The organism is Spirochaeta thermophila DSM 6578 (assembly GCF_000184345.1).
GTDB lineage: Bacteria > Spirochaetota > Spirochaetia > Winmispirales > Winmispiraceae > Winmispira > Winmispira thermophila.
The window spans coordinates 2,118,218-2,175,034 of sequence record NC_017583.1 but is presented as its reverse complement, the minus strand read 5'-3'; the positions used below and the strand labels follow the sequence as shown (position 1 = coordinate 2,175,034).

The window sequence follows — 56,817 nt, the reverse complement described above, 5'->3', positions numbered from 1 at the left end:
TGGTCCAGGTGGCGGCGGGGTTCCTTTTCGGGAAGTGGGAGGGCTTCCTCCTGAGCGTGGTGGGGATCGGCCTGGGCTCGTGTTTCAACTTCTTTCTCGCCCGCCTCTCGGGGAGGGGCTTCGTCTCTTCCCTCGTCGGTGAGGGGGAGCTGGGACGGTTCGACCGGTTCCTCTCTTCCTCCCGGGGAGAGGGCGCGCTCTTCCTCCTCTTCCTGATCCCCGGCATCCCCAAGGACGTCCTCTGCTATGTGGCGGGTGTGGGGAACATCCCGTTCTCCCTCTTCTTCCTCCTCTCCATGACGGCCCGTCTCCCCGGCATCGTCGGGAGCGTATGGCTCGGACATGCCCTCTTCGAGCAGGAGTGGCTGGTGGCGGGGATCATCGGGGCGGCTGCCTTCGTGTTATTCCTGTTGGGAGTTCTCTTCAGGGATCGGCTTCACTCCTTCCTCGATCGTGTGAGGAAGAGGAGACGCTGAGGGATCCCTCCCCTCTCTTCCGATCGGACCACTCCCGGGCCGAGCTCGGTGGGGAGGAACTCGAGGGTGTGGAAGGGGTGGATGTCGAGGGGGTTCGGGTACCATCCGCCTATCCAGTCGAGGTCCACGAGGTTGAGGGCGGGGCTGTGGGCTATGGGAAGGATCACCGCGCTCTCCGAGATGAGGAATTCCTCGGCCCGCGCGAGGAGGGAGTAGCGCTCTTTCCCCTGTGTGGTGTTGGCCTCCCGCAGGAGTTCATCGTATTCGGGGGAGGAGAAGCGGGCGTAGTTGAGAGAGCCGCCCGATTCCCAGAGAGACAGGAAGGTGAGCGGATCCGGGAAATCACCCACCCAGGTGATGGATGCGAGGTGGAACGAGGGGGCCTTCTCCATGGCGTTGAAGTAGGCCTGCATGGAGGTGAAGGCCTTCACCTGCACCTGGAGGCCGAGCCTCTCCCTCCAGAGCCGCGTCAGTATGTCGATCTCCTCCTGCCCGCCCTCCACGGCATAGCACGTGATGACCGGGAGGCCTTTGCCTTCGGGGAATCCCGCCTCCTGGAGGAGTGAGAGGGCGGTCTCCTCGTCGGGTTCGGTGATGCCCGCGACCTCGGGGTATCCCGGGATCTGGGGGACGAGGTGTGAGGTGGGGAAGAAGTAGCGATCGGAAGAGCGGAGTTCGTCCCAGGGTACGAGGAGGGCCAGGGCCCTGCGCACGCGGGGATCGTCGAAGGGGGGGGTGGATGCGTTGAAGAAGTAGAAGGTGGTGGCAAAGAGCGGGTTGAGGACGAGTGCCTTCCTGTTGTTGAGGAGTGACAGGTCGTATCCATCGGCCACCCAGTGGATGGCGTCTCCGTTGAAGAGGCGCATCACACGCTCCGGATCGTCGTACGAGGTGATCACGAGGCGAGGGATCTTCACCGACTCCTGGTCCCAATACTGGGGGTTCTTTTCCAGTACCAGACGGTCTTTTTCCACCTTCAGAATGCGATATGGACCGTTCCCGACGAGGTCTCGTGAGGGTGCCCAGGTCCGTGAGAGATCCATGCCCGAGGCGACGGGTGCAAAGGCGGTGTGGGGGAGGAACTTGAGGATGTAGGGGGCGGGGTTGGTGAGGGTAAGGACGAGCGTGTGGGGGTCTTTTGCCACAATGCCCACCTCTTCAGGTGATCCCTTCCCCTCTCGGAGCGCGCGGGCGCCGGTGATCACGTCGAGGAGCGAGGCGTACGGCAGGTTGTGGGCGATGAGGTAGAGCCAGCTTTCCCTGAAGTGGGCTGCGGTGATGGGGGTGCCGTCCGAGAAGCGTGCGTTCTCTCTCAGGTAGAAGGTGATGCGGGTGTAGTCTTTGTTCCACTCCCATTTCCGGGCCACCCCCGGCATGGGGCCGAGGGTGGACGGGTGGTAGGTGAGGAGCCCTTCGAAGAGGGCGAGTGCGATCTGGGCCTCGTTGGTGGTGCTGATGCGTTGGGGGTTGAGGTTGGAGGGAGAGGGGAGGATGTTCACGACGAACTCCTGGCCGCGAGCCTCTTCCCCCGCCGTGGCGAGAGGAGCGAAAAGGGAGAAGATGAGCAGTATGACAGGTACTCGTTTCATATTCCTTCCTTAATAGTCATCTTCGTGGGAGGGGCCGCAGTATCGTCTCAGGATCCTCTGGTAGTCTTCCCTGTGGAGCGGCTTGATGAAGACCTCGGTGACGCCCGCTTCCCTGAGCCTCGGGATCTCCGCCTCGTCGCTCGTGATCACGACGATGGGTACCTCTCTGTTCTTCTCTCGTATCTTACGGGCCACCACGTCTCCACGGTGACCCGGCATGTACTGATCGAGGATGATGAGATCATACTCCTCGGTGAGGGCTTTTTCCAGGGCCCTGATTCCGTCCGCCACGAGGTCGCAGTGTACTCCTGCGGAGGTGAAGAGGACCTCCACGATCCTTCGGTTGGTGAACTCATCCTCTGCGTAGAGTATGCGTCTCATCGCCCCTACTGTTATATCCCTTTTCCCGAGGCTTTGCAATTTAGTCCGGCTGTGTGCAAGCGATGGATGGGGATCCAGGGGAGGGGACGTGGATCCCACGCCCCCTCTCGATGGTCTAATTCCTGTCGGGGTGGTACGATTTCAGGATCTCCTGCATGGCGAAGTACACCGGTTTGGGAGTGAGCTTTTCGTCGAAGATGTGGGCGCTGCCGTAGCCGGGGAAACTCCCGGGGATCCAGCTGTTGGCGTCGGTGTATCCCCACATGACGAAGCAGGACACGTCCTCCTCAAGGGCGATCCTGAGGAGGCTCTCGTAGGTCGCCTTCTGGGCGGCTTCTTTCTCGGGGGTGACGGGGAGCTTGATGCGGACGTCCACCTCGGTGAAGGAGACGGAGAGGCCGAGTTCCCTGAACCTCTGGATGTTCGCCCGGAGGGCCTCCTCGTTCAGCGGGTGTTCGGCCATGAGGTGGAGCTGGAAACCCACGCCGTCGATCGGCACCCCTCGTTCCACCATGCTCTTCACCAATTCGTAGAAGGCGTCCCCCTTGATCGTTCCCTTGTACTCATTGTTGTAGTCGTTGAGGATGAGCTTCACGTTCGGATCCGCCTTGCGGGCCGTGTGGAAGGCCATGTCTATGTATTCTGGGCCAATGGCCCGGTACCACGGGGAGTTCTCCCGGAATCTTCCCTCATCGTCTATCACTTCGTTGCACACATCGTACTCGTAGAAGACTCCTTTGTAGCGGGTGAGGACGCCGGTGATGGTCTCCTCGAGGATGGTGATGGCCTGATCTCTGTCGTTCCTGCCCAGTCTGTTGATGAAGGGCGGGTTCTGGTTGTGCCAGAGAAAGGTGTGGCCCCTGAGCTTCATCCTCTGCTCTTTCGCGAAGTTCACGAGGTCGTCGACAGGGCGCCAGTTCCAGAGCGTGGGGCTCGGGCGGAGATACTGGAGCTTCATGATGTTCTCCGCCACCAGGAGGTTGAAGTTCTCTTGCAGGATCTTCGATGCCGTGGGGTCGAGAAGATCGGTGGAGGCGACGGCCACTCCGAAGAGGAAGTCCCGTCTGTCGGCCAGTCCGCGCATGGTCCCCGGCTGACAGGAGGCGAAGAGAACCAGGGCAGCCAGCCCCAGGAGGAAGATGGATCGTGACGTTTTCATCGATGCTCTCCTGATTTAAGTTTAATACCTTTATAAAGGCATTATACCATGTCCCTCGTGATACCGCCAGTGTAAATTCGCCGGCCCGGGAGGTGGGCCCGTCGGGATGTCCGACAGGTGGAGAGGGGCGTCCGGGATGATTTTTCATCAAGTTTTCTTCAGGGCGGCCGTTAATAGGAAAGACCTTCCTCCATGAATGGTGTGTAAACCGGATGTGAGCCCGCGGGATGCGGGCTCCTTCTCTCCCTCAGGCCGAAACGTCCTCTGCAAAAATCTTTAAAATCTCTCATATCTCCAGAATCTCCATGCTTGATCTTTTCGGGGAATAGGGGCATACTCACTTTACCTCACGGCCGCTTTTAGTATCTTTAATAGGGCAAAACGTTCGATTGCAGTGTGTGCTGTGTCACACGATCACCCCGGATGACACGCAGGGAGAGGATGCAGAACAATGAGACAGATACTCTTGCGTTGGATGGTGCTTGGGGGAGGGATTCTGCTCTTGAGTTGTACCGAGGTTCCCTATGTCCAGTCTCCAGGGGAATGGATGCCGCTCCCCCAGAGGGATGCGGTTTCCCCGGAGGACAGGCCGGTGATCCTCTCGCTCCTGGAGGAGGCCCATGAGGAGAGAGCGCCGGCGCTCTTCCTCTACCGGGAGGAGCTCACCCGGCCTCTGGTGGAAGACTTCTTCATCAACCTGACCGGCGACCCGGAGGTGGCGCTCCCGATCCTCCGGTACGCCGACAAGTTCGACGTCCCCCTTTTCCTTGCGTTCTCCCTCGCCTATGTGGAGAGCGAGTTCTATCCCTTCGCCGTGAACGAGAATCCCTCGTCGGTGGACAGGGGGCTCTTCCAACTCAATTCCCGCACCTTCCCCTTCCTCACCGAGGAGGAGTTCTTCGATCCCGAGATCAATGCCCGCTATGGGATCTCCTACCTCAAGTACTGTCTGGAAGAGGGGGGGAGCGAGGTCCTGGCCCTGGCGATGTACAATGCGGGGAAACATCGGGTCTTCACCAGAGGGGCCCCGGCCATGACGTTGCGGTACATCGACAAGTTCTTCGCCTATAGAACGCGCCTCGAAAAGGAGTTCTTCTCCTATCTCTCCTCTGTGATTCGTCCCACCGATCTCGAGCGTTTCTTCAAGACCGAGCTGGGGAGACTCCAGCCGGTTGACATGAGGAAACCTTCGCACTAACCTCTGGTGCATGGTCATCGTGCTGGAACGGGGGGTCTCCCCGGAGAAGAAGGCCCGCATAAGGGCGTTCCTGGAGAGCAGGAACCTGAAGGTCCGTGAGATCGTGGGTGAGGAGGAGACCATCCTCGGAGCGGTGGGACAGGTGACGGTGGACCTCAGGGAGGTGGAACTCCTTCCGGGTGTGGCCCGCGTGATCCCCATCACCAAGCCTTACAAACTCGCCTCGAGAGAGTTCAAGAAAACGGATACCGTGGTGACCCTGCGAGATGGGGTGCGGCTAGGGGGCAATCGGATCACGGTGATCGCGGGCCCGTGCGCTGTCGAGGGCAGGAACCAGATCCTGGAGGTGGCCCACCGGGTGAAGGAGTCGGGGGCCGTGATCCTCCGCGGCGGTGCCTTCAAACCGAGGACCTCGCCGTACTCGTTCCAGGGGCTGGGAGAGAAGGGGCTCGAGTACCTCAAGGAGGCGTCCGAGGAGACGGGGCTCCCCGTGGTCTCGGAGGTGGTGGCCACCGAACATGTGGACCTCCTGTGCCGGTATGTGGACGTGCTCCAGATAGGGGCGCGTAACATGCAGAACTTCGAACTCCTCAAACGTGTGGGCGCCACGGGGAAGCCCGTGCTCTTGAAGCGCGGTCTTGCCGCCACCATAGAAGAGTGGCTCATGGCCGCGGAGTACCTCCTCGCCCACGGTGCCGAGGACGTGATCCTCTGCGAGCGGGGGATCCGGACGTTCGAGACGTACACTCGGAACACCCTCGATCTCTCGGCCATCCCCGTGGTGAAGAAGCTGAGCCACCTCCCGGTGATCGTGGACCCGAGCCATGCCACCGGGATCCGCACCAAAGTCCCTCCCATGGCCCTTGCCGCAGTGGCGGCCGGCGCGGACGGGATCATGGTGGAGGTGCACGTGGATCCCGACCGGGCGCTCTCGGACGGCGCCCAGTCGCTCTATCCCGAGCAGTTCGAGAAGCTCATGAGGGATCTCGAGGCCCTCGCCCCGGTCCTCGGCAAGGAGGTGGAGCGCGTGCCCGAACGTCGGCCCATCCCCGTGGCGGCGGCTCCACATCCGGACCGTGAGGCGGGATCACTCCTGGTGGCCTTCCAGGGGGAGCATGGGGCCTTTTCGGAGAAGGCGCTCGCCCTCTATTTCGCGGATCGGAAGGTCTCGGGAGTACCGACTCCTTCCTTTTCCGCGGTGTTCGATGCAGTGCTCGAGGGAAAGGTGGACTATGGGATCATCCCCATCGAGAACTCGCTCTCCGGGTCCATCCTGGAGAACTACGACCTCCTCCTGCAGTATCCCGACGTGAAGATCGTGGGTGAGACCCAGATACGGGTGGAGCACAGTCTCATAGGGCTGCCTTCGGCGAGACTCGAGGACATAAAAAAGGTGTATTCGCACCCCCAGGGGTTCGCCCAGTGCGCCCGGTTCCTCGATCGGTTCCCCTCCTGGGAGCGGGTACCCTTCTATGATACCGCGGGTGCCGTGGCCTTCATCGCCCGGGAGGGCGACCCTTCTCTGGCCGCGATCGCCAACGAGGTGGCGGCCGGCTACTACGGGATGAAGGTGCTCAAACAGGGTATCGAGACGAATCCGAGGAACTATACACGCTTCTTCATCATCGCCCGGCTCGAGCACCCGGAGGTGCCCCGGCCGACCAAGGCTTCGATCAGTTTCCAGACGCCCGACCAGCCGGGTGCCCTCTTCAGGTGTCTCGGGGTGATCGCCGAGGCACAGCTCAACCTCAAGAAGCTCGAGTCGCGTCCCATACTGGGTAAGCCCTGGAACTACATGTTCTTCCTCGACATGGAGTTGCCAGAGGATCTCTCGGTCTTCCACCGGACCATGGAAGTGCTGGACGGGGTCGCGGAGAACCTGAAGGTGTTGGGGCTCTATCGGAGCAGGATCTAGACCTCACTCCTCTTCTATGCCGAGTCGTCTGAGCTGTTCCTCTTCCTCTTTCCGGGCGATGTACTCGTGGCGTTTCTGATTCGAGCGCTGCATGAGGGTCTGGATCTGTGAGACTTCGTTCTTGAACGGGAGGATCTTCTCCCGTTCGGTCCGCTGGAGCTCGGTCTTGAGATAGGTCTCGGTGGCCTTCAGCCTTCGAATGGTACGGGTCAGGTGCTCGAGGGTGCGGGCGAGGTACTCGAGGGCTTCGTCCTCCTGCCCCCTCAGGAGTTCGAGTCCCCTCTGCTGGAGTTTCCTCCGGTAGGTGTCCATGGAAGTGGCGAGGCGTGAGAGGAAGGCGCCGAATTCCCCCATGTCGAGGGATTCGGTGGTCTGTCTGCCCGTGGTGATGTCCACGTAGTCCAGCTCGAACACAGGGCCCTTTCTGTCGGAGTGGGTAAGGGAGATGATCCAGTCCTTGAACTTCTCCCAGAGGGTCCGCTTCCTGCCTGTATAGAGGGCGAGGTTCGCGTTGAGGATGCGTAAGGCTTCCCTGAGGGGTGTGGAGGTGGAGAGGAGGGTGGTGAGGGACTCGAGGAGGAGCAGGAGGAGCGCGTCTTCCTTCCGCCGCCTCTCCCGGTCTCTGTCTTCCCTGGGGCTTGCGAGGCGGGCGAGGACCTCGGCCCGCTTCTGTTCCGAGTGGGGTCCGAGGTCCTCTTCATAGATCTCCTGGACGAGGTCGCGGTAATAGGGCTGATCACCCATGGTCGCCCGGAAGTGGCGTTTTACGTGGGAGGCGAACTCCTGGGGCCCTGCGCCCGCAGGGGCGGGGTGCTGCAGGAGGAGGAGCTGACGGACGCGGAACTTGTAGGCCTCCCGATGGAAGAGGGAGAGCTCCCTGAGGAGGGAGAGGATGCGTTGTTTCGTCTGGGTGAGGGCGTCGAGGGAGGAGCCTGCGATCTTGCCTGAGAGGGTGTCGTTCCCTTGGCGCAGTTTCTGGACGAGGACGGCGGCATGACGTGTGGTGATGTCGGTCGAAGTTGCGGTGAAGGCCTCCCACTGGATGTAGTTCACGAGTTGGAGGATCCTCCTGATCCGTTCCAGGGAGAGGAACTCGATGGTGAACTGGTAGTAGGTGAGGAGGAAGTTGAGCTGTGTGTCGAAGGCGGCGAGCCTGATGCTCATCTGGTCTGCCGCTTCGTGTTCGGGGAAGGGGTCTCTCGGGGGGATCTCGATTTCCGCGGATCGCTGCTCGTACTGGTAAGGGTCCTCGTGCACCAGGCCCTTCTTGAGGAGCAGCTCGTAGACGGTCTTGTAGGCGGTGTGGAAGCTTCGCAGCTCGTCCTTCAGCCTGGGGAGGGTGGTGGTGTTGAGGTAGTGGGTGCGTTCGGTGAGGAGGTGTTCGAGCTGCTCGGTGAATTCCTGGAAGGAGACCTGATAGTCGGACATAGTGTATAGTATGTAAGAAAAGCGCGCAGGATGCAACGGAGGCAATGGTCCGGGCGGGCGTGTGGCGTGTGTGGCGATGATCTCCTTAGCGCGATCCCCACGCCCCTTCAGGGACCGGGGTCTCTTCCGAACCTGAACCAACCGAGGTCGAACGAGGAGCCGGGGAGGAAGACGAACGAGACATCCATGCGGCCTGCAGGGAGGGGCGGAAGGGGGTAGGTGCGTTCCACGGAGTCCACGGAGTAGGGGAACTCTATGAGGTGGACGATCCGTCGGTCTTCTTGCTCGAAACGGATCTGGATGCTGTTGTTGTCGGTGCGTGAACGGCCGTAGATGGTGAGGTTCTTCGGTGGTTCGTCGCCGAAATCGAGGTTTTCGAACGTGAGGGTGACGTTGTTTCCTATGCGTTCCACACCCTGCGAGGTGATCTCGCAGTCGTCTCCGTAGATCACGTCGTACTCGTGGGCATGGATGGTGGAGTAGGCCCGCACTTGGCGTTCGAAGACGAAACCCTTCATGTGCATCTTGGCTTCGGTGAGGAAGTAGAGCGACTGCACGCCTCGGAGCCTTCGTCTGAGGCGATAGCGGGCCTCCTGATACACATTCCAGACGGGGTCTTTCCGATAGATCACATCTGCGAGGAGCTCGCTCTCCGGGGCTTCGGGATGGCCTCGCCAGATCTGGAGCCGGTAGGGGTCGGCACTCAGGGCGAAGATGGGGATGGTGATGGTGTCCGACCCGTCGGGTCCGAAGTCGAGGTCGGTGAATCCCACTATGGTGATCCCATCCCGGGCGGTGGCGATGCCTTTCTCGTTCCCCGGCGTGACCTTCCCGTTGCTGTCGTCGTAGAGCCCTGCGGAGATGAAGGAGTACGGATCCTTGTGGAGTCGGCCGAAGCCCTCGGCCGTGCACTCGAGCTGGGAGATGAGGCGTACCGTGTCAGTGCCGTTTCTGCTGGTACACCGTACGAAGAAACTCCCGTCGCCGCGGGCGGTGACCACGGCCTCGAGACCTTCCGGCCGGACGAGGGCGAGGGGGGTCTCGATGCCGTTGGGGGTGACCGCCTTCCATTCCACCTCGCGGTACGAGGTGTTCTCCGGAAGGAGTCGCGCCTCGATGCGTACTGAGGGGGAGTCGGGGGTGAGCATCCGCGTCCCCTCGATCACCGTGAGTTCGATCTTCCTCACCGGGATCTCGTCTTCCCGGCCGGTGCGGCAGGGTTTCTCCTCCGCCCGGTGGATCACCGAGATGCAGTCGAGGTCGGTCCTCTCCGAGGGGACGGCGGTGAGGATGAGACGCGCGGGGGGGAGGTCCTTGGAGTGGACGACCATCTCGACGGGGCCCGTCTCCCTGGTGGCGCCGATGAGGGCCATGAGTTTCCCGTTGAAGAGACGCCTGCTCGTGGCATGGTACGAATCGTAGTCGGTGCTGTCGCCGTTGTCGAGCCCGAGAAGGCGTCCCGCCCCCCGAACCTCCACCCGCACCCGGTTGGAGGCATTCTCCACGGGGTTCCCCTCCGCATCGAGGATCTCTATGGTCACGAAGACGACGTCCCGGCCGTCGGCTTCGATAAACTCCCGTGAGGGGGTGAGCCTGAGTCGGGCGGGATCCCCGAAGGACCTGCGGACCGCTCGTGCCACGCACCTGCCCTCGTCGTCGTAGGCGAGGGCCACGAGCTCCCCGGGTTCGTAGGGGATCTTCCACCACCCTGTCTGCTCGGTGCCGTGCTGATGGTCTATGTCTTTGATCCCGATGAGGCGGCCGTTGAGGTAGAGGGCGATCCGGGGGGCGTTGGAGCACACTCTCACGTCGATGAGTTGTCCGGGGTTCCAGTCCCAGTAGGGGAAGATGTGGACGAAGGGATCACGTCGGTAGTCGGTCCATGCCGCTTTGTATATATAGAAGGAATCCTTGGGGAACCCCGCAGTGTCGATCTGACCGAAATACGAGTTCTTGGTATGATAGGGCGTGGGTTCCCCAAGGTAGTCGAACCCGCTCCAGATGAAGTGTCCCAGGGAGAAGGGGGCGTCCCTGTCGGCGGCGATACACGCCTCATGCGAAGGAGCACCCCAGCTCGTAGAGCTGTTGCCCAGTGCCGAGCACTGCTCGTCTTCCTCCGCCAGGATCGTGCAGTCGAAGGGGAAGTGGTATACCCCCCGGCTCTGGACCACCGAGGCGGTCTCGCTCCCGTAGATGACCCAATCGGGGTGGGCCTCGTGGTGTTCGTGGTAGTAGGCCTCACCGTAGTTGTAACCTATCACCTTGAGGATATCGGCGCATCGCTGCGCTCCCTCCCAGGGCATGTAGTTCGACCCCATGGTGACGGGGGCGTTCCCCTTGGGGTCGTGCTTCCGCACCTCGGCGGCGAGGAGGCGGGTGAGTTCCACTCCCCGCTCGCTCACGTGGGTGTCGTAGATTTCGTTGCCGATGCTCCACATGAGGAGGGAGGGATGGTTCCTGTCCCTCCGCACCCAGCTCGCCACGTCCCTTTCGTACCACTCGGGGAAGAATCGTGCGTAGTCGTATCGCGTCTTGGGCCGTTCCCACATGTCGAAGGCCTCGGACACCACGAAGAATCCCATCTCGTCGGCGAGGTGCATGAGATCGGGTGCCGGCATGTTGTGGGCCGTCCGGAGGGCGTTCACCCCCATCGACTTGAGGAGGGAGAGCCGGTGGCGCATCGCCGCCCGATTGAAGACCGCGCCCAGGGCGCCGAGGTCGTGGTGTTCGCAGGTGCCATGGAGCTTGGTGGGCATCCCGTTCACCAGCAGGCCGCGATGGGGATGGAAGGCGAGGTGGCGGAACCCCACGGGGGTGGGAATTTCCTCGATGATGGTTCCTTCGCCGTCGTAGAGGAGGGTGAGAAGGGTGTAGAGGTGAGGCGCCTCGGGGCTCCACAGGAGGGGGTCTCGTACCTCGAGAGATGATGCGTCGAGGGAGGTGTCCCTTGAGACCATCTTCCGGCAGGAGGAGACCGGTCTCCTCCGGTACCACAGGGTGTGCTCGAGGACCGCCTCCTGCGTGAGGTGGAGCTCGGTCTCGATCTCCACGCTCCACGTCTCTTCGCCTTTTCGCACTGTCACGTACACCCCATGGGTGGGGATGTAGCTCGCTCCCCGGAGGATGAGCCACACGTTCCGATAGATTCCCGCTCCCGAGTACCATCTGCTGTTGGGGGCCCGGTGCACCACCTTCACCACGAGCTCGTTCTCACCCTCCCTGAGAAAGGGGGTGATCTCGTGCTCGAACGAGGAGTACCCGTATTTCCAGTTGCCGGCCTCCCTCCCGTTCACGTAGAGGGTGCTGTCCATGTACACTCCCTCGAAGTAGAGGGACGCGTGCGTCGCTCGCCCCTCCCAGACGAGGATCTTCCTGTACCAGCCTGTCGAGTCCTCGTAGAGACGCGTACTGTCACCGATGAGCCAGTCGTGGGGGATCTCCACCGGGCGGAAGGAAAGCCCGTGCCACTCCTCGGTGCCGGGCGGTGTTACGGCGAACTCCCAGTCGTTGTTGAAAAGTTGCATCCGGTTCATGGGTGGTATATACTCCCTTTGTGGACCTTCGTGGATGGGGGATATTACATCAGAAAGGAGATGTCCGCACAACCCTGCAGGCACCTCGCAGGCGGGCCGGCCCCCCCACAAGGGTTACACGGTCATCGGGTTGTCCTCTTGTCTGTCGATCCTCTGTCCGGGAAGGCGGCCGTGTCCTCCCCACGCCCGGAGAGCCGGAGCGTTAGATTTTTATAGTGGATGAAGTTGTACACGAGGGACGTCCCCTGTTCGCGTGCCCGGCAGGACGAGGGGCGGAGAGGAGGAGGGAGAGGGAGAAGCCGGTATTGTTTTGACAGACTTATTAAAGGTATTTTAAAAAATTTTTTATTGACAGGATCGAAAACCTGGTACTATACTGGTGACATGAACAGAACGCCGAGTATAGCAGTGAAGACGAAGGATTTGAGGACCTATCTGAGCAAGTACTGGACGCTCTATCTCATGCTCCTCTTGCCGATGCTGTACTTCTTCATTTTCAAGTACATCCCTATGACCTATATCCAGATCGCCTTCAAGAAGTACAGCATAGTGAAGAGTCCCTGGGAGATGCCCTGGGCCGACAATCACGGGTTCGAGTACTTCATAATAGCCTTCAAGAACAAGGACTTCCTCCTCGCGCTCCGCAACACCCTCATGCTCAACTCCCTCGATCTCCTCTTCGGGTTCCCGGCGCCCATCATCCTGGCCCTCATCCTGAACGAGCTCCCGTACCGCCGCTTCAAGAGGGTCACCCAGACCATCGCCTACATGCCCCACTTCCTTTCATGGGTGATCATCGCCGGGATGGCCCTCCAGCTCCTCGCCCCCAATACGGGCCTCCTCAACATCTGGCTGAAGAAGCTGGGAGCCGGTCCGATACCCTTCCTCAACGACCCGAACTACTGGGTCGGTACTTATGTGGCCCTCGGGATCTGGCAGAGCGTGGGATGGAACACCATCATCTATCTCGCGGCCATGACGAGCATCAACCCGGAGCTCTACGAGGCCGCTGCCATAGACGGGGCCGGGCGGCTCCGCCGTATTTGGCACGTCACCCTGCCCGGAATACGTCCCACCATAGTGATCCTGCTCATTCTCTCCCTGGGACATCTCATGGGGAGCTACTTCGACAGGCCCTACGCACTCCGTAATCCGCTGGTGAAGGACGTCTCGGATGTGATCGCCATCTTCGTGTACAACTATGGCATCCGGGGACTCCAGTTCTCCCTCACCACGGCGGTGGGGCTGTTCCAGTCGGTCATCAACGTGATGCTTCTGGTGCTGGCCGATCGTCTGGCCAAGCGATTCGGTGAGCGCGGTATCCTGTAAGGGGAGGTGTGAAGATGAGAATGTCACGGGATTCGAAATATCTCGATTATATCGCGGTCGCAGTGAGCATCCTGGTCATCGTCGTGTGTCTCCTGCCCATGCTCAATCTGCTGGCAAGGTCTCTGAGCGATTCGGAATATCTGGTGAGGGGAGAGGTGGGTCTCTGGCCCAAGGGGCTCAACTTCGAGGCCTACCGTCTCGTGCTCGAGGATACGAAGTACACGTGGGCCTTCGTCTGGACGGTCATCATCACCGCGGCTGGGACCATGCTCTCGCTCTTCATGACGGCGATCTGCGCCTACCCGCTCACCTACGATCATCTCAAGGGACGGAGCGTGATCATGTCCCTCATCCTCTTCACCATGTACTTCAATGCGGGTACCATCCCCATGTACCTGCTCCTCAAGGACATCAGGCTCCTGAACCACCCCCTCGTGCTCATCGTGCCCTACTGCCTGAGCGTCTTCAACATCATCCTCATGAGGAACTACTTCTATACGATACCGACGAGCCTCCGGGAGTCGGCGGAGATGGACGGTGCGAACCCGGTGCGCATACTCGTGAGCATCTACCTGCCGCTCTCCCTGCCGATCATCGCCACCCTCGCGCTCTTCTACGCGGTAGGGAGGTGGAACACCTATTCGGATGCCCTCATGTTCATGAACAAGCGAGAGTTCTATCCCATCTCCCTCCTCCTCTACTTCCTCATCCAATCGGTGAGCGAGGTGGAGACCTACTCCCTCGAGGGAAACATCCCACTCGGTCTCAGCGAGAGTCTCAAGGCGGCCGCGGTCATGTTCGCCACGGTGCCGATACTCCTGGTGTATCCGTGGCTCCAGCGTTACTTCATTCAGGGGGTGACTCTGGGGTCCATCAAGGAATAGGAGGGGCGTTCCGCCGCACCGTTGTGTGCGGCTTCTATCATCTTATATCATAGGAGGATACCATGAAAAAGGCATTGATCGTGCTTCTGTGCCTCCTCACGGCGGTCTCCTTCGCCTTCGCGGAAGGACAAGGAGAGAAGGGCGGCGAGGCCGCGCCGACGGCGGGCACGGAGGAGCTGGTGAACGGCCGTTTCACCACTACGCGGACGATCACGGTGGAGATCTGGGATCGCGGTGGTACCCCCGCCGACGACAACATCTGGACCGACTACATCAAGGAAGGGATGCTCCGGGATCACAACGTGGAAGTGATCTTCAAGCCCGTGCCGCGCTGGCAGGAGGTGCAGGTGCTCAACAACCTGCTCGCTGCGGGTGAGGCCCCTGACGTGTGTTACACCTATGACTATCCCACCATCCAGACCTATGCGAACATGGGCGGTGTGTTGGATCTGGCTCCGCTCCTCGACCAGTACAAGCCGCAGCTGAAGGCTCTCTGGGATCTCCTGGGTGACGAGTTCATCTACTTCGATCAGGATCCGGTCACCGGCACCCTGTGGGCCATCGAGGGGATCCGCAAACCGATCACCGGCACCGTGACCTTCATCCGTCAGGACTGGCTCAAGAAGCTCGGTCTCAAGGAACCCAAGACCCGTCAGGAGTTCGAGAGGACGATCAGGGCCTTCCGTGACAATGCGGAGACGCTCTTGGGCAAGGATGCGGACAAGATGATCCCCTTCCTCCTCACGGTGGACGTGGCCTGGTATGCGAGGAATCTCATCTGGTCGTTCATCCCGGACAAGATCTCCGACGAGGAGTACTACATCTATGGATTCGACGACAGGAACCTCCTCCACCCGGGAACCAAGGAGGCCATCCGACTCCTCAACAAGTGGTACAACGAGGGCCTCATCTGGAAGGACTTCCCCCTCTATCCTGTGGGTGATCCGACCCCTGACAACCTCGCGAAGGCCGGGTATGTGGGGGCGTTCATCCAGAACCACGACTATCCGTACCGCGGTGGTGAGGACTCGATCCATGCGAACCTGAAGAGGATCGTGGGGCCCGATGCGGCGTTCGTGGCGATCGATACCTTCAAGAACGACGGCGGCAAGTACAGGAAGTACTCCGGAATCCCGGTTGACCGCAAGATCTTCTTCCCCGCTTCCAACAAGGAACCGCTCGCATCGCTCCTGTACGTGAACTGGATCAGCGATCCCGCGAAGCGGCGCTTCCTCCAGATCGGACAGGAGGGTGTGCACCACGAGGTGCTGGCCGATGGGACCATCCGGATGCTCAAGGTGGAGGGCGAGCTTGCGATGCACGGCCCCTTTAACTACGACTACACCATCACCCTCAACGGTCTCGATCTCGGCGATCCGGAGATCACCAGGAAGTCCATGGCCCTCGGCTATCCCGAGGTGGAGCCCGAGTACATCGTGCGCTCCCTCGATCTCTGGTCGAAAGATCTTCGCCTGATCAAGCGGTTCAACGTGGGAGAGATCAAGGCGGAAGAGGGGATGGGTCCCGCCCTCTCCGAGAAGCGCAACAACCTCCTGGTCCAGGCGGTCATCGCCAAGCCTTCGGACTTCGACAAGGTCTTCGATCAGGGTATGAGGGATTACCTCAGCTCCGGAGGACAGGCCATCATCGACGAGCGAAAGGCCAAGATGGAGCAGTTCTACGGCTACAAGGCGAAGTAAACCCCTGTGTATGCACTACAGAGAGAGGGGAGCGAACGCTCCCCTCTTTTCATCCGTGATGGTCTCAGGCCGAGAAGGCCTTGAGCATCCAGAGCTCCTTTTCGTAGCGCTGGAGTGATCCGGTGAGTAGGTCCACCGTCCCCGGGTCCCCTTCCTTTTCGGCTACGGCGATCCCCCGATGCAGGGCCTCCACCAGGGTGGAGAAGTCGTCCACCAGGTGTCCCACTATCTCCTCGGCTCGGTACACCTTTGCGGGGGCCTCTTTGAGGGATGCCCTCTCGAGATACTCCTTGAGCGTGGAGACGGGCCTGGAGCCGATCATCAGGATGCGCTCCGCGACATCGTCTATCTCCTCGGCGACCTCGTCGTAGTACTCCTCGGTCTTTGCGTGGAGTGTGAAGAAGGCCGGGCCCTCCACGTTCCAGTGGAAAGACCTGAGTTTCTGGTAGAGCACCGAGAGATCGGCGAGGTACTCGTTGAGAAATCGTGCGGTTTCGGGATTGGATACGGCAGCCATGTGGCACCTCCAAAATTGGTATTTATACTAATTTGTAATTAGTACAATTTAAGTATACCAAAAATCCCTCCTCCCGTCTACCCCTTGGATTCCCGCCGGTCAATTCGTGCGTGTGCAGGAGGGACAGACTCCCTTGAGGTAGAGGTGCGATTCCTCGAGTCTGAAACCGGGAGGGACCCTGAGAGCTGCGGAGAGTTCCTGGGGGAGGGGGAGGTCGTAGAGCGCACCACAGCGCACACACTTGAAATGGGCATGGGATGGGTCGGCGATGTCGTAGCGGAATTCGGTCCCCTCGATGGTGAGCTCCTGGGCGATGCCCTTCTCGACGAAGAGCCTCACCGTATTGTAGACGGTGGTCTTGGAGAGACCGGGTACGTGGGGGAGGAGGTCCTGATAGATGGTATCCACCGTAGGATGGGTGTCGTGCTCGAGCAGGTACTCGAGGACGAGGACCCTCTGGTGGGAGACCTTTATCCCGTGTTCCCTGAGGACGGCCACTGCATCTTTTTTTCGTAAGGCCTCTGCTGTTCTGTTCATATACACTCTGTAATGATTCCAATATCGACTATAGTGTAAATATACTACGCTTTGGGATCGCTGTCCACCCGTTGTGGACCGACGTAGATCGCAGAGACGGGTATGCCCCCGTGGTTGAATCGAGCCACGAGGCGTACCGAGAGCCCCGGAGTGAAGGACGACCCGATGCGTGAGGGGAGGAGGAAGAGCCCCCACCAGCCGGGGAAGACCTGCACGAAGTGGCGGAGCACGTGCGTGTGAAGGTCCCGGGGAAGGGGAAGGCGTCCGCCGTACGGCAGGTTGCTCACGAGGAGGCCCCGCTCGCCCCCCAGATGCTGCGCGTCCAGGGCGAAGAAGTCCCTCTGGAGGAAGCGGATCCCTCTTTCGACTCCCGCCCGGCTCGCATTCGCCCGCGCCGCCTCCACCGCCTCGCCGTCCACATCCCCCGCGATCACCCGTCCCCCTTTCGCCTCCCCTTCCGCCTTCCTCCGCACGAAGCCCCACGCGCCCTCCCTGTGCCAGGGCATCCGCTCGAACAGGAACCCCCTTCCCCTCCCCGGCGCCACCCCGTACACTGCGAAGGCCGCCTCCACCGCGAGCGTGCCGGACCCGCAGAACAGATCCGCCACCACAAGGTCATCCGGCACCCGCGGCCATGCGCCGCACACCCTCAGCGCCCTCCGCACCAGCCCGGCCGCCAGGTGCTCCCGCAGTGGCGCCTCGCCCTGCACCACCCGGTAGCCTCGGAACGAGAGGGCAGGCCCCGTCGTATCCAGGAGGATGCGGCACCGGTTGCGCACCCCCACCACGCACACCCGCTGCACCCACGCTCCCCCGGTCCCCTCGTCCCAGCGCACCGCGGTCCCCACCGCCTCCCTGAACCTGCGCGCCACCGCATCCCGCACCGCCCCCGCCGCCCGACCCTCGTGGCCGATCGGACTGTGTGTGAGCCGTGCCTCCACGCGTATCGGGAGGAGCGGGTTGAGGAAGACCTCCCACGGCACCCGCACCGCGCCGGCGAAGAGGCCCTCGGCGGCCGTGGCGTGGAAGGAGGCCACCTCGAGCCACACACGAGAGGCCGTCGCGAGGTGGAGGTTGAGGCGGTACACATCCTCCTGCCGTCCCTGCACCCCGAATCCCCCCTGTTCCCGTACGGGCGCATACCCCAGGGCTACCAGCTCCGCCTCGAGCTCGGGGAGAAACGCCTCCACCCCCTCCACGAAGATGCGGTGCTCCTGTGCCTTCACGTGACGCCTTACCCGCCGCTCGAAGGCCGGGGTGCGCGTATAGTCGGGAAGTCCCTCCATGGACGGAAAGCCTACCAGACGGACGCGTGAAAGATAAAGTACCGCTTGACAAGAGGAGAAACCATGCCTTATTATTGAACATGTGTTCGTTTTTGAGAGGGTGTCATCCCCCGATGGCATCATGCCTCTCGCCGCAACAAGGACCCGAGAGGAGCGCCGTGCAGTATAAAAAGGACGATGTGCGCATGCGTATCCTGAGGGCGGCGCAGGAGGAGTTCATGGAACACGGGTTTTCCGGCGCATCGATGCGCCGCATCGCCCGTCTCGCCGGTACCTCCACCTCCAACCTCTACACCTACTTCCCTTCGAAGGAAGCCCTCTTCGAGGCCCTGGTGGGTGAGCTCTACGCATCGCTCCTCGACCTCTTCCACCATCACCATGACGAGGGGTGGCACAGTCCTGCGTGGGCTGTGGGTGGGGAGCTCGAGACCTTCCGATCCTTCTTCGACTTCATCGTGGAGCAACGGATCCCTCTCATCCTCCTCTGCAAGAAGAGCGGGGGAAGCCCCTTCGCAGGGACGCTCCCTCTCTTCGTTCGGGCCATGGCGGACAACATCCTTCACCACTTCAAAGAGGACAACACCCTCCCGGGGCACCTCCACGAGCCCCTCGCCCGGGCGCTCGCCCGCGCCTTCTGGGAAGGACTCTTCACCCTGCTCGAGACACACCGCACCGAGGAGGACCTCGAGGAGCTCGTCTTCACCTATGTGGTGAGGAGCACGGTGGGAGGATGGTTCAGGGGGGACAGGGCACTCTCGTTTTTATCTCAGCTCGAGGAATCCCACACCGATCCCAGGAGGAATACATGACTGCCGTGGTGAACGCCCGAGGACTCGGGAAGCGATTTCGAGATTTCTGGGCCGTCCGTGACCTCGATCTTACGCTTGAACCAGGTGTGATTTACGGGTTCGTCGGCCTCAACGGCGCCGGCAAGACCACCACCATCCGCATGCTCCTGGGAATGATACGCCCCACCACCGGGAGCGTATCGCTCTTCGGGAAGCCCCTCGGCGCCGACCCCTCGGTCTTCAATCAAGTGGGTGCCCTCGTGGAGCAGGCCGCGGCCTATCCACTCCTCACCGCCGAGGAGAACCTCCGTCACGCCGCCCTTCTTAAGGGTCTGGATCCTTCTCTCACCGTGCCCCGCGTCATGGAAGAGCTCGGTCTTGTGCCGTACGCCCGCGTGCAGGCCCGCCATCTCTCGCAGGGAAACCGACAGCGGCTGGCCCTCGCCAAGGCCTTTCTGGGAGATCCCCAACTCCTCCTCCTGGATGAACCGGGGAACGGTCTCGACCCCCAGGGTGTGGTGGAACTGCGGACTATGCTCCGGAGGCGGGCCAACGAAGGTGCCGCCATACTGGTGTCGAGCCACATGCTCGACGAACTCTCTCGGGTGGCCGACCGGATAGGGATCATCCACCAGGGGCGTATGGTCGTTCAGTTCTCGAGTGACGATCTCTCGAAGTGGGTGCGCAGGTCGCTGGTGCTCACCACGGTGGACAACGGCCGCGCGCTCGGCGAACTTCGAGCCGCCGGGTATGAGGTGACTCCCCGGGGAGAAAGGCTCGTGTCGACCGACGAGAGAGCTCTCTCAGCCCCAGAGCACATCGCCGCTCTCCTCGTGGAGGCGGGGGTGCCTCCCCGGACCATGGAACTGCAGCAGGAGACCCTCGAGGCGCTCTTCATGCGACTCATTCGGCAGGAGGTACTCGTATGACGTACGGACGCATGGTGCACGCCGAGCTTCTCTCGCTCAGGCGATCGCCCATTGTGTGGCTCAGCGCTCTTGCCATGGCCTTCGGTACCACGATGGTGGGGCTCATGATCTACCTGATGATGCATCCCCATCTCATCCCCTCCACCGGTCTCCTCCGAACCAAGATCTCCCTCTTCTCAGCCGTGACCACCTGGGCGGGCCACCTCGCCATGCTCTCCCAGATGACCGCAGTGGCCGGTATGGTGATGGGCGGCTTCGTGGCGAGCTTCCTCTTCGGCAGGGATTTCCTCTACGGGACCTACCGGGATCTCCTCGTGGTGCCCGCAGGGAGGGGGGTGGTCATCCATGCCCGGTACACCGTGTACCTTCTATGGAACACCGCGCTCCTCCTGGAGGTGATAGGCCTGGGTCTCATATTCGGCCGGGCGTTAGGTCTTCCCGGATGGGAGGGAGGGCTCGTGTGGGCCGGATTCAGGAGGCTCGTCACCACAGGCGTGCTCGCCATGTCCCTGGGTACGATCATCGGGTGCGCGGCCCTCCTCGTCCGGGGGGTCTTCGGTCCTATAGGCGTGCTCGTGCTCTGTACGGTGTTGGGTCAGCTCTTCCCTCTCGTGGGGGGAGGCGGGTACTTCCCCTGGTCGGTGGTGGCCATCCATTCCGGTGCCGCGGGCGAGGAGGCCCTCCACCTCCTCTCACCGGCGAGCTATGTGCTGGTGGTCCTCACCTCGGCCGCGGGATACGCGGGGTCGGTCCTCCACTGGGTGAAGGCCGATCACCCCTGACGATGAGAAAGGGGTGCAGGCCCTGCTGCACCCCGGCCGCTTTTCAGGGACAGAGCATGTGGGTGCCGTCGCAGAACGGCTTGTTGCTCGACTGGCCGCACGTACAGAGCCTGACCACTTCCTCCTGTTCTACCTTGTACTCGTAGGGAGTGAAGCCCGTTCCCTCGTGACTCTTGCCGTCACAGTAGGGGAGGGTGGTGCTCTTCCCACACATACAGTAGTGAACCACTCCGGGTTTTTCCTTTACTTCGATAGGGCCTTTCTTCTCGCTCATGGAGTGCTCCCTTTTACAATGAAATCACTACACACATGGTAATGGATTGTAGGAAGATTGTAAACAAAAAACGTGCGTTTTTCCATCTGCAAGATGTCCGTCGTGCGTAAAGATGACGATAGTGCAGATAGTTAGTATGTTTTCTCGGGAAGAGAAAGTAAGGAGGTCTCATGCTTCCGATCAAGGATACGGTACGCTCGTGGTCGTTTCCCTGGGTGAACTGGGGGCTCATCGTCACGAATGTGCTCGTCTTTCTCTGGATGGTGGGGCTGGGGCCTGAGGCGGAGCTCGTGGTGCGGCGCTTTGGACTTACCCCTGCGTATGTGGTGGGGAGTGGAGATCCCGGGGTGTTCGTGCAGTTCCTCACCGCCATGTTCCTCCACGGTGGATGGGCACACCTGTTCAGCAACATGCTCGCCCTCTACATCTTCGGCGACAACGTGGAGGACAGGCTGGGGAGCGGGCGCTACCTCATCTTCTATCTCCTCTCTGGCATTGCAGCTTCGGTGGTGCACATCGCCCTGTTCCCTCACTCCACCGTGCCCATGGTGGGGGCGAGCGGTGCCATAAGCGGGGTACTCGCCGCCTATGTGCTCATGTTCCCCACCGCCCGTGTGATCACCCTCATCCCTGTGTTTTTCCTGCCCTTGTTCGTAGAGATCCCTGCGCTCTTCTACATAGGGGGCTGGTTCGTCTCTCAGCTCCTCAACGGCTTTGCCACGATCGTCACCGGGGTGGGGGCTTTCGGAGGTGTGGCGTGGTGGGCCCACGTGGGCGGTTTCGTGGCAGGGGCCCTCATGCTCCCGGCTTTCAGGGCCCGTACCTACAGGCGGCGGGTCTACCGTGACGAATACTTCCCCTGGTAGGGGCATACGATGTTTCACATATCATACGCGCAAGGAGGGTCACATGGATCTGTGGTGGTTGTTCTGGTTGTTCCTCATCATCTCCTCGCTCCAGCCGGTCCTGAGACAGAACATGCTGGAGAGTGCACGGCTCAAGGCCTTGAGGGCACTCGAACGCAAACGGAAGAGCAGGGTCATCACCCTCATCCATCGCCAGGAGACCATGGGGTTTCTCGGGTTTCCTCTCGTGAGGTACATCGACATCGACGACTCCGAGGCCGTGCTCAGGGCCATCAAGATGACCGACGACGATGTCCCGATCGACCTCATCCTCCACACCCCGGGAGGCCTCGTGGTCGCCGCCGAGCAGATCGCCTACGCCCTGAAGAAGCATCCGGCGAAGGTCACGGTCTTTGTCCCCCACTACGCCATGTCGGGCGGCACGCTCATCGCCCTGGCCGCCGACGAGGTGGTGATGGACGAGAACGCGGTCCTCGGCCCGGTGGATCCACAGATCGGCCAGCAGCCTGCGGCGAGCATCCTCAAGGTCCTCGAGCGGAAGCCCATCGCCGAAGTGGACGACGAGACCATCATCCTCGCCGACGTGGCGGAGAAGGCCATCCGCCAGGTGAAGCGGGTGGTGAAGACCCTGCTCGAAGGGCGTCTCCCCGGGGACAAGGTAGAGGAGATCGCCACCAGGCTCGCCACCGGCGAGTTCACGCACGACTATCCCATCACCGTGGACGAGGCACGAGAGCTGGGGCTTACCGTGAGCACCGAGATGCCGGCCGAGGTGTACGAGATCATGGCCCTCTACCCCCAGACCGCACAGAGGAGGCCCTCGGTGGAGTACATCCCCTCGCCCAGGACGAAAGAGGGAGAACCTCCCCGGTTCAGGAACGGATCGTCGCGCACATGATGGTGGCCCCTACGGGGGATCCCGCTCCGGTGCCGGATCACCGGAGTTTTTTTGTAGATTTCCCTTTACAAATCTCATATATCAGGTTATCATGTTTCTATGGGAAAAAACGATGTACGCAACTACTACAACGAGCTCGTGGAGGCCATCGCCTCGGTCGATGACCCGGAGAAGCTCGCCCGTTTCTTCGATGAGCTCTTCACCCCTGCCGAACGCGCCCGCTTCGCCCTCAGGTGGGAGCTCATGGTGCTCCTCGCGCACGGGTACACCCAGCGCGAGGTGGCCGACCGTCTGGGGGTGAGCCTGTGCAAGGTGACGAGGGGAGCGAAGATCCTCAAGAATCCTTCCTCGGTCACGTGGGAACTGCTCGAACGTATGGAGGAAGCGCATGCAAAGAAAAATCCTGCTCAGTGAAAAGGATCTTCCCTCGCACTGGTACAACATCCTCGCGGACCTGCCGGGTGGGCCGCTCGACCCGCCCCTCCATCCGGTCACGAAGCAGCCGCTCTCGCCGGATGAGCTCTCCGCCCTCTTCCCCCGGGCCCTCATCGAACAGGAGATGAGCGGCGAGCGGTGGATCGAGATTCCCGAGGAGGTGCGGAAGATCCTCGCCCTCTGGCGGCCCACGCCGCTCTACCGGGCCTACCAGCTTGAACAGGCCCTCGAGACCCCGGCTCGTATCTACTTCAAGTGGGAGGGTGCCTCTCCTCCGGGTTCCCACAAGCCCAATACCTCGGTGGCCCAGGCCTACTACAACAGGAAGGAAGGGATCACCAGGCTCACCACGGAGACGGGGGCGGGCCAGTGGGGGAGCAGCCTCGCCTTCGCGGGCAGGCTCTTCGGGATGGAGGTGCGGGTCTACATGGTGAAGGTGAGCTACGAGGGCAAGCCCTACAGGCGCATCATGATGGAGACGTGGGGCGCCGAGTGCATACCCAGTCCCTCACCCCGCACCAAGGTGGGCAAGGCCATCCTCGAGAAGGATCCCGACTCGCCCGGTTCCCTCGGTATCGCCATAAGCGAGGCCGTGGAGGAGGCGGTGGAACGGGAGGACACCCACTACGCCCTCGGTTCGGTGCTCAACCACGTGCTGCTCCACCAGACCGTGATCGGCCTCGAGTGCAGGAAGCAGCTCGAACTCGCGAGTGACTATCCCGATGTGGTCATAGGCTGTGTGGGTGGGGGATCGAACTTCGGGGGTATCGCCCTTCCCTTCGCCTACGACAAGATCCATGGGAAGGACGTACGCCTCGTGGCGGTGGAGCCGTCGGCGTGTCCCACCCTCACCAAAGGGGTCTATACGTACGACTACGGCGACACGGGGAAGATGACCCCCATCGTGAGGATGCACACCCTGGGGCACGACTTCGTCCCGCCGGGCATCCATGCAGGAGGCCTGCGGTATCACGGCATGGCGCCCATCGTCTCACGTCTGGTGAAGGAGGGGGTGGTCGAGGCCCGTGCCTACCATCAGAGGGCGGTCTTCGAGGCCGCGGTCCTCTTCGCCCGCACCGAGGGGTTCATCGTGGCGCCCGAGACGGCCCATGCGATCAAGGCCTGCGTGGACGAGGCCCTCGCGGCGAAGGAAGAAGGGAAGGAGCGGGTCATCCTGGTGAACGCATCGGGTCACGGGCACTTCGACATGGCGGCCTACCAGCAGTACTTCGAGGGCAGGCTCGAGGATTACGAGTATCCCGAGGAGAAGATCAGGGAGGCGCTCTCGGCGCTCCCCCAGGTCTGAATCCGTTCTCCGCACGGACGGGAGGGCGTCCAGTCGGACGCCCTCTTCATGTGTGTGGCGTCTCAGAGGATTTCGGGATGGCCGCTCTCGAGCCGCTGGGTCCCCTCCCCGGTGTGGATCTGCACGCGTTTGAGGTAGAAGGCCGCCGCCTTGTCCTCGGGTGCGTGGGAGAGCACCTCCAGGAAGCCCTTCTCGGCCTCGTCCAGTGCTCCCAGGCAGTAGGCGTAGAGCGCTCGTTCGAACATGGACGCGGTCGATCGCTTCACCGCGTCCTCAGGATCTATGACCTCGAAGAGGGGGATCACCCTCTGGGGGGTGCGGAGCCGGCCCAGGAACCGGTAGGAGGACTCTTCCACCCTCGCGAGGGCGGGGAAGAGCTGGTCGGTGATGAGGACCGCGGCTCCGAACACCCGGGTGAGCCCCTCCACCTCGGCGGCCAGGGAGAAGACCTCCCCGATGCCGGTGTAGGCGAGTCTGTCGCCCGCGGAGACCATGGCGAGGAGTGCCCGGCCATGGGAGGCGCCGATGGAGAGACCTGCGGGTTCGTAACCTGCGGCGGCACGGCCCGCGTTGTACTCACGCAGGAAGCGGAACAGGGCGAAGATGCTCTGCACCGCTTCCTCGGGCTCGCCGGGGAAGAGGAAGGTCATCTTCTCTCCCAGGAAGGACTCGAAGATCCCGCCGTGGTCCTTCACCACGGGGATGATCTGGCGGGCGTAGGAGGAGAGGAAGGCGCTCGTCTGGTGCGGGGCTATCTTCTCCGAGAGCGAGACGAGAGGCATGAGTGAACAGACCATCACCGAGAGCTCGCATGTGGTGTGTTCCCCTCCTCTCAGGCTTTCCACTCCCTCCTTGCCCAAGAGGCGCAGTATGGTGAACGGCACGAAACGGGAGTAGAGGGTGGCCATGGTCTCGGCCTTCCAGGAGGCCTCCCTCATGGCATTGTACACGTGAGCGTACTTGCGTGCGAGGATGAGGGCCTGGACGAGGAGGAAGACGATGAGGCCGTACTGGGAGAGGTACCCGCTCCCCCTCTGGTAGATGCTGAAGAGCACGTCGTTCATCACCGTGAAGGTGAGGACGAGCATACCCATGGTGAAGAGGAGGGCCTGTTCCCTCCGATGGACGAGGGCCCGTACGAGCCAGGCGAGCAACACCAGACACGAGGCGACGAGGTAGTACTCGTAGTAGATGTGGAGTTCGGTGAAGAGACGGAACGGAAGGAACACCCCCATGAGGGTGAAGGCCCCGGTGACGGTGTAGTGGAGGACGGAGAGGGGGCGTAGCTCCTCGTGGGGGAAAAGCCGGTGGAAGTAGAGGAACAGCGACGCGGCCGCGACATAGACGGAGATGATCTCCGCCCTGATGAGGAGGGGGCAGGGGAGGAAGGAGAGGAGGTCGTGGAGGAACCGTGTCTCGGTGAGCCCGGCACGGAGGGCGAGGGAAGAGGCGAAGAGCCCGAAGAAGAGGTATTCCTTCTCCTTCGAGCGGGTGAAGAAGAGGATGAGGTGGTAGACGGCGATGATGAGGATACTCCCGAAGACGAACAGGTCGAGCATGAGTTTGCGCTCGTGGAAGGAACGTACGGCCGAGGCGTAGCCCAGGTAAGGGGGATTCTGGAGGCCTCCGAGGCGGTCCTCCACGTTCTGGACCTGGAGCCAGAGGTCGAATTCCCCCGAGGGAGGCCAGAAGGTGATCATCCGGGTGCGGATGCCTGCGACATGGCGGGCGGCATCGGGCGAGATGCGGCCTTCCTCGAGGATGGTCTTTCCCCCGAGGAGGAGGCGATGGGCGCTCGTGATGTTCTGGAGCCTGATGGCGAGAGGTTCCTCCGGAGGGTGCTGAGGGAGGATGAGATGGAACCGGTAGGTGGCGTACCCAGCGGCCGGGAACGGCACACCGGTTCTCGGGTTGACGGCCCGCGTCCACGGTCTGTCGACCGGGAGGAGGAGCGTGGGGCCTTCACGCGGCGGTTCCTGGATGAGCCTTTCCCAGTAGAAGGGCACGTTCCCTTCGAGGAAGGTGCCGTGTGTGAGGTCCTCTCGTTCGAGACGATAGATTCCCCCCTCACCCTCCAATGCGCCGAGCAACCCTCCCCCCAGCACCAGAAGGTACAGCAGGCGGTGAATCTTCATTATATTTCCAGTATGTGACAGAATGGGGAAATCCTCAAGTTTTTTCGGGAGGACTCGGTGAGAAAGATTCTCTACTACGATTGCAGTGTGGGTATCGCAGGGGATATGAACCTGGGGGCGCTCGTCGACCTGGGGGTTCCGGTGGAATACGTGAGGGAAGGACTCTCCTCGCTTGGAGTCGACGAGCCGCTCGAGTTCGACGTGTGGGAGGAGGAACGCGCCGGGATAAAGGGGAAACGGATCAAGGTGAGGGGCGTGGAGGAGTGGGTGGAGGAGGATGCCGAAGGGTCGCATCCTCATGAGGAGGATCATGGTCATGCGGGACATAGCCATGCCGAAGGGGCAGCCCATGGGCATGGGCACGCCACCCATCTCCACCACGACGAGGGGCGCTCCCACCATGGGAAGGGATCTGCCCATCACCACCATCACGAGCACCGCACGTTCGGGGAGATCGCTGCGCTCATCGAACGGAGCGGGTTGTCCGAAGGGGTGAAGAGGCGGTCGCTGGCCATATTCCGCACGATCGCCGAGGCCGAGGCGAAGGTCCACGGCAGCACCCCCGAAGAGGTGCACTTCCACGAGGTGGGGGCCAAGGATGCCCTGGTCGATGTGGTGGGGGCGGCCCTCGCGCTCGAGTACCTCGGTGTGGACGAGGTGTGGGCCTCGCCCGTGCAGCTCGGTGGGGGGTGGGTGAGGTGCGCCCATGGCGTCCTCCCCGTGCCCGCACCCGCCACGGCGGAGATCGTGAAGGGTATGCCGGTGCGTATGGGACTCGTGGAGAGGGAGCTCACCACCCCCACGGGGGCGGCCGTCCTGGCGGCGGTGGTGGACCGGTTCGTGGAGCGGCCCGCATTCGTGCCCCTGCGGGTGGGCTACGGGGTGGGAACCCGCAGGCTCTCCGTACCGAACGTGCTCAGGGTCTACCTGGGGGAGGCTTCCGAGGGGCTTGCCCGCACGGAGCAGGTGGTGGTCTCCTGTACGGTCGACGACATGCTCCCCGAGGATGTGAGCCGGGCGGTGGATGTCCTCCTCGAGGCCGGGGCCCGCGATGTGGTGGTGCGACCCGTGATCATGAAGCGGGGGCGTCCGGGCCATGAGGTTTCGGTCCTCGCCGATCAGGCCCTCGCCGAGAGGATGGTGTATCTCCTCCTCCGGCATACCACCACGTTCGGGTGCAGGCTCCACACCGTGGGCAAGGTGGAGCTCGAGCGTTCTTTCGAGGAGGTCCAGACCCCTTACGGCACGTTCAGATTGAAGCGAGCCTCGCTCGGGGGGGAACCTTCCTCGGTCAAGTGGGAGTACCGCGACCTGGAAGCGTCCTCCCGGCGGACCGGGATACCCATCCCCCGGCTCAGGGCCCTCCTGGGAAGGTACCTCGCAGACGCGTATGGACAGAAAGGGGATGGGCGTCTATGATTTTCGGGGTGAAATGCTCATGAATCAGGGGGCGGATATGGATCTTTCTCTTATCGAAAAAGAGGAAGATAGGCTCGTGGAGGTCCTCAAGGGATATGGCAGGATCGCGGTCGGTTTCTCTGGAGGGGTGGACAGCACCTTCCTCGCCGTGGTGGCGAGGGAGGTGCTCGGGAAAGATGCGGTGAGGGCCTATACCCTCCTTCCGCCCCATGTGGCACGTTGGGAGGCCGCGGAGGCGGCCGAGCTCGCGCGGCGCTTCGACCTGCCACACCGCCTCATCGAGGTGCCGTTCGTCGAGGAGGTCCGGGAGAACCCTCCCGATCGGTGCTACCGGTGCAAGCGGATCCTTTTTGGGGCCATCAAGCGGATGGCGGAGGAGGACGGGTATCCGGTGGTGTGCGACGGCACCAATGCGAGCGATCCCGAGGAGGACAGGCCGGGGATGCGAGCCCTGAGGGAGCTGGGGGTGAGGAGCCCGCTGCGGGAGGCCGGTCTCACCAAGGAACGGATACGGGATCTCTCCCGCGCGTTCGGGCTTCCCACCTGGGACAAGCCGCCGTACTCGTGCCTCATCACCCGGATTCCGCACGGTGTTCGTGTCGACGAGGCCCTCTTCAGGCGTATCGAGGAGGCCGAGCTCCTGTTCCTCAGGGCGGGTTTCCGGCAGGTGCGGGTGCGCCATCACGGGGATCTGGCCCGGATCGAGCTCGGGAGTGACGACCTCGAGCGTTTCCTCTCCTCCGGGGACCGGGACGGGATCGTGGCCCGGTGCAAGGAACTCGGGTACCGCTATGTGACCCTCGATCTGGAGGGCTACAGGACGGGGAGTATGTCCGTCAAGGAGGGCACCTGTGGATCGGCGTGAGCGGATGCGTCGTCTGCTGGCCGCCTACCGGGAGGGGCGGGTGCCCGAGGAGGAGGCGATCTCCCGGCTTGAGGAGCTCTCCTTCGTACGGCTCGGACACTCCACGCTCGACATGGCGAGGCCCGTGCGTACGGGTCGGGGCGAGGTGGTCTTCGCGGAGGGGAAGAAGACGGAGCACCTCCTGGAGATCGTGGAGGTCTTTCTCTCGCGGGGGGAGAACCTCCTCGTCTCGCGGGTGAGGGAGGACCAGCTGGGGCCTCTCCTCGAACGGTTCCCACGGCTCGTGTACCATGCCGAGGCGCGGTGCTGTACCCATGTGGCGAGTCCTCCTCCCCCCTGCGCCCACCGTGTGGGGGTGGTCACTGGCGGCACCTCGGATGTGCCGGTGGCCGAGGAGGCTGCGATCACCTGCGAGTTCTACGGGGTGGGGGTGGAGCGGGTCTACGATGTGGGGGTGGCGGGGATCAACCGACTCCTCGCCCGCCTCGAGGAGATGCGCTCCTTGCGTGCGCTGGTGGTGGTGGCCGGGATGGAGGGCGCCCTTCCCAGCGTGGTGGCCGGCCTCGTGGACAGACCGGTGATCGGCGTGCCCACGAGCGTGGGCTACGGCGCCGCCCTCGAGGGGATGACGCCTCTCCTCGCCATGCTCACGAGCTGCGTCCCGGGGCTCGCGGTGGTGAACATCGACAACGGATTCGGTGCGGGCTACCTCGCGAGCCTCATCGCGAGGCTCTGATCGTTCCGCATTCCTCCCCGAAAGTCCTATGTCTCGAAGATTCCGTCACTTGCACTATGCCTTGCATTTTCGACCGACTGCCCGTATTATACTACCAAAACCAGAGAGAGGCTGCATGGACCTTAAGGCGATCGCATTCGATCTGGACGGTACGCTCTATCCGCACTACATGATGTACCTGGCCTCCCTCGGGCTTGGGGTGAGGCATCCTCGCCTGGTGTGGCACTTCGGACGGGTACGGAGCGAGATCAGGAGGGTGCGGCCCATCGACGACTTCAGGGCCGTACAGGCGAGGATGCTCGCAGGCAGGATGGGCATCTCCGAGGAGGAGGCGCGTTCCCTCATCGAGGAGAAGATCTACACCCGATGGGAGCAATCGCTCAGACGTCTCAGGCCCTACCCTCATCTTAAGGAGGTACTGGCGGCCCTGGCGGAGGATGGGTATCGTCTCGCGGTGCTCTCGGATTTTCCCGTATTGGCCAAGCTGGAGTTCCTCGGGCTCGACGGGTTCTGGGACGTGGCGATGTGCACCGAGGAGTCGGGATACCTCAAACCGAATCCCGAGCCCTTCCTCCTCCTCGCCGAACGGTTGGGTTTCGTGCCGGAACAGATCCTCTACGTGGGCAACAGCTATGCCTATGATATAGTGGGCGGACATGCGGCGGGCCTCAGGACCGCCCACCTCGTACGCAGGCCTCCGAAGGGTTCGATCGCCGACGTGAGTTTCCGCACCTATCCCGAGCTCCTCACGTGGGTGCGGGGCATGCGATCGTCCTGAAGGGGGTATGGGAGGGGATATGATTACCGTGATGGACATTGTCATCCTCGGCCTGGTGGCCGCGGCGCTCGTCGTCTTCCGTCAGCTCGACAGGAACAACCGGAGCCTCGAGAAGGTGAGGAGGTATGCGGACAGGGTGAAGGAGGATCTCGACGCCCTCGTCCAGGAGCGTACGGCGCGGCTCCGCGACATCACCATAGAAATCGACACCTATCAGAATACCCTCCGCGAGATGCTCTCCTACATGGAGGAGCGGCTCGGTCAGATCCGTGAGCGTGACAGGGAGGTGGGTGAGCTCGAGAAGCGGATCCAGGAATACGACAGGGTCCTCGCCGAGCTGGTGGATATGACGGCTCGGGCCGAGGAGAACCTCTCCCGGATCAGGAACGAATCGGAGTTCATTGATCGGGTGGGCAAGCGGGTCCGGGTGGTGGCCGCCCAGCTGGAGAAGGTGGAGAAGGCCCTGCCCGGGATGCTCAAGCGGTTCGCCCAGCTCAACGGTGAGCAGCTCGCCCAGGTGAAGGCCGAGGTGCAGTTGCAGGCGAGGAAGGAGGTGGAGGACCTCCACCGCGAGGTGGAGGCGGCTCGGGAGCGGCAGGAGGATCTCGCTGCGGCCGTGGAGCGCCAGGGCGAGAAACTGCGGACGCTGGGGATCGAGGCCGAGGCCCTCCTCAAGGAGCGGTTCGGCGAGCTCAAGGCGGCCCTCGAGCAGGAGGGGGAGGGTGTGCTGGAGCGGATCCGAGGGCGTGTGGAGGAGCTCACCGGCCAGGTGGAGACGCTCCTCCAGGACCTCGCACGACGTCTCGCCCGGGAGAGGGAAGGGGTGGATGGGCTCGTGGAGGGGCTGCGGGAGCGATGCAGGGCCGTGGCGGCCGAGCATGGGAAGGCTCTGGAGGATGCCGCGAAGCGTGCGGCCGCGCTCGAGGATCAGGCCTTCGCCAGGGTGGTGGCGCTCGTGAAGAAGCGGGAGGAGGGGCTCCTCTCCTCCCTGGAGCGTTTCTCCGGCGAGGTGGCGGGTCGTGTGGAGGAGGTGCGGAGCGGGGTGGAGGAGCAGCTCTCCCGTGTGCGGGCCGATGTGGGGCTCTGGGAGGGGGAGGCGAGGAGCCTCCTGGAGGCGAAGGATGCCCAGATCAGGGAGTGGCTCGCGGGTCGTGAGGCGGCGCTCGGCGAGGCCCTCGCCGAGGTGCGTACGTCGTTGGAGCGCAAGACCTCCGAGCTGCTGACCGAGGTGGAGACGTGGGCGAACCGGGTGGACGAGGAGCTCCAGGAGGTGGAGCGGATGGTGCAGGGCAAGGCGGAGGAGGTGGAGGCCGGGGTGTTCCGGCTGGAGCAGGAGCTCGGGGAGCGGGTCGAGGAAGCGAGGGAGCGGGTGCGGGAGGAGGTGGAGGGGATCCTCCTCAGGGTGCACCAGGACGTGGAGGCCCAGACGGGGAGCCTGCGGGCCGATGCGGTGCAACAGCTCGAGGCCCTCAAGGAGGAACTGGATCAGGCGAGGGGAAGGGTGGAGGAGGTCTTCTCCGACCTCAAGGAGCAGGTGGACGGGTGGACCGCGAGGATGGAGGACTACACGTCTTCCCTTGAGGAGCGGATCTCGCGGCTCACTGCGCAGGCTGGCGAGTTCGAGGCCCGGCAGCGGGAGACGTTCGGGGCATTGGAGCGGGCCTTCCAGGATGAGGCGGCACGCCTCAGGGAGGAGCTGGGACGGGCGCAGGAGGTGCTCAGGGAGGAGCAGGAGCGGGTCGTGGGGGTGTTGGAGGAGCGGTTCAGGGAGCTCAAGGGGTTCGCGGCGGAGGAGGGCGAGTCGCTCAGGGACGAGGTACGTGCGCTGTTGGAGAAGCGGAGGGCCGAGGCGCGTGATATGGTGGAACACGGTTTTGCGAAGATCCGGGCCGTGCTCCAGCAGCGCGAGCAGCAGGTGGAGAAGGAGCTGGAGCGGGTGCTCGGTGAGGCGGCGTCCTGGGAGGAGCGGCTCTCCCTCCGCATGGAGGCCCTGGAGCAGGGGGTGGGGGAGCGTGTGGCTGCGATGGAGGGGCGTGTGGCACGGCTCGAGGAGCTGCAGGACTCGAGGTTGGGTGGGCTCAGGACCGAGCTCGAGGCGCGGCTCGAGGAGGTCAGGGAGGGTCTTCTCGCCGATGTGGACGGGTTCGTCCAGGAGAGCAGGGACTGGCTCGAGCGGGTGAGGGGGGAGCTCGATGCAACGATGGGGGGGGTGAGGGAGCGGATGAAGGAGTACGAGGCAGGGCTTCGGGATGAAGTGGCGGCGTTGGAGGGGCGGGTCACGGAGTGGCAGGAGGGGGTGGTACGGCGTGTGGAAGGGGTGGATGAGCGGATGAGGACCTTCGAGGAGGAGGGGCGTGGGAGGATGGCGCAGGTGCGCGAGGACCTCGAGCAGGCCCTCGTTCGGCTCGAGCAGGAGCTTTCGGGAGCGGCTTCGGCCGTGGAGGAACGCGGACGGGAGATGGTGGGGGCGGTGAGGAGCGAGGTGGAGCGTATGGTCCGGGAGTTCGGCCGGGAGGTGGAAGCCTTCCAGGAGCGTCTCCAGGGTCAGCTCGGAGCGCTCGACGAACGGATCGCCCGGTGGGAGGCCGAGGTGCAGGAGCGGCTCCTCGGGGCGGAGGAGCGTGTGGAGGGCCAGATGGGAGAGTTCGAGGGCAGGGTGGTGGCCTTCGTACGGACGCACGAGGAGCGCCTGGGTGAGGTGGAGGGGCGGCTCGAGGGGAGGGTGCGGCAGGTGGAGGAACAGGAGGCGGCCCTTGGGATGCGGGTGGGCGAGGTGGCGGACGAGGTGCGCAGGCTCCTCGCCTCGGCGGAGGAGCGGCTCGAGGCCGAGCTCGGCGCCTTGAGGGAGCGGATGCAGGGGCGGCAGGATGAGATGTGGAAGGCGGTGGAGCAGCGGGGGGTGCAGAGGGAGCAGGAGGTCCTCGCCGCCTTGGAGGCCCAGCTCGCCGAGTATGCGGGTGACCTGGAGTACCGGATGCGGAGGGTCGAGGGCGTGAGCGCCCAGATCCAGGATCTGGAGGATGCCCTTTCCAGGATGCTGGAGGCCACCAGGGAACGTATCCATCAGGAACAGGAGCGGTTCTACCAGGGGCTCAAGGAGGCCGGCGAGAGGGACAGGGAGGCGGTGTTCGCACGGATGGAGGAGGTTCGTGCCGAGCTCGGAACCCTCCAGCAGGAAGTGGAGGCCCTCAAGCAGGAGGCGTACGATCGTATCTCTTCGAGGCTCACGGCCTTCGAGGAGGGGTTCTTCAAGGACCTCGAGGCCCGCGGCGAGGAGTTGGGAGCGAGGGTCGCTGCATGGGAGGAGGAGTTCGAGCGGAAGCTCGTGGAGGTGGGAGCCCGGCAGGAGGAGGAACGGGCCAGACTCGAGGAAACCCATACCGGAGAGATGCGTGCCAGGCTCTCTGAGTTCCAGACCAGGCTCTACTCCCAGCTGGAGCGCTTTCAAGACCAGGTGGGCCAGTTCGAACAGAGCCTGAGGGAGAGGCTCGACGCCCAGGAGGAGACCCTCAAGGGCTTTCAGGAGACGATCGCAGCGAGGATCGAGGAGCTGCGACGGCAATCCGAGGCTTCGGTGGCCCAGGAGCTCGCCGCCCATGCGCAGAGGGTGGAGGAACAGATCCTCTCCCACCGGGCCGACGTGGATCAGCGTCTCGACGAGGTGCGGGAACGTCTCAGGCAGCACGAGACCTCGGTGGAGGCCATGCTCCAGGCCGCGAGGGAGGACCTGACCCGTTGGCAGTCGGATCTTGCGGCAAAGCTTTCCTCTGCGCGGGGCGACCTCTCCGGCCAGATCGATCTGCTCAGATCACAGATGGAGGAGAGCCTGCAGATCATCAGGGAGACCTTCGATGCGGAGCGCCAGCAGGTCCTCGATGCGGCCGAGGAGCGGAGGGAGGCCCTCGTCGCCCGCCTGGGGGAGGTGGAGGAGGGGATGGCCGTCCTCTCCGGACGCCTCGATCGGGTCACGGAGGAGGCGTTCCAGGCCTTCTCGGAGCGCTACGGTGCCCTCCAGGATCGCTTCGAGCAGTATCGTGAGGAGGTGCTCCAGGAGGTGGAGGACAGGACACGGGAGTTCAAGCATTTCCTGGTGGATACCAGGAACCAGTTCACCACCCTCCAGCAGCGCCTGTTCGCCAAGCTCGAGGATGACGGTGCGCGGCTTTCGTCCACGCTCACCGAGATAGAACGCCGCCAGAAGGCCTTCGTCGAACAGACGAGGATATTCGACCGGGCCGATCACCTCAAGGAGGTGCTCGAGCGCAACCTGGCTCTCCTCAAGGAGGAGATCTCCAGGGTGGAGGCTCACCTCAAGGAGACGAGGAGCATGGAGGGGCAGTTCCAGCAGGTGAAGAAGCTCGGGGAAGAGGTGTCCGGCAGGCTTGCGCGCTTCCTCTCCGAGCGGAGACGCATAGACAGCCTCGAGGACGATTTCAAGCGTCTTCTCGGCCTCTCTCAGGCGGTGGATCTGAAGCTCCAGCAGATCACCGACAGCCACGACGAGATCCAGGCCATCCAGGCCCGACTCAGGGCCATCGAGGAGGCCCAAGGTCAGGTGGAGCGGGCCTTCGAGCGTCTCGAGAAGCGGAGGCAGGTAATCGAGGTGACCACCGAGGCCGTGGATCGCAACTTCCAGATGATCCAGAAGATAGAGGAAGAGCTGGAAGGCTACCGAGAGATCCTGGACGCCCTCCCGGAGCGGGTGGAGGAGATCAGGATCCAGGTGGAGCGGGTGGCGTCGGAGGAGGGGCAGATAAGGGCGGCCGTGGAGAAGCTCGGCACGCTGGATGCGCTGCTTGACGAGATGGAGGAGCGGGCCGGACGTCTCCAGCAGGCGAGGGAGTGGCTCGCCCGTACCGAGACACGCCTCGAGGAGGTGGCGAAAAAGGCGGAGGAGCAGGTGAAGCTCCTGGGAACCCTGCTCGAGGGGGAGGAGAAGCGGAGGAAGGATCGCGGCGCTCCCACGCTCTCGGAGCGGGAGACGGTCATCAAACTCGCACGGCAGGGATGGAGCGTGGAGGAGATCGCGCGTGCCACCAGGCTCAGCAGAGGGGAGGTCGAACTCATCCTCGAGATCCCGAAGCAGTAGGGTGTGCGAGGTGGGTTGACGGTGCTTTTCCTCTGTTAGTATTTTTCGGACTGACAACAAGTTTCATACTCTAAAAGTGTGGAGTCGGGGAATGACACGGGAGAAGAACGAGGAACTCCAGGACAAAGAGGAGCGCATGGATAACGAAGAGACACGACCGCAGGACGAGGCCTCTGGAGACTACGAATCCTCCGGTGGTGGGACCGATATCCAGGAAGGGGATGCGGACCACCCCTCTGCGGAAGGAGAGGGAGAGCGGGAGCTCACCCCTGAGGAGGAACTTGCGAGCCTCAAGGAGCGCAGTGCCGCGCTCGAGGAGGAGAATGCCTTCCTCCGGGACGCGTATCTCAGGGCACGGGCCGACTTCGAGAACTACAAGAAACGCATGCAGCGGGAGACCGAGGAACGGGCGAAGTTCCTCACCCAGAAACTCCTCGAGGATCTCCTCCCCGTACTCGACGACTTCGAGCGGGCGATAGAGGCGGCCGAGCAGACCGATGACGTGAAGACCCTTCACGAGGGTGTGGCCATGATCTCGGAGCGGCTCCATGCGGTTCTCGAGTCCCGATGGGGACTGGTGAAGTTCTCCGCAGCGGGACAGCCCTTCGATCCGAACCGCCACGAGGCCCTTCAGATGGAGGAGGGGGACTTCGAGGAACCCACTGTGATAGAGGAGTACGAAAAGGGCTACGCCCTTCATGGACGCATACTCCGGCCTGCGCGCGTGAAGGTGGGAATGCCTGCGCGCAATCGGTCCGAGGAGACCCAGGCCGTCTGTACTCAGGAACACACGCCGGATACAACTTCCGAAGGAAAAGGAGAGGAGTGACATGGGAAAGATCATAGGAATCGACCTTGGAACCACCAACTCGTGTGTCGCCGTGATGGAAGGGAACGAACCGGTGGTGATCGCCAATTCCGAGGGACAGCGGACCACGCCTTCCGTGGTGGCCTTCCTTCCCAATGGTGAGCGGCTGGTGGGGCAGCCAGCGAAGAACCAGATGATCACCAACCCGGAGAACACCATCTATTCCATCAAGCGGTTCATGGGGCGCCAGTACAGCGAGGTGGGCGAGGAGATCAGGATGGTGCCCTACAAGGTGACCCAGGATTCCCGCGGGGCCGTCCGGGTGGAAGTCCTCGGGAAGCAGTATTCCCCCGAGGAGATCTCCGCGGCCATCCTCCAGAAGATGAAGAAGACGGCCGAGGACTATCTCGGAGAACCCGTGACCGAGGCCGTGATCACCGTGCCGGCCTACTTCAACGATGCCCAGCGTCAGGCGACCAAGGACGCGGGGCGCATCGCGGGGCTCGAGGTGAAGCGTATCCTCAACGAGCCCACGGCAGCGGCCCTCGCCTACGGGCTCGGCAAGGATCAGTCCAAGGAGCAGAAGATCGCGGTCTTCGACCTTGGGGGCGGTACGTTCGACATCTCCATCCTCGAGCTGGGGGACGGCGTGTTCGAGGTGAAGTCCACCAACGGTGACACCCACCTCGGGGGCGACGATTTCGACCAGCGGATCATCGAGTGGCTGGTGGAGAACTTCAAGAAGGACTACGGCATCGACCTCTCCCAGGACAGGATGGCCCTCCAGCGCCTCAAGGAGGCGGCGGAGAAGGCGAAGAAGGAGCTCTCCACCCTCCAGGAGACCGAGATCAACCTGCCGTTCATCACGGCCGATGCGTCGGGGCCGAAGCACCTCAGGTATACCCTCACGCGGGCGAAGTTCGAGCAGCTCATCGAGGACCTCCTCGAGCGTACCAAGGGCCCGTGCCACAATGCCCTCAAGGATGCAGGCCTCAAGCCCGAGGATGTCGACGTGGTGATCCTCGTGGGTGGCTCCACGCGTATCCCCGCGGTCCAGCGGATCGTGAAGGAGATCTTCGGCAAGGAGCCGCACAAGGGTGTGAACCCCGATGAGGTGGTGGCCATGGGGGCGGCGATCCAGGCGGGTATCATCGCGGGAGACGTGAAGGACGTGCTCCTCCTCGATGTGATTCCCCTCTCGCTCGGTATCGAGACCCTGGGCGGGGTCTTCACTAAGATCATCGAGAGGAACACGACCATCCCCACCAGGAAGACGCAGATCTTCTCCACCGCCACGGACAATCAGACCGCGGTGACGATCCACGTGCTCCAGGGTGAGCGCGAGATGGCATCGCAGAACAGGAGCCTCGCGCGGTTCGACCTCGTGGGTATTCCTCCTGCCCCGCGTGGGGTGCCTCAGATCGAGGTGACCTTCGACGTGGACGCCAACGGTATCCTCCATGTCTCGGCGAAGGATCTCGCCACCGGCAAGGAACAGAAGATCCGTGTGGAGCCGACCTCCGGACTCAACGAGGCGGAGATCCAGCGCATGATCAGGGAGGCCGAGGCGAACGCAGAGGCCGACAGGAAGGCCCGTGAACGCGCGGAGGCCAGGAACGAGGCGGACAACCTCATCTACTATACTGAGAAGACCCTTCGGGAGCTGGGTGACAAGGTGGGCGCGACTGACAGGGAACAGATAGAGAAGGCGATCGCGGATCTCAAGGCGGTGATGGATTCGGGTTCCACCGAGGAGATCAAGGCGAAGGTCGAGGTGTTGCGCCAGGCTTCGTACAAGATCGCCGAGGAGGTCTACAAGCGGGCCCAGGCCGGCGGCGATGTCTCCGGTGGTGCTCAGGGTGCTTCCGGGAAGGGCGATGTGGAAGATGCGGACTACGAGGTCGTGGACGACAACAAATAAGACGAAGACTGGGGTGATGCCTTGGCAAAACGCGACTACTACGAGGTCCTGGGGGTGCCCAGGAGTGCCACGAAGGATGAGATAAAACGGGCCTACCGGAAGCTCGCCCTCAAGTATCACCCGGACAGGAATCCGGGGGACAAGGAGGCCGAGGAGAAGTTCAAGGAGATAAGCGAGGCCTACGAGGTCCTCTCCGACGACAGGAAGCGGGAGGCCTACGACAAGTTCGGTTTTGCAGGGCTGGAAGGGATGGCCGGAGGCCCGGGAGGCGGTGCCTCCGGCGATTTTTCCTCCGTGTTCCGTGACTTCGAAGACCTCTTCGGCGGATTCGGAGATTTCGGTGACATCTTCGACACCTTCTTCGGAGGGGGGCGACGCTCCTCCCGTGCCCGCGCCCGGAACGAACGGGGGGCGGACCTGCGTTACGACCTGGAGGTGGATTTCCTCGATGCAGCCTTTGGGCGCAAGGTGGAGATCGCCTACACCCGACACGCCGAGTGTTCGAGTTGTGACGGCACGGGATCGGCGGACGGGAGGGGAAGGACGGTCTGCCCGGTCTGCGGTGGTGCGGGGCGTGTGCGGAGGAGTTCCGGCTTCTTCTCCATCACCACGGACTGTCCTCAGTGTGGTGGAGCCGGTTACGTGATAGAGCGTCCCTGCAGGGTGTGCGGGGGGACCGGCGTGGCGCAGAAGACCCAGCGCCTCAAGGTCACCATTCCTCCGGGGGTGGAGGACGGCGAGCGTCTCCACATCCCACAGATGGGGGATGCCGGACCGCACGGCGGGGGGCCGGGCGACCTGTACGTGGTGATCCACGTCCGGCCCCATCCCCACTTCAAGCGGCGCGGAGCCGATGTCTACTGTGCCGTCCCTGTGAGTATCACCAAGGCCATCCTGGGCGGAGATGTCCTCATCACCGGGCTGGAGGGGAGACAGATAAAGCTCCGGATCCCGCCCGGGAGCCAGCACGGTCGTGTGCTCCGCATCAGGGGCGAGGGGCTTCCCCACCGTCACAATCCTTCCACCCGGGGGGATCTCTACGTGGAGCTCCACGTGAAGGTCCCTGAGCATCTCTCGGCTCAGGAGCGGGAGCTCCTCCGGCAACTCGACGCCCTGATGGGGGACACCGATTCGATGAAACCCCTCCCCGCCGACGAGATCATGGCGCTCAGGTGAGGATGCGGCACGTTTTCCTCAAGCGGGTTCCTCTCCCCTGACGATAACTATGCTAGTGAGCCAAAACGCGGACCTGAGGAGTCTACAGTGAATCGGACGGGACTTGTGATCGCCCTGGTGGCCTTGTTGGGAGGGGCCTTCCCCCTCGTCGGGCAGGAGAGGATGAATCCGGTGGACGAGAACGATGACGGGGTGGAGGATCAGTGGCTCGAGCTGGGAGAGGAGGATACCTTTTGGTTCGTCTACGACACGAACTACGACGGTATCGTCGACTACCGGGCACAGATGGACGAGGAGGGGAGGAAGCTCTACGAGGAAATGGACTACAATCTCGACGGAAGGATGGATGACTTCTACTATTACGAGAAGGGTATCCTCATTCGGGAGGAGGTGGATACCAATTTCGACGATGTGATCGATCTGTGGGTCTTCCTCGAGGACGGGGTCTTCGTCCGGAGGTACGAGCAGGATACGGACTTCGACGGAGAGATCGATCTCGTCAAGGACTATGCCGCCGAGGAAGGGGAATGAGACATGCGCTCGGTGTATATCACGGGGAAGAGGGCCGTTGAGACCTATCTCGTCGACCCCGGGGTGAAGGAGCGGGTGGTCTGCCTCTATGTGACCGATCCGCACCATCACCGCCACTTCCTTTCGCTCGCACGGGAGGCCGGCATACGGAGCGAGGTCTGTTCCGCACAGGAACTCTCCAGATACGTGGGAACCCACAGGGGATTCGCGCTCGAAGTGCTCCGTACCTTCAAGGAGGCTACCCTCGAGGATCTGTGCGGACAAGCGCAGGAGAACGCCCTCCTCGTGGCGCTCGATCATCTCCAGGACCCGCACAACGTGGGCGCCATCCTCCGTTCCGCGGATCAGTTCGGAGCCCTTGGGGTCATCATCCCGGAACGGCGTGCGGTGAAGGACGCCGCGTCCATCTCCAAGAGTTCGAGCGGGGCCGATGCCTTCGTGCCGGTGGTGGTGGAGACGAACCTCCGGCGGGCCCTCCTCCACGTGAAGAAGGCGGGGTTCTGGGTCTACGGTGCCGACATGGAAGGGCAGCCCGTACACGAGGTGGATCTCTCCGGGCGGGTCTGTCTGGTGCTCGGAGCCGAGGGCAAAGGGCTCTCCCGCCTCCTCCGGGAGGAAGTCGACCTGCTCGTCGCCGTCCCCGCCCACGGGCACGTGGACTCGTTCAACGTCTCGGTGGCGGCCGGCATCCTCATGTACGAGGTGCGCAGGCAGCAGGGGTGGTTCTAGCGGACGGATTCCCCATCCGGGAGGAGTTCCTCCAGGATGGTGAGGTAGGCCTCCCGGGTCGAGGCCCTCACGAGACGTTCCCTCACCCGAGCGGCGCCGGGAAGACCTTTCACGTACCAGCCCATGTGCTTCCTCATCTCCCTGCAGGCGATCTCTTCTCCCTTGTATGCGATGGCACGCTCGAGATGCTCGCGCATCGTCTCCACCCGTTCCCGAAGGGAGATGGGTGCATACCCGCCCGTTTCCAGCAGGTCGCGGATCTGGCGGAAGATCCACGGAGCGCCGAGAGCCCCACGGGCAACCAACACGGCGTCACAACCCGTCTCCTCCAGGACCGCCCGCGCGGCTTCGGGGGAGAGGATGTCGCCCGAAGCGATGACCGGGTGTGAGGGATGTCGTGCCTTGAGATCTGCGATGTGTTCCCATCGGGCGGCTCCGGCATAGCCTTGAGCCCGGGTACGGGGATGGAGGCAGACCGCTCCTGCTCCCGCCTCGAAGGCCGCCTGGGCCACCTCCCGGTAGGTGAGCGAGAGGTCGTCCCATCCCGAGCGGATCTTCACGGTCACCGGTACGGATGAGGCTTCCCTCATGGCCTTCACCATGGCGTACACGCGTTCCGGGTCTCTCATGAGTGCCGCCCCTGCACCGGTTTTCACCACCTTGGGGATGGGACATCCACAGTTGAGGTCGAAGAGGGTGGGGGCGAGGGGACTGAGCATCTCCACGGCACGGGCGAGCATATCGGGACGTGAGCTGAACAGCTGTATGCCCCAGAATCGTTCCTTCGGGCTTCTCCGGACGAGGGAAAATGTCTTTCCCGTATTGTAGACGATTCCTTCCGCCGAGACCATCTCCGTATAGGTCATGGATGCGCCGAAGGAGATGCAGACCTCCCGGAAGGGGAGGTCCGAGACACCTGCGAGCGGGGCGAGGAACAGATTGCCTGGGATGAGACGGTCCCCTATCCTCAGGGACTCCGTACGGGCATGTCCGTTCATGTGTGATCTATTGTGCTATCCGGAAGAAGGTGAGGGCGTTTTGACACGTGACCTCGGCGATCTCCTCGGGACTCTCCTCCCTGATCTCGGCGAGAAACTTCACGGTCTCCGCCAGGTATGAGGGACGGTTACGCTTCCCTCGATAGACCGAGGGGACCATGAAGGGACTCTCGGTCTCCACCAGCATGCGGTCGAGGGGAATCTTACGTGCGACTTCCTGGAGGTCGCGGGCGTTCCTGTAGGTCACGTTTCCCGCGAAGGAGATGTAGAGATTGAGTTCGAGGGCCTTCCGGGCGAAGTCCCAATTTTCGGAGAAACAGTGCAGAATGCCGCCGCGAGGGGGAAGCTTCTCCCGCAGTATCTCGAGCACGTCTTTGCCCGCTTCACGGTTGTGAATGATCACGGGGAGGTCGAACTTCTCGGCCAGTTCAAGCTGCCTGATGAACAGTTCGATCTGGGAGTCCCGATCGCCGAATTTTCGGTAATAATCCAGACCTGTTTCGCCGATAGCTACAACACGGGGGAGGCGTACGCTCTCCTCGATCTTGAGTTCCCAGTCTCTCCCGGGACTGGTGACCTCTGAAGGCGCGACCCCCACGGCGTGGTATACATGAGAGACCGACTTGAGGTTTTCATAGACGGTGGAGAAATCGCGCAGGCTGTTGCAGATGCTCACGATGCCCACCACGCCCGCCTGCTTCGCCTCCTGAACGACGATGAGCTGCTCGATGGGGTCTTCGTGGATCAGTCCTATATGTGCATGCGAGTCAAACAATCGCATATGTCTCCTGCTTTGTATGATGATGTCGGGAACTTGTCACTACCATACCATGATCTCCCCCTCCCGTCAATCGATTATTTCCGTTTGACAAACTCTTTCCCTTCATGCTACTCTTTGATCAAGAGATGTGAAAAAGGGGTACCTCCGTGTCAGTGACACGTAATTATAAACGTCTGGAAGAGGCGGCGAGCAGGAAGGCCTTCTGGCGCATCAAGCGGCTGGGGCGGGCGATAGGTGGGGTCCTCGGCAGGTTTGGGGGCATTCTAAAAAAGAAGTACACCATCATGCTCATCCCCCACTTCGAAGACAAGGTGATCAATATCCAGGTGTCCCTCTTCCTCCTCTTCTTTCTGGGCGCCCTCCTCGTGGGGGTGATAGCGGGCTTCGTGTGGACCGGCTCGAGGGTCACGGGCATCACGGCCCTCCTCGAACAGAAGGAGGCCTCGCTCTCCTCCGTGGAGGCGAACCTGGACAAGGTGAAGGGCGAGCTCTCGGAGCTCCGGGAGGTGGCGGCCCTTTTCAAGCAGTCCCTCGCCCAGACCGCCTCGCTCCTGGGAGAGACGGGGGACGACCCCGGCGACGATCTCCAGGAAGAGGGTGATCTCGCAGGGATCTCTCACGAACTCTCCTTGAGTGCAGGAGACGTCAAGGAGCTCGCGGAGATCCGGGAGCTCAAGGTTTCCCTCCAGCAGGCGGTCGATTCGCTTTCCCAGGTACAGAACGTGTTGAATGCTCAGAAGGAACTGTTGGTGAATATCCCGAGCATATGGCCCGTCCAGGGCGGCAGGGGTATCATCACCCAGTACTTCGGTCCCTCGATCCATCCCTTCTACAAGTACTGGTACCTTCACAAGGGGGTGGATATCGCCTATCCCTATGCGGTGCCCGTCTTGGCCACCGCGAACGGCAAGGTGGTGGAGGCGAAGTCGGATCCCCTTGGATGGGGGAACTACGTGGTCATCCGCCATCGCTATGGATTCTATACCCGTTACGCCCATCTCCAGTACTATCTGGTGAAGAAGGGGCAGGAGGTCCATCAGGGACAGGTGATCGGGATGATGGGGTCCACCGGCCTCTCCACGGGTCGGCACCTCCACTACGAGGTGATGATCGGTTCCGAGGTGATCGATCCTCTCAAGTTCTTGAATATCTCTCACCAGCATGTGGTGGTAGAGGATTGATGAGCGAGACACACGTCAATTCCGTCATCGGCGCAGGTACACTCCTGGAGGGCACGATAAAGGGTGCCCACTTCCTCCGTGTCGACGGGGATGTGATAGGGACCATCGAGGTGAGTGGAGAGGTGGTCATCGGAAAGAACGCCCGCTGTGAGGGAGTGCTCAGGGCGGGGAAGGTGACGGTCGGTGGGGTCTTCAGGGGCGAGATGGAGGTGAGGAAGGGGGTTCATCTCCTTTCCTCCGGGGTGGTGATGGGGACCGTGCGGGCGCCGGCCCTCAGGATCGATGAGGGTGCGGTTTTCCATGCCCGGTGTGCGGTCCGTCCGGAGGCAGCCCAGGACGGGGACACGCCGGTCATCCATCCTTCCAGGGCGGCGGGCTGATGGAACCGGTGGAGCCGGGAGCCGGCTACTTCTTCGCCTCGCTCCATCCCGAAGCAGGTGCGCCTCCCCGTGGGAAGAGATCCCGGAAAGGGAAGCGTGTGTCCTTCCGGTCCCTGTTCCCCAGGGAGACGGCGCCGGAGGTGGATGGACATCCCGGAGTGGACGAGGGTGGGGGGACGGTACAGAGCCTCGAGGCCCTCGTCGATGGGGTGCACGAGGCCGGCGAGCGCCTGAAAGAACATCCTACGCTCTCCCAGGCGCGGGCCTACAGGGAGGCGGTGAAACGCCTCCTCTCCTACGCCGTAAAGCACATGCTCACGCTCGAAGAGCACACTTCAGGATCTCACCTCGTCCGGAGGAAGAAGTACGCCCTCGTGAGGGTGATCGACGAGAAGCTGGAGCGTTTGATCTCGGGGATCCTCTTGCAACAGGTGGATCAGCTTTCCCTTCTCGCACGGGTGGAGGAGATCCAAGGCCTCCTCGTTGATTTATTTTCCTGAAACGAGTAGAGTCGTTGGGTATGAACGAACAGCAGAGCCCCTGTGCCTCCTGCGGGGGGTGTGAACCTCACACCGAGGGGAGCCCCGCCGCCTGGGTGGTGAAGGTTGTCCATACGAGCGAGACCGAGATCTGCAGAGAGCCGCAAGGGTGGACCCCGCTCCCCGGAGATCATGTGATCGTAGAGAGCAAGTACGGAAAGGATCTGGGGAAGGTGCTCGGACCGGTGCGGGACATCTCCCGATTCCTCCAGGGGAGGAAGCCCGAAGAGGTGCTTCGGCGCATCCACCGCAAGGCCACGGCCGAGGATATCGAGCGGTACGAACACCTCAAGGGGGAAGAGGACCGCGCCTTCCGGATCTGCATCCAGAAGATCGAGGAGCACCGTCTCGACATGAAGCTGGTCTCGGTGCACTATCTCACGGACGAGCCGAAGATCCTCTTCTTCTTCACCGCCGAGGGAAGGGTCGATTTCCGGGCCCTCGTCCGGGATCTCGTGGCGATCTTCAAGAAGCGGATAGAGCTCCGCCAGATCGGCGTCCGGGATGAGACCCGTCTCCTGGGTGGGGTGGGGATCTGCGGTCGTGGACTCTGCTGCCATGCCGTCACCGATCACCTCGTCCCGGTTTCCATCAGGATGGCCAAGGCGCAGAACCTCTCCCTCAACTCGATGAAGATATCGGGACCTTGCGGAAGGCTCCTCTGCTGTCTCGCCTATGAGGCCGAGACCTACGAGGTGGAGAGGGCCCACTTCCCGCCGGAGAATACGCGCCTCCGCTACGAAGGTGCACACTACAAGGTGCTGGAGGTGAACATCCTCACCCGGCAGGTGATCCTCGCAGGGCCCGAAGGGCAGCGGCTCGTGCTCCCGGAGGAGGCCTTCGTCCGGGACGAGGACGGAAAGACGTGGAGCTTCAAGGAGGGAGCCCTCTCGTCGCTCGATTGACACATCGAGCGAGCGTGTGTTAGTATTCCTTCCACCGTAAAGGATTTCGGAGGAGAAAGATGGGGAAGATAAGCAAAAACGCGAAAGTGGGCCGTGGTGCGCAGAAGTTCTTCTGTCCGTGCGGCGGCGAGGTGAAGATGAAGGCCGTGTTCCAGAACGGCAAGATGAAACTCCAGGCCGTCTGCGAGAAATGCAAGCGGACCGAGCGGAGGCCGAAAGATTTCGTGTAAATCTGTTTTAAAATATTGACCTGTCGATACTTGTGTGTTATCTTAAGTACTAAGAGTCGGGAGGAGTGTTTTGGCTACCAAGAGTGCATTGAAGCGGCACAGGCAGAGTGTGAAGCGCTATCTGCGGAACAAGGCTGCGAAGAGCCGTATACGGACCGAGGTGAAGAAGTTCCTGGCTGCGGTGGGCGAGGGCGACAAGGAGAAGGCCGAGGCCCAGCTGCGTGTGGCGGTGAAGTATCTCGACACCTATGCGAGGAAAGGCATCATCCACCCGAACACGGCGGCCCGGAAGAAGTCCCGCCTCTACAAGAAGTTGAATGCCATGAGTGCGGGATAACATCCCTCAGGGGGGAGCCCCCTGGCAAAAGGAGTGCCTGTGGCAAGGAAGACGGAAAAACTGACCAAGGCCCAGATCGTTGAGAATATTTCGCAGCACTGTGACCTGAGCAAGAAGGATATCCAGTTCGTCATCGATTCTTTTTTTTCCGAGGTGAAGCGGGCACTTGTGGAAGGAAAGACCGTGGAACTGCGGGGGTTCGGGACCTTCGAGATCCGCGTGAGGAAGGGCAGGGAGCGTGCCCGCAATCCGAAGACGGGTGAGATCGTGAAGGTCGAGGATCATGGAGTGGCGGTCTTCCGTCCGGGCAAGGAACTGAAAGATTCCGTGTGGAACGTGAGGATGTGAGAGACCTTTCCCAGGAGAGGGCACTGGTGAGCAGCCGGATGCGGGTATGGTGCGAGGGACGGACGGGAGGCGGGAGGTTCTGTCTCCTGGTGGTGAGCAGCATTCTTTTCGCCCTCTCTTTCCCCAATCATGTCGTTCTCGAAGGGATCCCTCTTCTCGCCTATGTCGCACTGGTGCCGGTCTTTCCGGTGGTACGGTACGGCCGTTGGTTCGAGATGCCCTTCTACGGTATCTTCTACGGCTTTCTTTCGTACGCCCTGTTCAACTACTGGCTCGCTCCGTTCCACCCGTTGGCGATCATCATCGTGCCGGTGATCTATGCCACCTATTTCCTGATGGTCTTCCCCCTGCTCAAACTCGCCGACGTACTGTTTCCCAGGCGGGGGTATCTGGTCCAGACCCTCGTCTGGATCGGGTACGAGTACCTCAAGACCACCGGCTTCCTGGGCTACGCCTACGGGATCATGGGGTATTCCCAGTACGCCTTCCTCCCTCTCATCCAGATCGCGGACGTGACCGGGGTCTGGGGTGTCTCTCTCCTCGTGGTCTTCCCTTCGGCCTTCCTTGGATGGGGCCTGATGCATGGGGTGCACCGTCTGAGGGAGTGGTGCGCAAGGGAGCGATGGGTCATCGCCGGATACGGCCTCCTTCTCCTCGTTGCGCTCGTCTACGGCCTCTTCGCCCCGGTGGACTACTCGACGGCTCCGAGGTGGAAGGTGGCCCTCGTCCAGCACGACAAGGACCCGTGGAAGGGCGGGCTCGCGGCCTACCGTGACGGGCTCGAACGCCTCATGCGGTTGAGCGACGAGGCTCTCGAGGAGGATCCCAGGATCGAGGCCGTGGTCTGGTCCGAGACGGCCTTCGTGCCCAGCATCTACTGGCACCTCCACGTGGGAACGGATCCCGAGTCCACGGCGCTCGTGAACCGCCTCCTCACATATCTCGATTCACGGGATCCGGTGGTGTTCGTGTTCGGGAACGACGACGGCCGGCCGGTGAAGGATGCACAGGGCAGGATGTCTCGCGTGGACTACAACGCGGTCTACGTGTGGAAGGACGGCGAGCTCCTCGGGCCGTACCGCAAGATCCATCTCGTGCCCTTCACCGAGCACTTCCCCTATGAACGTCAGCTGCCGGGGATCTACCAGTGGCTCAAGAACGCCGACACCCACTTCTGGGAGAAGGGCTCCGATTACACGGTGTTCGACCTGGGCAAGGTGAGGCTTTCCACCCTCGTGTGCTTCGAGGACACCTTCGGGTACCTTTCCCGGGAGTTCGTCCGGCGGGGGGCGGAGGTGCTCGTGAACCTCACCAACGACAGCTGGTCCGGGCTCCCGAGCAATGCGATGCAACACATGACGATCTCGGTCTTCAGGGCGGTGGAGAACAGGCGGTCCCTCGTACGGAGTACGAACGGGGGGATCACCACCGCCATCTCCCCCAACGGCGAGATCCTCGCCAGCCTCCCCCCGTTCGTGCAGGACTACCTCGTCTGTGAGGTGCCTGTCTTCACCGGACGCACGACCCTCTATACCCGTTGGGGCGACTGGTTCGCCTGGTTCGTCCTCTCCCTTGCCTCCCTCCTCCTCGCAGGGGGCCTCGTCTTCCGCCTCGGAAGACGCCTCCTCCGTTCGCGTTGACGTCTCACGTCCTGGATAGCCCTGCTTTGAGCGCCTCGAGGTGCTCCTCGAAAACACGGTGGAGCACCTGGTAGGGGTCCTCGGAGAGGAGGTCCACCCCCGCTTCCCTGAGTGTCTCGAGTGGGAAGCTGCTTCCGCCACGCGAGAGGAACCTGAGGTAGGCCTCCACGGCGCCTTCCTTCCCCTCTATCACGGCCTTCGAGAGGGTGACGGCGGCGGTGATACCGGTGGCGTACTGATAGACGTAGAAGGAGCGGTAGAAGTGGGGGATCCGGAAACACTCGTAGGGGTCGAGTCCTTCTATCGAGACGGCGGGACCGAAGTACTTCTCGAGCAGGGCGTGGTAGGTCTCGAGGAAGAAGTTCGTGGTGAGGGCGTGTCCCTCCTCGGCCGCACGATGACAGATGAGTTCGAACTCGGCGAACATCGTCTGCCTGAAGTAGGTCCCTATGATTTCGTCGAGGTGACGGTTGTGGAGGTAGAGGATAAGCCGCGCGTCTTCTGTCGTGGAAAACAGGTAGGAGAGGAGGAGCTCTTCGTTGAAGGTGGAGGCGACCTCGGCTTCGAAGATGGAGTACTGGTAGTGGGGGAAGGGGTTGGACCGGGCGCTGTAGTAGGAGTGCATGGAGTGGCCCGCCTCGTGGGCGAGGGTGAAGACGTGGCGGATGACCCGGGGGTCGTAGTTGAGGAGGATGTAGGGGGCCCCCCTGTAGCTGCCGTAGGAGAAGGCGCCGGATCGCTTTCCTCTGTTCTCGTAGCGGTCCACCCATCCGCCGAGGAGCCCGTCCCGCATGGTGCGGGTATAGTCCTCTCCCAGGGGGGAGAGTGCCTCGGCCACGAGGTTCACGGCCCGCTCGTACGGATAGTGCACCTCCACCTCCTTCACGAGAGGGACCTTCGTGTCGAAGAGTCGCAAGGGGTGCAGCTCGAGAAGGTCGGCGCGCACTCTCCAGTACTCGTGGAGGAGAGGGATGGCCGTCTCCACCTGGGTGATCAGATGGGTGTAGAGCTCCACCGGCACGTTGTCGGCGAAGAGGGCGGCGTGGAGGGAGGAGGGGTGGTTCCTGAGTCGGGCTTCGGCGGCGTCCTGCTGGACCTGGGTGGCGTAGAGGGTGGAGATGGTATGCTGATGGGACTTGTAGGCCTCGAGGTAGCGGCTGTACGCCTGTTCCCGGAGGGTCCGATCGGGATGCTCCATGAACCAGAGGTAGGTCCCGTGGGTGAGGGGCCGCTCGCCTTCAGGGGTAAGGATGGTCCCGAAGGTGAGGTCGACGTCGTTGAGTGAGGAGAAGGTGCGTCTCGCGAGGGAGCGGGGCATGGCGAGGGTGGCGAGGATACGTTCCTGCTCTTCGGGGAGGATGTGGGGACGATAGCGGAGGAGCTTCTCGAGCCATATGCGGAAGTCGGCAAGATCTTCGCGATGGAGGAGTTCCTCCACCACTGTCTCGCTGAGGCGTACGAGCTCCGGTTCCACGAAGCTGAGTGCGCTCTGGAACTCCGTGCTCCAGGAGAGGTAGGTATTCCAGAGCCTCTGGCGGTCGGGGTCCCCGCCGTCCTCCGAGAGACGGAGGTAGGCGTAGACACCCAGGGCCTCCATCTCCTCGAGGACTTCGAAATACCGGCGGAGGAAGCCCCCTACGGTGAGTGCATCTCCCCCGGCGAGTCTTCCCCTGTACGAGGTGAGGTCGGGGAGCATGCCTTTGACCTCGGTGAGGGCCTCCTCCCATGCCCCGTCCGAGGGAAAGAGGGAGGAGAGATCCCAGCAGTCTTCCAGGCTCTGTTGGTCTCGGGTAGGAAGGTCGGTCATGTGAGGTCCTCCATGAGTAGACGTAGTTTCCGGGCAGCCTTGCCCCTGTGGGAAATCCGGTTCTTCTCCTCGAGTGAGACCTCGGCGAGGTGCCGACCGTCGGGGAGGAGAAAGATGGGATCGTAGCCGAAGCCGTGGGTGCCCCGTGATTCGCGTGCGATGGTACCCTCGAGGGTTTCCTGGACGATGTAGAACCGTTGCGGGGAGAGGAGGAGCACCATACAGCATACGAAGGCGGCCCTCCTGTCGCTCTCGTCATCGAGCATCCCGAGAAGGAGGGCGTTCTTCTCCTCTGCCGAGAGGCTCCTCCCTGCCTCCTCCCCGAAGCGGGCCGATCGCACGCCCGGAGCACCGCCCAATGCCTCCACCACGAGGCCCGAGTCGTCGGCAAGGACCGGTGCGCTCACCAGGTCATGGAGTGCCTGGGCCTTGGCGAGCGCATTTTCCAAGAAGGTGGCCCCCTTCTCCTCACAGCGGAATTCGATTCCCTCCTCTTCCGGAAGGAGGAGACGATGGGGCGAGAGGAGGGGGGCGATCTCCTCTTTCTTGTGGCGGTTGTTGCTCGCGAGATAGATGGTCACGAGATTCCTCCTCGGGCGTCGACGCCGGGGATGCTCCGCCTGAGGTACACGGAATAGTCCTTCCGGACGGGCTCGTACTGTTGATAGAAGAGGGGGGAGGAGATGATGAAGTCGGCCGTCGACCTGTTGTTGGCAACAGGGATGTTGTAAAGCACGGCGATCCTGAGGAGGGCCTTTACATCCACGTCGTGAGGTTGTGGTTCCATGGGATCCCAGAGGAAGATGAGGATGTCTATCTTCCCTTCCGCTATCATGGCTCCCATCTGCTGGTCTCCTCCGAGAGGGCCTGATTTGAGCTGGACGATGGGGTGGGCCTGTCGGTCGCCGGGCTCCATGAGCTCCTCTATGGTCTGCTGGACGAGTCTCCCGGTGGTCCCCGTGCAGACCAGCCTGTGTTGAATGAGGGTCTTGTAGTTCCACCTCACCCATTCGATGAGGTCCTGTTTCCGGTTGTCGTGGGCCACGAGGCCTATGGTCTTCACGAAGTCCATGTGCGTCTCCTCTCGCGGGGATGTACAGCTGCAGTATAGAGGGAAGACCGTCGTGAGGCAATCTTCGTCGACCGTGGAATAGTTGATTGCGTGAAATTTCCTCTTGTCACACCTCAGAACCCGTGCTATACTTTCTCTGGTTGTTCCTACAACTCAATATCTATCTACCAGGAGGTATCGTATGAAGAAGCTCTCCTTTCTTCTGGTAGGACTCGTTGTGGCAGTGCTCCTCGCAGGATGTGCGAAGAAGGAGGAGGCTGCGGCAGCTGCTCCTGCCAAGATCGTGGTGTGGTCCTTCACCGACGAGCTCCAGAAACCGATCGATCGGTTCAAGGAAAAGACCGGCATCGACTACGAGTTCACCATCGTGCCCCACGAGGACTACATGACGAAGCTCAGACAGGTGCTCGCCTCCGGTGTGAACGTGCCTGACGTGTTCACCGGTGAGCAGCAGTTCGTGCGGGAGTTGGTGGAGAGCGGCTACTGGGACGACCTCTCCGGTCCTCCGTACAACGCCGATGTGTCCGACATGTATCCCTATGCCGTCGAGATGGCGACGGACGCGGACGGCAAGCTGAGGGGGCTCACCTGGCAGACGACCCCGGGCGGTGTGTTCTATAGGAGGGGAATCGCGAAGGAGTACCTCGGAACCGACGATCCCCAGGAAGTGGGTAAGTACTTCGCCAGCCTGGACAAGATGCTCGAGACCGCCCGAATGATGAAGGAGAAGAGCGGTGATACCGTGAAGTTCCTCCCCACCCTGGTGGAAACCCAGTGGATTCCCTACGCCCAGCGGAAACACGCCTTCGTGGAGGACGGGAAGTTCATCCTGGACGATGCATATCTGCCCTACTTCGACTTCGTGAAGACCCTTCGTGACGAAGGACTCACCGCCGAGGCAGGACAGTGGGGGCCCGCCTGGTTCGACGGGATGAAGAAGGACTCCAATATCTTCGCCTACTTCGGTTGTACGTGGTTCCTCCACTACGTGCTCAAGGCCAATGCCCCCGATTCAGAGGGTGACTGGGGACTCACCTCTCCGCCGGCCTTCTACTTCTGGGGCGGGACCTGGCTCGGTATCTACTCCGACAGCAAGAACAAGGAGAACGCCTGGAAGTTCGTCCACATGTTCACCCTCGAAGAGGAGACCCTCGAGTGGTGGGCGAAGGAGACGGGCGACTTCATCAGCAACCGGAAGGTGGTGGAGAAGATCAAGGACACCTTCGCCGAACCCTATCTCGGTGGTCAGAACCACTATGACTTCTTCGCGGATCTCGCGCCGAAGGTGAACGGTTCGCTCGTGACCGGCAAGGACCAGAACATCCTCGCCTTCATCAACCAGGCGGTGGCCGATTACGCCAATGGTGTGAAGAGCAAGGAAGAGGCGATCCAGTGGATCAAGGAACAGGTGAAGAACGCCTATCCTGAGCTCACTGTGGAGTAAGCATGTGAAGCATTACGGGGGCTGCAGAGGACCTCTGCAGCCCCCATTTTCATGGAGGGAACCGTGAAACGATACTTACAGATCGTGGGGCTCGGGTTCGTCGCCCCGTTCTTCCTCTTTTTGGTGGTGTTCCAGTTCTATCCCATCATCAACACCCTCATGTTGAGTTTCACCAACTACGACGGCCTCAAGAAGATGGACTGGGTGGGCCTGAAGAACTACGCAGACCTCATCGTGGACAAGTACTTCTGGCTCGCCTTCTTCAACACGTGGCGGATTTGGCTCCCCAACATCCTCATGCAGCTGGCACTCGCCTTTCTCGTGGCCTTCTTCTTCACCGACATCAGGTACAGGATCAAGGGGATAAGCGTGTTCCGGGCGGTCTACTACTTCCCCAACCTGGTGACCGCGGCGACCATCGCCCTGCTCATCAACGTGCTCCTCGACTGGAAGCACGGAGCGCTCAACCAGATCCTCTTCGCGGCCAACGAAGAGGCCTTCATCGATTGGTTCAGGGATCCCGTGAGGACCCAGTTCATCGTCTCGATCGTTCAGACCTGGCTCTGGTTCGGGTACACGGCCATCATCCTCACCACGGGGATCCAGGGTATCCCGAAGACGTACTATGAGGCGGCCTATGTGGACGGCGCGACCGCCTGGCAGGTCTTCTGGTCGATCACCATGCCGCTCCTTGCCCCGGTGATCACCTTCGTGCTCATCACCAGTCTCATCGGTGGTATGCAGATCTTCGATATCCCCTACATCCTCCGTATGGGACTCGCAGGGGAGAGCGGTCAGGCGGTCACCACCACGGTGATATACCTCTACGACCGTGGATTCCGCTACCACCGCATGGGCTATGCGGCATCGGTGGCCTGGGTGCTCTTCTTCCTGATCGTAATATTCTCACTCCTCTACTTCGTACTCGCGGGTCGAGAGAACAGGAGGAAACGATGATCGGAATGGAATCCTATTCGACAAGGATGTTCATCCAGCGGGTGCTGGTCTACGTGTTCCTCGTCATCCTCGCGGTGATCTGTCTCCTTCCCTTCTACATCACGTTCGTGAACGCCACGCGTTCGAGCATGGAGATCAATCAGGGACTGAGTCTCCTCCCCGGGAGTTCTCTGGGGAAGAACCTCGTCGCCCTGTGGGGCAAAGGGAAGGGGGAGAATCTCAACATCTTTCGGGGACTGAGGAACAGCTTCTTCGTGGCGACGTCCGCCACCCTCCTCGGCCTCTACGTGGCGGCCCTCGCGGGTTTCGGGTTCGCCTTCTACAACTTCCCGGCGAAACGGTTCCTGTTCGCCGTGGTCCTGGGGGTGATCATGGTGCCCGCACAGCTGGGTATCATAGGCTACTTCCAGCTCCTGAGTGCGTACCACATGCTCGACACCTTCTGGGCCCTCATCCTGCCGGGAGGGGCGAACGCCTTCGCGGTCTTCTTCCTGCGTCAGTACGCCTCCTCGATCATCGATCAGGAGATGCTCCAGGCGGCCCGCATCGAGGGTGCAGGGGAGTTGCAGATCTTCCACTGGTTGGGGCTTCCGCTCCTGACCCCGGGGCTCGCCACCATGGGGATCTTCGCCTTCGTGGGGAACTGGAACAACTACCTGCTCCCCCTCGTCGTGCTCTTTTCGAATGAGAAGTTCACGGTGCCCATCATCATAGGGCAGCTCAATACCAGTACCTACAAGACCGACTTCGGTATGCTCTACCTGGCGATCGCCCTTTCCCTGCTCCCCATCCTCATCGTGTACTCGATCGCCTCGAGGTTCATCATCGAGGGCATCAGCCTCGGCGCACTCAAGGAGTAGGCATGCGGACCATACGGAATCCGATTCTCCCCGGCTTCAATCCCGATCCTTCCATCGTGCGTGTGGGAGACGACTTCTACATCGCCACGTCCACCTTCGAGTGGTTTCCCGGTGTGCAGATCCACCACAGCAGGGATCTGGTGAACTGGGAGCTCGTGAGCCGCCCCCTGGACGACCCGGGGGCGCTCCCCCTCCAGGGGGTACGGGCTTCGGCCGGAGTGTGGGCCCCGTGCCTGAGCCACGACGGCGAACGGTTCTACCTCATCTTCTCGATCGTGCGCACCTGGACCGATCGGGGGAACTCCGAGGGGCCCAAGGATGTGCACAACTTCCTCACCACGGCTGAAGACGTGAGAGGTCCGTGGAGCGAGCCGGTCTACCTCAACTCGAGCGGGTTCGATCCTTCGCTCTTCCACGACGACGATGGGAAGAAGTGGCTCCTCAACATGGAGTGGGACTACCGTGAGGGACACAACCACTTCTCGGGGATCCTCCTCCAGGAGTACGATCCCGGGGCCAAGCGCCTCGTGGGGCCGGTGTACAAGATCTTCACCGGCACCTCCATCGGCCTCACCGAAGGGCCGCACCTCTACAAGCGGAACGGCTGGTACTACCTCATCGTCGCGGAGGGCGGGACCACCTATGCCCATGCGGTCACGTGTGCGCGATCGAGGAGCATCACTGGCCCGTACGAGGTGCACCCGCAGAATCCCATCCTCACGAGCGTGAGGGAGAGGGAGGGCTTCGATCGGGCGGTGGCGTATGGAGGGGACGTCCGCCCGTACCTTGCCGAGGGGCTCCAGAAGGCGGGACACGCGAGTATGTGTCCTTACACCGACGACCTGTGGGTACTCGTCCACCTGTGCGGCAGGCCCCTTCCGGGAACCCTTTACTGCCCGCTCGGGAGGGAGACGGCCCTCCAGGCGGTGCGGTGGGGCGAAGATGACTGGCCCCACGTGGAGGGAGGCCCCCATCCGCAGACCGAGGTGCGCCTGCCCGGTGATCCTGTGGAGAAGCGGGGTGGGGCCGTGTTCAAGGACGATTTCGACGGCCCGGGCTTGAGGCCCGAGTACCAGTTCCTCAGGATGCCGCTTGAGGGGAAGTACTCGCTCACCGAGCGGCCGGGTTTCGTACGCCTCTACGGACGCGAATCGATCCTCTCGGAGTTCGACCAGAGCCTCCTGGCCCGGAGGGTGGAACACTTCAGATGGCGGGCCCAGACGGCCGTGGAGTTCTCGCCGACGAGCTTTCAGCACATGGCGGGCCTCCTCGTACGCTACGACGAGTCGAACCAGTACTATCTCCGTATCTCTGCGGACGACGGGGGACGGAGAGTCTTGGGGCTCCTGGTCTACGATAGGGGCCTCCTCTCCATGCCCCTGGGAGACGACGAGGTGGTGCTCCCCGATGAGGGGCCGGTCTTCCTCAGGGTCGAGATGGATCTCTACGACGTCCGCTTCTCCTACTCGATCGACGGAGTGGAGTGGAAGGAGATTGGACCTGTGCTCCCCTCGTGGAAGCTCTCGGACGACTACGTGGTACCGCTGGGCTTCACGGGCATGTTCGTGGGGATCGCATGCCAGGACCTCAGGGGGACGGGGGTGTGGGCGGACTTCGATTACTTTCTTTATGAAGCGCTGGACGGATAGTCTTTTTTGCGGCATACTGGAAGTCATAAGATAAGACTTCCGTATGCGAGGCAGGCATGCACATTCGAGACGATCTCCACATACCCAAGTACCGTCAGCTCTACGACATCCTGATGCACAACATAGAAAAGGAAGGGCTCAAGGAGGGGGACAGGATCCCCTCCGAGCCCACTCTCATCCAGACCTATGGGGTGAGCAGGAACACGGTGCGCCAGGCCATCGACCTCCTGGTCCAGGAGGGAGTCGTCTATCGTATTCAGGGGAAGGGTACGTTCTACAAGGGGAAAGGGCGGGGGAGCGAGAAGAAGCCCTATCTCGTGGGGGTGATCACCCCCCTCACCAAGAAGTACATCTACCCTTCCATCCTGCAGGGTATAGAGGACTGCGCCTACGAGAGGCGCTACAGCCTCATCCTGGGGAACTCCGGAGGCGATACGGAGAAGGAGTGGCATCTCCTCCAGAACATGCTCCAGCGGGGGATCGAGGGACTCATCATAGAACCTGCGATGAGCGCGCATCTCAAGTCGAACACCCGACTCCTCACGGCCCTGGAGAGGCTCTCGATTCCCGTGGTGTTCATGGATTGCTACTACGAGGATCTCCCCTTCTCCTTCGTGACACCCGACGATGTGGAAGGGGGAAGGCTCGCCGCCTCTTACCTCATGAACTGGGGGCACAGGAGGGTGGGGATCGTCTACAAGAAGGACGTGGTGCCGGGTGTCCTCCGCCTCCAGGGGTTCCGTGAGGTGGTCCGTTCCCGAGGGGGTGAACTTCGGGAGGAGTGGGTGTGGGGGTTCACCGAAGCGGAGGACCAACCGGGCATGGATCCCGCCCGTAAGCTGGTGGCGGCGTTCCTCTCCCTCCCTCCTGAACGACGGCCCACCGCCCTCTTCTTCTACAACGATCTCTGTGCGATTCAGGGGTTGCAGGAGATCAGGAAGGCGGGGTTGTCGGTGCCCGGAGATGTCTCCATCCTGGGGTTCGACGATTCGGAGTACGCCCACTACGCCGAGATACCTCTCACCTCGCTCGTCCATCCCAAGGAAGAGCTGGGAAGGAAGGCCGCCGACCTCCTCTTCGAGGCCATCGATTCCGGGGATCGTTCCCCGAGGGTGGTGAAGCTGGTGCCCGGGATCGTGGAGCGCGAGTCCATGGGATCTCCCTCACGGTAGGCGTTGCCACATCGGAGCGTATCCGGTACTCTTGTGCCATGTCCGAGTTCCTCGTTCCTGCAGGAGAGGCGAGGGCCGAGCTGGAGATGCGGCGTTCCCGCTTCATCGCCCATGCGGTGC

52 protein-coding genes (2 of these 52 only partly in view) are annotated in these 56,817 nt (G+C 62.2%); 37 read left to right on the top strand and 15 right to left on the bottom strand.

What is annotated here, in order from left to right; translation table 11 throughout:
• Positions 1 to 476, top strand: the 3' portion of a protein-coding gene (locus SPITH_RS09900) for a TVP38/TMEM64 family protein (protein WP_014625523.1). 211 nt of this gene lie to the left of the window's left edge; only the last 476 of its 687 coding nucleotides appear in the window; its start codon lies off the left edge, out of view; the stop codon is at positions 474 to 476.
• On the opposite strand, the gene SPITH_RS09895 is transcribed toward SPITH_RS09900, so the two are convergent.
• The 3 genes from SPITH_RS09895 to SPITH_RS09885 form a co-directional block, all read right to left on the bottom strand.
• A complete protein-coding gene (locus SPITH_RS09895; protein ID WP_014625522.1) occupies positions 437 to 2,065 on the bottom strand; it encodes a peptide ABC transporter substrate-binding protein in 1,629 nt (542 codons plus the stop codon). The genes SPITH_RS09900 and SPITH_RS09895 overlap by 40 nt on opposite strands.
• Positions 2,066 to 2,074: 9 nt before the next feature.
• Entirely contained in the window at positions 2,075 to 2,446 is a 372-nt protein-coding gene (locus tag SPITH_RS09890; RefSeq protein ID WP_014625521.1) for a response regulator, read from the bottom strand.
• A gap of 115 nt (positions 2,447 to 2,561) precedes the next feature.
• On the bottom strand, positions 2,562 to 3,605 hold the full coding sequence (locus tag SPITH_RS09885; protein ID WP_014625520.1) for an endo-1,4-beta-xylanase: 1,044 nt from the start codon (positions 3,603 to 3,605) through the stop codon (positions 2,562 to 2,564).
• A gap of 451 nt (positions 3,606 to 4,056) precedes the next feature.
• Here SPITH_RS09885 and SPITH_RS09880 point away from each other — a divergent pair, with 451 nt between their 5' ends.
• Both SPITH_RS09880 and aroF read left to right on the top strand, forming a co-directional pair.
• Positions 4,057 to 4,803, top strand: coding sequence for a transglycosylase SLT domain-containing protein (locus SPITH_RS09880; protein WP_014625519.1), 747 nt, complete (start codon positions 4,057 to 4,059; stop codon positions 4,801 to 4,803).
• A gap of 10 nt (positions 4,804 to 4,813) precedes the next feature.
• Positions 4,814 to 6,718 (top strand): 3-deoxy-7-phosphoheptulonate synthase, encoded by a 1,905-nt coding sequence (aroF, locus tag SPITH_RS09875; protein WP_014625518.1) that lies wholly within the window; start codon positions 4,814 to 4,816, stop codon positions 6,716 to 6,718.
• 3 nt (positions 6,719 to 6,721) lie between these two features.
• Here aroF and SPITH_RS09870 read toward each other — a convergent pair whose 3' ends face one another.
• On the bottom strand, positions 6,722 to 8,146 hold the full coding sequence (locus SPITH_RS09870) for a TP0584 family protein (RefSeq protein WP_014625517.1): 1,425 nt from the start codon (positions 8,144 to 8,146) through the stop codon (positions 6,722 to 6,724).
• Between the two features lie 107 nt (positions 8,147 to 8,253).
• Positions 8,254 to 11,679, bottom strand: coding sequence for a glycoside hydrolase family 2 TIM barrel-domain containing protein (locus SPITH_RS09865; protein ID WP_014625516.1), 3,426 nt, complete (start codon positions 11,677 to 11,679; stop codon positions 8,254 to 8,256).
• Between the two features lie 384 nt (positions 11,680 to 12,063).
• Between SPITH_RS09865 and SPITH_RS09860 the strand changes: the two genes are divergently transcribed.
• The 3 genes from SPITH_RS09860 (at position 12,064) to SPITH_RS09850 (ending at position 15,592) form a co-directional block, all read left to right on the top strand.
• A complete protein-coding gene (locus SPITH_RS09860; RefSeq protein ID WP_014625515.1) occupies positions 12,064 to 13,008 on the top strand; it encodes an ABC transporter permease in 945 nt (314 codons plus the stop codon).
• Positions 13,009 to 13,022: 14 nt separating this feature from the next.
• Positions 13,023 to 13,892 (top strand): carbohydrate ABC transporter permease, encoded by an 870-nt coding sequence (locus tag SPITH_RS09855; protein ID WP_014625514.1) that lies wholly within the window; start codon positions 13,023 to 13,025, stop codon positions 13,890 to 13,892.
• Between the two features lie 62 nt (positions 13,893 to 13,954).
• Positions 13,955 to 15,592 carry an extracellular solute-binding protein gene (locus SPITH_RS09850; protein WP_014625513.1) on the top strand — a complete coding sequence of 546 codons (1,638 nt, stop codon included), beginning with the start codon at positions 13,955 to 13,957 and terminating at the stop codon, positions 15,590 to 15,592.
• Positions 15,593 to 15,656: 64 nt separating this feature from the next.
• Here the strand turns inward: SPITH_RS09850 and SPITH_RS09845 are convergent, their stop codons facing one another.
• The 3 genes from SPITH_RS09845 to SPITH_RS09835 form a co-directional block, all read right to left on the bottom strand.
• Positions 15,657 to 16,109, bottom strand: a complete 453-nt coding sequence (locus SPITH_RS09845; protein WP_014625512.1) for a Dps family protein — start codon at positions 16,107 to 16,109, stop codon at positions 15,657 to 15,659.
• 99 nt (positions 16,110 to 16,208) lie between these two features.
• The gene (locus tag SPITH_RS09840) at positions 16,209 to 16,646 is read right to left on the bottom strand and encodes a Fur family transcriptional regulator (RefSeq protein WP_014625511.1); all 438 of its coding nucleotides are present in this window, start codon (positions 16,644 to 16,646) and stop codon (positions 16,209 to 16,211) included.
• Between the two features lie 44 nt (positions 16,647 to 16,690).
• Positions 16,691 to 17,932, bottom strand: a complete 1,242-nt coding sequence (locus tag SPITH_RS09835; RefSeq protein WP_014625510.1) for a THUMP domain-containing class I SAM-dependent RNA methyltransferase — start codon at positions 17,930 to 17,932, stop codon at positions 16,691 to 16,693.
• 158 nt (positions 17,933 to 18,090) lie between these two features.
• Here SPITH_RS09835 and SPITH_RS09830 point away from each other — a divergent pair, with 158 nt between their 5' ends.
• Genes SPITH_RS09830 through SPITH_RS09820 form a run of 3 tightly spaced genes read left to right on the top strand, consistent with a single transcriptional unit; the run spans position 18,091 to position 20,431 of the window.
• Positions 18,091 to 18,741: a TetR/AcrR family transcriptional regulator gene (locus tag SPITH_RS09830; protein WP_245523382.1), complete on the top strand. Its 651-nt coding sequence runs from the start codon at positions 18,091 to 18,093 to the stop codon at positions 18,739 to 18,741.
• Positions 18,738 to 19,649, top strand: coding sequence for an ABC transporter ATP-binding protein (locus tag SPITH_RS09825; protein WP_014625508.1), 912 nt, complete (start codon positions 18,738 to 18,740; stop codon positions 19,647 to 19,649). The genes SPITH_RS09830 and SPITH_RS09825 overlap by 4 nt, the downstream gene beginning before the upstream one ends.
• The gene (locus tag SPITH_RS09820) at positions 19,646 to 20,431 is read left to right on the top strand and encodes an ABC transporter permease (protein WP_014625507.1); all 786 of its coding nucleotides are present in this window, start codon (positions 19,646 to 19,648) and stop codon (positions 20,429 to 20,431) included. Before SPITH_RS09825 ends, SPITH_RS09820 begins: the two co-directional genes overlap by 4 nt.
• Before the next feature lie 43 nt (positions 20,432 to 20,474).
• Here the strand turns inward: SPITH_RS09820 and SPITH_RS09815 are convergent, their stop codons facing one another.
• On the bottom strand, positions 20,475 to 20,705 hold the full coding sequence (locus SPITH_RS09815; protein ID WP_014625506.1) for a CDGSH iron-sulfur domain-containing protein: 231 nt from the start codon (positions 20,703 to 20,705) through the stop codon (positions 20,475 to 20,477).
• A 170-nt stretch (positions 20,706 to 20,875) separates the two neighbouring features.
• Here SPITH_RS09815 and SPITH_RS09810 point away from each other — a divergent pair, with 170 nt between their 5' ends.
• The 4 genes from SPITH_RS09810 to SPITH_RS09795 all read left to right on the top strand — a co-directional run bounded on the left by SPITH_RS09810 (position 20,876) and on the right by SPITH_RS09795 (position 24,210).
• Positions 20,876 to 21,571: a rhomboid family intramembrane serine protease gene (locus SPITH_RS09810; protein WP_014625505.1), complete on the top strand. Its 696-nt coding sequence runs from the start codon at positions 20,876 to 20,878 to the stop codon at positions 21,569 to 21,571.
• A gap of 43 nt (positions 21,572 to 21,614) precedes the next feature.
• Positions 21,615 to 22,469 carry an SDH family Clp fold serine proteinase gene (locus SPITH_RS09805; protein WP_014625504.1) on the top strand — a complete coding sequence of 285 codons (855 nt, stop codon included), beginning with the start codon at positions 21,615 to 21,617 and terminating at the stop codon, positions 22,467 to 22,469.
• Positions 22,470 to 22,568: 99 nt separating this feature from the next.
• Complete coding sequence (locus tag SPITH_RS09800) at positions 22,569 to 22,883, top strand: Trp family transcriptional regulator (protein WP_013314651.1); 315 nt, start codon at positions 22,569 to 22,571, stop codon at positions 22,881 to 22,883.
• Positions 22,858 to 24,210, top strand: a complete 1,353-nt coding sequence (locus SPITH_RS09795; RefSeq protein WP_014625503.1) for a TrpB-like pyridoxal phosphate-dependent enzyme — start codon at positions 22,858 to 22,860, stop codon at positions 24,208 to 24,210. Before SPITH_RS09800 ends, SPITH_RS09795 begins: the two co-directional genes overlap by 26 nt.
• Before the next feature lie 62 nt (positions 24,211 to 24,272).
• Here SPITH_RS09795 and SPITH_RS09790 read toward each other — a convergent pair whose 3' ends face one another.
• Positions 24,273 to 26,345: an adenylate/guanylate cyclase domain-containing protein gene (locus tag SPITH_RS09790; protein ID WP_014625502.1), complete on the bottom strand. Its 2,073-nt coding sequence runs from the start codon at positions 26,343 to 26,345 to the stop codon at positions 24,273 to 24,275.
• 57 nt (positions 26,346 to 26,402) lie between these two features.
• Between SPITH_RS09790 and larC the strand changes: the two genes are divergently transcribed.
• The 10 genes from larC (at position 26,403) to rlmB (ending at position 40,397) form a co-directional block, all read left to right on the top strand.
• Positions 26,403 to 27,764, top strand: coding sequence for a nickel pincer cofactor biosynthesis protein LarC (gene larC, locus SPITH_RS09785; protein WP_014625501.1), 1,362 nt, complete (start codon positions 26,403 to 26,405; stop codon positions 27,762 to 27,764).
• A 37-nt stretch (positions 27,765 to 27,801) separates the two neighbouring features.
• Positions 27,802 to 28,629: an ATP-dependent sacrificial sulfur transferase LarE gene (gene larE, locus SPITH_RS09780; RefSeq protein ID WP_245523381.1), complete on the top strand. Its 828-nt coding sequence runs from the start codon at positions 27,802 to 27,804 to the stop codon at positions 28,627 to 28,629.
• Positions 28,630 to 28,633: 4 nt separating this feature from the next.
• Complete coding sequence (gene larB, locus SPITH_RS09775; RefSeq protein ID WP_174266724.1) at positions 28,634 to 29,365, top strand: nickel pincer cofactor biosynthesis protein LarB; 732 nt, start codon at positions 28,634 to 28,636, stop codon at positions 29,363 to 29,365.
• A 115-nt stretch (positions 29,366 to 29,480) separates the two neighbouring features.
• Positions 29,481 to 30,143 (top strand): HAD family hydrolase, encoded by a 663-nt coding sequence (locus SPITH_RS09770; protein ID WP_014625498.1) that lies wholly within the window; start codon positions 29,481 to 29,483, stop codon positions 30,141 to 30,143.
• A 19-nt stretch (positions 30,144 to 30,162) separates the two neighbouring features.
• On the top strand, positions 30,163 to 35,232 hold the full coding sequence (locus SPITH_RS12835; RefSeq protein WP_014625497.1) for a SpiroCoCo family coiled-coil protein: 5,070 nt from the start codon (positions 30,163 to 30,165) through the stop codon (positions 35,230 to 35,232).
• Positions 35,233 to 35,323: 91 nt separating this feature from the next.
• On the top strand, positions 35,324 to 36,061 hold the full coding sequence (gene grpE, locus SPITH_RS09760) for a nucleotide exchange factor GrpE (protein ID WP_014625496.1): 738 nt from the start codon (positions 35,324 to 35,326) through the stop codon (positions 36,059 to 36,061).
• A gap of 1 nt (position 36,062) precedes the next feature.
• Positions 36,063 to 37,961 carry a molecular chaperone DnaK gene (gene dnaK, locus SPITH_RS09755; protein ID WP_014625495.1) on the top strand — a complete coding sequence of 633 codons (1,899 nt, stop codon included), beginning with the start codon at positions 36,063 to 36,065 and terminating at the stop codon, positions 37,959 to 37,961.
• A gap of 21 nt (positions 37,962 to 37,982) precedes the next feature.
• Positions 37,983 to 39,137, top strand: coding sequence for a molecular chaperone DnaJ (dnaJ, locus tag SPITH_RS09750; protein WP_014625494.1), 1,155 nt, complete (start codon positions 37,983 to 37,985; stop codon positions 39,135 to 39,137).
• A gap of 87 nt (positions 39,138 to 39,224) precedes the next feature.
• Entirely contained in the window at positions 39,225 to 39,668 is a 444-nt protein-coding gene (locus SPITH_RS09745; RefSeq protein ID WP_014625493.1) for a hypothetical protein, read from the top strand.
• Positions 39,669 to 39,671: 3 nt separating this feature from the next.
• Positions 39,672 to 40,397, top strand: a complete 726-nt coding sequence (gene rlmB / locus SPITH_RS09740; protein WP_014625492.1) for a 23S rRNA (guanosine(2251)-2'-O)-methyltransferase RlmB — start codon at positions 39,672 to 39,674, stop codon at positions 40,395 to 40,397.
• Here rlmB and dusB read toward each other — a convergent pair.
• Complete coding sequence (gene dusB / locus SPITH_RS09735; protein ID WP_014625491.1) at positions 40,394 to 41,395, bottom strand: tRNA dihydrouridine synthase DusB; 1,002 nt, start codon at positions 41,393 to 41,395, stop codon at positions 40,394 to 40,396. The genes rlmB and dusB overlap by 4 nt on opposite strands.
• A 7-nt stretch (positions 41,396 to 41,402) precedes the next feature.
• Positions 41,403 to 42,176, bottom strand: coding sequence for a TatD family hydrolase (locus tag SPITH_RS09730; RefSeq protein WP_014625490.1), 774 nt, complete (start codon positions 42,174 to 42,176; stop codon positions 41,403 to 41,405).
• 146 nt (positions 42,177 to 42,322) lie between these two features.
• Here SPITH_RS09730 and SPITH_RS09725 point away from each other — a divergent pair, with 146 nt between their 5' ends.
• The 8 genes from SPITH_RS09725 (at position 42,323) to lnt (ending at position 47,736) form a co-directional block, all read left to right on the top strand.
• Positions 42,323 to 43,357 (top strand): M23 family metallopeptidase, encoded by a 1,035-nt coding sequence (locus SPITH_RS09725; protein WP_014625489.1) that lies wholly within the window; start codon positions 42,323 to 42,325, stop codon positions 43,355 to 43,357.
• Positions 43,357 to 43,737: a bactofilin family protein gene (locus SPITH_RS09720; RefSeq protein ID WP_014625488.1), complete on the top strand. Its 381-nt coding sequence runs from the start codon at positions 43,357 to 43,359 to the stop codon at positions 43,735 to 43,737. Before SPITH_RS09725 ends, SPITH_RS09720 begins: the two co-directional genes overlap by 1 nt.
• Positions 43,737 to 44,237: a YaaR family protein gene (locus tag SPITH_RS09715; RefSeq protein ID WP_014625487.1), complete on the top strand. Its 501-nt coding sequence runs from the start codon at positions 43,737 to 43,739 to the stop codon at positions 44,235 to 44,237. The genes SPITH_RS09720 and SPITH_RS09715 overlap by 1 nt, the downstream gene beginning before the upstream one ends.
• Before the next feature lie 20 nt (positions 44,238 to 44,257).
• Positions 44,258 to 45,181 carry a PSP1 domain-containing protein gene (locus SPITH_RS09710; protein WP_014625486.1) on the top strand — a complete coding sequence of 308 codons (924 nt, stop codon included), beginning with the start codon at positions 44,258 to 44,260 and terminating at the stop codon, positions 45,179 to 45,181.
• Between the two features lie 59 nt (positions 45,182 to 45,240).
• On the top strand, positions 45,241 to 45,411 hold the full coding sequence (locus SPITH_RS12190; protein WP_013314633.1) for a hypothetical protein: 171 nt from the start codon (positions 45,241 to 45,243) through the stop codon (positions 45,409 to 45,411).
• A gap of 70 nt (positions 45,412 to 45,481) precedes the next feature.
• Complete coding sequence (gene rpsT / locus SPITH_RS09705) at positions 45,482 to 45,748, top strand: 30S ribosomal protein S20 (protein ID WP_014625485.1); 267 nt, start codon at positions 45,482 to 45,484, stop codon at positions 45,746 to 45,748.
• 39 nt (positions 45,749 to 45,787) lie between these two features.
• Complete coding sequence (locus SPITH_RS09700) at positions 45,788 to 46,096, top strand: HU family DNA-binding protein (RefSeq protein ID WP_014625484.1); 309 nt, start codon at positions 45,788 to 45,790, stop codon at positions 46,094 to 46,096.
• Positions 46,097 to 46,134: 38 nt separating this feature from the next.
• Positions 46,135 to 47,736, top strand: coding sequence for an apolipoprotein N-acyltransferase (gene lnt / locus SPITH_RS09695; RefSeq protein ID WP_041624355.1), 1,602 nt, complete (start codon positions 46,135 to 46,137; stop codon positions 47,734 to 47,736).
• Between the two features lie 4 nt (positions 47,737 to 47,740).
• On the opposite strand, the gene pepF is transcribed toward lnt, so the two are convergent.
• Genes pepF through SPITH_RS09680 form a run of 3 tightly spaced genes read right to left on the bottom strand, consistent with a single transcriptional unit; the run spans position 47,741 to position 50,615 of the window.
• Complete coding sequence (pepF, locus tag SPITH_RS09690; RefSeq protein ID WP_014625482.1) at positions 47,741 to 49,543, bottom strand: oligoendopeptidase F; 1,803 nt, start codon at positions 49,541 to 49,543, stop codon at positions 47,741 to 47,743.
• Positions 49,540 to 50,124, bottom strand: coding sequence for an RdgB/HAM1 family non-canonical purine NTP pyrophosphatase (rdgB, locus tag SPITH_RS09685; protein ID WP_014625481.1), 585 nt, complete (start codon positions 50,122 to 50,124; stop codon positions 49,540 to 49,542). Before rdgB ends, pepF begins: the two co-directional genes overlap by 4 nt.
• A complete protein-coding gene (locus SPITH_RS09680; RefSeq protein ID WP_014625480.1) occupies positions 50,121 to 50,615 on the bottom strand; it encodes a methylglyoxal synthase in 495 nt (164 codons plus the stop codon). The genes rdgB and SPITH_RS09680 overlap by 4 nt, the downstream gene beginning before the upstream one ends.
• Positions 50,616 to 50,796: 181 nt before the next feature.
• Between SPITH_RS09680 and SPITH_RS09675 the strand changes: the two genes are divergently transcribed.
• The 6 genes from SPITH_RS09675 to SPITH_RS09650 all read left to right on the top strand — a co-directional run.
• Complete coding sequence (locus SPITH_RS09675; RefSeq protein WP_014625479.1) at positions 50,797 to 52,059, top strand: ABC transporter substrate-binding protein; 1,263 nt, start codon at positions 50,797 to 50,799, stop codon at positions 52,057 to 52,059.
• Between the two features lie 63 nt (positions 52,060 to 52,122).
• Positions 52,123 to 53,016, top strand: coding sequence for a carbohydrate ABC transporter permease (locus SPITH_RS09670; RefSeq protein WP_014625478.1), 894 nt, complete (start codon positions 52,123 to 52,125; stop codon positions 53,014 to 53,016).
• Positions 53,013 to 53,876, top strand: a complete 864-nt coding sequence (locus SPITH_RS09665) for a carbohydrate ABC transporter permease (protein ID WP_014625477.1) — start codon at positions 53,013 to 53,015, stop codon at positions 53,874 to 53,876. The genes SPITH_RS09670 and SPITH_RS09665 overlap by 4 nt, the downstream gene beginning before the upstream one ends.
• A 2-nt stretch (positions 53,877 to 53,878) precedes the next feature.
• On the top strand, positions 53,879 to 55,525 hold the full coding sequence (locus SPITH_RS09660; protein WP_014625476.1) for a glycoside hydrolase family 43 protein: 1,647 nt from the start codon (positions 53,879 to 53,881) through the stop codon (positions 55,523 to 55,525).
• A gap of 56 nt (positions 55,526 to 55,581) precedes the next feature.
• A complete protein-coding gene (locus tag SPITH_RS09655) occupies positions 55,582 to 56,697 on the top strand; it encodes a GntR family transcriptional regulator (protein ID WP_014625475.1) in 1,116 nt (371 codons plus the stop codon).
• A 38-nt stretch (positions 56,698 to 56,735) separates the two neighbouring features.
• A protein-coding gene (locus SPITH_RS09650; protein ID WP_014625474.1) for an IMPACT family protein crosses the window boundary here: on the top strand, positions 56,736 to 56,817 show its start. 536 nt of this gene lie beyond the right edge of the window; 82 of the gene's 618 nt are visible here — the first part of the coding sequence; it begins with the start codon at positions 56,736 to 56,738; the stop codon falls past the right edge of the window.

Coding starts and splice junctions, on each gene's coding strand:
- SPITH_RS09895 (WP_014625522.1), bottom strand. CDS start 2,065: ATGAAACGAGTACCTGTCATACTGCTCATCTTCTCCCTTTTCGCTCCT.
- SPITH_RS09890 (WP_014625521.1), bottom strand. CDS start 2,446: ATGAGACGCATACTCTACGCAGAGGATGAGTTCACCAACCGAAGGATC.
- SPITH_RS09885 (WP_014625520.1), bottom strand. CDS start 3,605: ATGAAAACGTCACGATCCATCTTCCTCCTGGGGCTGGCTGCCCTGGTT.
- SPITH_RS09880 (WP_014625519.1), top strand. CDS start 4,057: ATGAGACAGATACTCTTGCGTTGGATGGTGCTTGGGGGAGGGATTCTG.
- aroF (WP_014625518.1), top strand. CDS start 4,814: ATGGTCATCGTGCTGGAACGGGGGGTCTCCCCGGAGAAGAAGGCCCGC.
- SPITH_RS09870 (WP_014625517.1), bottom strand. CDS start 8,146: ATGTCCGACTATCAGGTCTCCTTCCAGGAATTCACCGAGCAGCTCGAA.
- SPITH_RS09865 (WP_014625516.1), bottom strand. CDS start 11,679: ATGAACCGGATGCAACTTTTCAACAACGACTGGGAGTTCGCCGTAACA.
- SPITH_RS09860 (WP_014625515.1), top strand. CDS start 12,064: ATGAACAGAACGCCGAGTATAGCAGTGAAGACGAAGGATTTGAGGACC.
- SPITH_RS09855 (WP_014625514.1), top strand. CDS start 13,023: ATGAGAATGTCACGGGATTCGAAATATCTCGATTATATCGCGGTCGCA.
- SPITH_RS09850 (WP_014625513.1), top strand. CDS start 13,955: ATGAAAAAGGCATTGATCGTGCTTCTGTGCCTCCTCACGGCGGTCTCC.
- SPITH_RS09845 (WP_014625512.1), bottom strand. CDS start 16,109: ATGGCTGCCGTATCCAATCCCGAAACCGCACGATTTCTCAACGAGTAC.
- SPITH_RS09840 (WP_014625511.1), bottom strand. CDS start 16,646: ATGAACAGAACAGCAGAGGCCTTACGAAAAAAAGATGCAGTGGCCGTC.
- SPITH_RS09835 (WP_014625510.1), bottom strand. CDS start 17,932: ATGGAGGGACTTCCCGACTATACGCGCACCCCGGCCTTCGAGCGGCGG.
- SPITH_RS09825 (WP_014625508.1), top strand. CDS start 18,738: ATGACTGCCGTGGTGAACGCCCGAGGACTCGGGAAGCGATTTCGAGAT.
- SPITH_RS09820 (WP_014625507.1), top strand. CDS start 19,646: ATGACGTACGGACGCATGGTGCACGCCGAGCTTCTCTCGCTCAGGCGA.
- SPITH_RS09815 (WP_014625506.1), bottom strand. CDS start 20,705: ATGAGCGAGAAGAAAGGCCCTATCGAAGTAAAGGAAAAACCCGGAGTG.
- SPITH_RS09810 (WP_014625505.1), top strand. CDS start 20,876: ATGCTTCCGATCAAGGATACGGTACGCTCGTGGTCGTTTCCCTGGGTG.
- SPITH_RS09805 (WP_014625504.1), top strand. CDS start 21,615: ATGGATCTGTGGTGGTTGTTCTGGTTGTTCCTCATCATCTCCTCGCTC.
- SPITH_RS09800 (WP_013314651.1), top strand. CDS start 22,569: ATGGGAAAAAACGATGTACGCAACTACTACAACGAGCTCGTGGAGGCC.
- SPITH_RS09795 (WP_014625503.1), top strand. CDS start 22,858: ATGCAAAGAAAAATCCTGCTCAGTGAAAAGGATCTTCCCTCGCACTGG.
- SPITH_RS09790 (WP_014625502.1), bottom strand. CDS start 26,345: ATGAAGATTCACCGCCTGCTGTACCTTCTGGTGCTGGGGGGAGGGTTG.
- larE (WP_245523381.1), top strand. CDS start 27,802: ATGGATCTTTCTCTTATCGAAAAAGAGGAAGATAGGCTCGTGGAGGTC.
- larB (WP_174266724.1), top strand. CDS start 28,634: ATGCGTCGTCTGCTGGCCGCCTACCGGGAGGGGCGGGTGCCCGAGGAG.
- SPITH_RS09770 (WP_014625498.1), top strand. CDS start 29,481: ATGGACCTTAAGGCGATCGCATTCGATCTGGACGGTACGCTCTATCCG.
- SPITH_RS12835 (WP_014625497.1), top strand. CDS start 30,163: ATGATTACCGTGATGGACATTGTCATCCTCGGCCTGGTGGCCGCGGCG.
- grpE (WP_014625496.1), top strand. CDS start 35,324: ATGACACGGGAGAAGAACGAGGAACTCCAGGACAAAGAGGAGCGCATG.
- dnaK (WP_014625495.1), top strand. CDS start 36,063: ATGGGAAAGATCATAGGAATCGACCTTGGAACCACCAACTCGTGTGTC.
- rlmB (WP_014625492.1), top strand. CDS start 39,672: ATGCGCTCGGTGTATATCACGGGGAAGAGGGCCGTTGAGACCTATCTC.
- dusB (WP_014625491.1), bottom strand. CDS start 41,395: ATGAACGGACATGCCCGTACGGAGTCCCTGAGGATAGGGGACCGTCTC.
- SPITH_RS09730 (WP_014625490.1), bottom strand. CDS start 42,176: ATGCGATTGTTTGACTCGCATGCACATATAGGACTGATCCACGAAGAC.
- SPITH_RS09720 (WP_014625488.1), top strand. CDS start 43,357: ATGAGCGAGACACACGTCAATTCCGTCATCGGCGCAGGTACACTCCTG.
- SPITH_RS09715 (WP_014625487.1), top strand. CDS start 43,737: ATGGAACCGGTGGAGCCGGGAGCCGGCTACTTCTTCGCCTCGCTCCAT.
- SPITH_RS09710 (WP_014625486.1), top strand. CDS start 44,258: ATGAACGAACAGCAGAGCCCCTGTGCCTCCTGCGGGGGGTGTGAACCT.
- SPITH_RS12190 (WP_013314633.1), top strand. CDS start 45,241: ATGGGGAAGATAAGCAAAAACGCGAAAGTGGGCCGTGGTGCGCAGAAG.
- lnt (WP_041624355.1), top strand. CDS start 46,135: ATGCGGGTATGGTGCGAGGGACGGACGGGAGGCGGGAGGTTCTGTCTC.
- pepF (WP_014625482.1), bottom strand. CDS start 49,543: ATGACCGACCTTCCTACCCGAGACCAACAGAGCCTGGAAGACTGCTGG.
- SPITH_RS09680 (WP_014625480.1), bottom strand. CDS start 50,615: ATGGACTTCGTGAAGACCATAGGCCTCGTGGCCCACGACAACCGGAAA.
- SPITH_RS09675 (WP_014625479.1), top strand. CDS start 50,797: ATGAAGAAGCTCTCCTTTCTTCTGGTAGGACTCGTTGTGGCAGTGCTC.
- SPITH_RS09665 (WP_014625477.1), top strand. CDS start 53,013: ATGATCGGAATGGAATCCTATTCGACAAGGATGTTCATCCAGCGGGTG.
- SPITH_RS09660 (WP_014625476.1), top strand. CDS start 53,879: ATGCGGACCATACGGAATCCGATTCTCCCCGGCTTCAATCCCGATCCT.
- SPITH_RS09655 (WP_014625475.1), top strand. CDS start 55,582: ATGCACATTCGAGACGATCTCCACATACCCAAGTACCGTCAGCTCTAC.